This window comes from Agromyces sp. NPDC060279 (assembly GCF_042726785.1).
Lineage (GTDB): Bacteria > Actinomycetota > Actinomycetes > Actinomycetales > Microbacteriaceae > Agromyces.
Genome location: NZ_JBHXBK010000008.1, coordinates 1 through 56689 on the forward strand (window position 1 = coordinate 1; position 56689 = coordinate 56689).

Sequence of the window (56689 nt, forward strand, 5' to 3'; positions counted from 1 at the left end):
CGAGCACACCGCAGCCGCCGCCACGCAGCCACTGCTCGCCTCCGGCGACATGGCCCCAGGCATCCTGCCCGCCGACACCACCGTCTGGCTCACCCACTGAACCCGCGCTGCGCCGGCCCCGGGGTCGGCGCAGCGGCCCCGGCCGGGCAGCGCACAGCCGGGCAGCCCACAGCCGGGCAGTTCCCAACCGGGCGGTCAGCCGATCAGCCGGCCGGCCCGATCAGTTCGTGTTGGCGTAGAGCCACTCGAGCGGGTCGACCCAGGTGCCGTTGATGCCGCCGATGCGGATCTCGAAGTGCAGGTGAGGCCCCGTCGACATGCCGGTGTTGCCGGTCTCGCCGATGACCTGGCCGACGTGCACGGTGTCGCCGATCTCGACGGTGCGGGAGCCCTCGATCATGTGCGCGTAGACGCTCGTGATGGTCTGGCCGTTGATGACGTGGTCGATCATGACCACCGTGCCGAGCGAGCCGCCCTCATCGGTCGACTGGGAGACGACCCCGTCGGCGATGGCCTGGATGTCGGCGCCGAGGCCCGGGTTGAAGTCCTGGCCGTGGTGGTCGCTCGAGCAGCCGGCGCAGTCGCGGTAGCCGAAGCGGTCACCGATGTGCACGCCGACCGCGAAGGGCCACTGGATCGTGCCGTTCGGGTTGTTCGTGAAGGTCGCCTCGGGGCGGATGCCGGCCGCGGCGGCGTACTCGGCGATCGACTGCGACTTGTAGGACTCGAGGCCGAGCTCGGGGGTGGCCGCGATCGCGTCGCCGCTGGTGTCGAGCGTCTGCCCCGCCTCGCGGCCGGAGTCGGTGCCGGTGAGCGCCATGGCCTGCACGTCGTCGGAGCTCAGCAGCGACAGCGAGGGCACGGAGGTCGCGACGGCGAGCAGCGCGGCGAAGCTCATCGCGACGAGGCTCGTGAGCTTGGCGCCGCTGCGGCGCGCGCGGGCGGGCGCGGTGCCGGCGAAGGCGGCGTTCGCGGAACGCGCCGGCCGGCCGGCGACGGGCGCCGTCGCCGGGTGGGTCTGCTTCGTCGGCACGGGCTGCTTCGCGAGGCGGCGCGAGCGCGCCTGCGGCGCCTCCTCGCGCAGCCGGGCGCGGCGGCTGAGCTGCGCCTCGGGGCTGGGCGCCGGGATGGCGGGGACCGCGGCGGCGAGCTGCGCTTCGGCCGGCGCGGGCAGGGCCTCGGCGATGCGGGCGGCGGGGTGCGGCTCGACCTGGGCCGGCGCGGCCTCGGCGGCGGCGACGACGGCCTCGACCGGAACGGGCTCGCCCGAGATGATGGCGTCGAACAGCTCGACGCCGGTGGGCTCCTCGACGACGGCGGGAGCGGGAGTCGTGGGGGTGGCGGCCAGCTCGGCGGCGCGCTCCCGTTCGCGAAGCTCTCGACGGGTCAGGGGTCGTTCAGACCGCGAAGGGGTCTGAGTGCCTGGCGTGGAACCGTCGGGCACGAGGGGGGACTCGAGCACGTAGGGGCTTTCGGCGTTGGGGGCGGACGTAGGGGCCGTCATTCCGAGCGGGACTCGGGTAACAGATTGGTAAAGGCTACCCCGGGCACGCCGATCGCGCCACCCATCCGGCGGCCGGTCCGGTCGGCATCCCCGCCGTTCCGGGCGACGCGCCGTGAGAGCGGTCCCGGGCCCGCCGCTCAGGCGGGCAGCCCGGCCGCCGTCAGCGCCGCGCGCAGCTCCGGCGCGAGCGCCGGGCCGGCCGCGACGAGCAGCTCGCTCGACTCCGGTCCGCCGTCCGGCCCAGTGACGAGCGCACCCGCCTCGCGCGCGATGAGGGCCCCGGCGGCGTGGTCCCACGGGTTCAACCCGGTCTCGTAGAAGCCGTCGAGCCGGCCGGCCGCGAGCGCGCAGAGGTCGAGGGCGGCCGAACCGAGGCGGCGCAGGTCGCGGATGTCGGGCAGGAGCGCCGCCGCGACGGCGCCCTGGGCCCGGCGCACCTCGGCCGCATAGCCGAAGCCGGTGCCGATGAGCGCGCGCGACAGCGGCACGGGGTCGTTCACGCGCAGCTCGGCGCCGGCGAGGCGGGCGCCGCCGTCCTTGCTCGCCTCGAAGAGCTCGCCGGAGACGGGGTTCACGACGACGCCGGCGAGCGCGGTCCACTCGGCCGGGTCGGCACCGCCGGAGACCACGGCGATGCTGATCGCCCAGTTCGGGATGCCGTAGAGGAAGTTCACCGTGCCGTCGATGGGGTCGACGATCCACTCGAGCCCGCTCGTGCCGATGCGCGCCGCGTCCTCCTCGCCGAAGACGCCGTCGTCCGGGCGCTCCTCGGCGATGAGCTCTCGGATGAGCGCCTCGGTGTCGCGGTCGACCGCGGTCACGATGTCGAGCGGGGTCGACTTCGTCGCGGCGACGCTCACCCCTTCCCGGCGGGCGGCGAGCGCCTGTTCGCCGGCGCGGACCGCGATGTCGCGGGCGAGGCCGAGGAGCTCGGCCGGGGACGGAACGGCTGCGGAGGTCATGCCCCCACGCTACGCGGCGGCCCTCAGCCCCGCGAGCGACCCTGGGTGGACTCGCGCACGTGCAGCTCGAGGGGCAGCTCGATCGAGGTGCCCCGCTCGGTCTCTCCGCTCAGCAGCCGGAACAGCAGCCGTGCGCACTCGGCGCCGGCCTCACCGCCCTTCGTGTCGATCGCCGTGACCGAGGGGTGCATGGCGCGCAGCGCGCTGTTGTCGACGCAGGAGGCGAGCAGCAGGTCCTCGCCGATCACCCGGCCCGCGGCGGTGACGACGGGGGCGACGGCCGCGGCGAAGCCGTCGCTCGCACCGATGAGCGCGTCGACGTCGGGCTCGCGCTCGAGCAGCGCGGCGGCCTCGGCCTGCGCCTGCGAGGCATCCGTGCCGAAGGTGGCGACCGCGACCGCGGGATCGACGCCGTGGTCGCGGCACCAGGCGAGGTACGACTCCTGGATGCCGATCGACCAGTCGGAGACCGTGGCCGAGGCGAGCAGGGCCGGGCGGTGCGCGCCGCGCTCGGCGAGGTGATCGAGCAGCACTCTCGTGTACGCGCCGTGATCCGACCAGACCACGCCGGTCGGCTGCTGTCCGCTCGGGAAGCGCTCGGAGGAGACCACGGGCAGCCCCATGGCGAGCAGCCGCTCGACCATGGCGTCGCCCTCGGCGGGGTCGATCATGACGAGGCCGTCGACGTGCGGGGCGTAGTTCGGCCGTGCCTCCTCGCCGGCCACGATCACGGTGACGTCGTAGTCGAAGCCGGCCGCGACGTCGACGACGCCGTAGACGAAGGAGAGGTAGTGCTCGCTGCGGAAGACCACCTGCGGGATGTACAGCCCGATCGCCCCGGTCGTCGCGGTGCGCAGCGAGCGCGCGGAGCGGTTGATGGCGTAGCCGAGCTCGGATGCCGCCCGCAGCACGGCCTCGCGGGTCGCGTCAGAGACGCGTCCGTGCCCGCGCAGGGCGTCGGACGCGGTCGTCTTCGACACCCCCGCGGCTCGCGCCACGTCCACGATCGTCGCCGGCGTCACGTGCCCTCCCCGAGTCCCCGCCATTGTGCCAGACCCTCCCCGCTCAGAACACCTGCCAGCTCGCGCGCTCGACGCGGCAGGGCCCGCCCTCGTGGAACTGCAGCCGGCCGGCCTCGAGGTCGAGCGAGATGGTCAGCAGCGTCTGCCAGCGGTGCTCGAAGGCGAGCTCGGGGTCGGGGTGGCAGCACACCGGCGCCCCGTCGGCGTCGTGCACGAGCATCCCGACCGCCCGCTCGACGGGGTCGTCCGAGCGGAACAGCGGCGCGCGCGCGAGCAGGTGCTCCAGGCGGGGGTAGCTGCTCGCGGTGGCGGGCGACAGTTCGCCGCCCGCGAGCGCCTCGTCGAGGAAGTGGTTCGTGTGCACGAGCAGCCCGTCGTCGTTCGGCCGCACGACGGCCGTGCCGCCGGGGCTCAGCTCGACGCAGACCGCGTCGGCGACGCCGTCGGTGTACGCGACGATCGTGAGCACCGTCGAGGCGCTGACCGCGGCGGAGGACGCGATCGCGACGGCCTCGTCCAGGGTCCGGGCCCGGTCGAGCACCGCGCGGGCGACGACGTGCACGGGGACGCCGATGCCCTCCCCGTCGCCCGCGTGGTTCAGGATGTTGAAGTGCACGCCGATCCCGGCGCTGTTCAGGCCGATCTTGCCGAGGATGCCGAACTCGGTGAAGTAGCGCACCTCGTGGTCGGGGCACACCCGGGCCCGCACGACGAGGGTGTGGTCGTTCGAGACGTCGTGCCAGTCCCAGGTCTGCACGGTGCGCGGCGCGGCATCCGCCGGCAGCGTGACGACCGTGGAGCACTCGCCCTCGCCGATCGCGCCGACCGTCGCGAGGATCTCGGTGCGCGCGTTGAGCACGCCGAGCTGCCAGTGCTCGAGCCCAGCACCGTCGGCGAGGCCGCGGAGCTCGGCGGCGAGTTCGGGCGCCCACTCCTCGGTGCGCTCGATCGCCTGCCGGCCGATGCCGGGGAGGTCGTCGGCGGCGACGCCGACGACGTCGAACAGCTCGGCGTAGCCGCGCGCGTTCCACGCGATCTCCTCGGCGCCGAAGCGGCCGAGGGCGAGCCCGCGCTGGTAGGGGTCGAGCTCGTCGGTCTCGAAGCGGCGGACGGTCATCTGGTCGGTCCTTCCTCGCGGCGCGCCGCGAACGGGGTGGTGCTGGTCGTCGCTCGGGTCATCGGCCGGCCTCGAGCACGGCGTCCCAGGCGAGCTCGGAGGCCACGGCCGCGAGCGCGATCGAGTTGACCGCCTGCTCGCCGAGGCGGGTGCTGCCGGCGGGCGGCAGCGCGATCTCGTCGGTGGTGAGCGCGAAGAGCGTGTCGCCGTCGTGGTTGGTGTGGAACGGCTGGATGGCCCGGTGCATCGAGCTGTGCACCTGGCGGCCGAAGAGCCGCAGCTCCTTGTCGTCGAGCTTCACGTTCGTGACGACCGCGGTGATCGTCGTGTTGCCGGCCGCCGTCACGGGCTGCTCGCCCGCGAGCAGGGCCGCCTCGTAGTCCACGACGGGCAGGCGCCGCTCGCCCGTCTCCGGGTCGTAGTTGCCGCGGACGATCCGGCCGTCGCGGTCGACGATGACCCCGACCGGGTTCACGATCGTGACGACGAGGATGCGGATGTCCCCGATCTGCCGGAAGGCGGCGCCCTGCCCCGTGAACTCGCAGCGGGAGAGGTCGATCTTGCCCGCCGAGGCGGCAATGCCCGCGCCGACCCGGCCGACCGGGATCGCGTCGGGGCGGGCGGCCTCGAGCGCGGCCCGGCCGAGCGCCGCGTCGGGCACGATGCCGGTGTCGCGCGCCCCCAGGTCGTAGATGACCGCGCCGGAGGCGGAGCGCAGATCCTGCCAGCCGACCCGGCCCTGCTCGCGCACGAGCAGCTCCTCGTCGACGCCCGTGGCGGCGGCGAGCCCGTAGGACGAGCCGCCCGCGAAGCAGATCGCGTGGTTGAACTCCTCGTAGCGGCCGATGATGCCGATCGCGCCTCCCCGGGCGTCGACCGAGGTCCGTGCCCCGTTCGCGATCGTGATCACCGTCGCGCCGGTCGGACCGTTCGCGTACTCGGCGGTGCCGACGGCGACGCCGGGGAAGTCGAAGGCGACGAGGCCGCGGCCGACGCCGTGGCTCGGCACGAGCTCGACGTCGTCGTTGCCGACGCGGTCGCCCCAGTAGGGCGGCGGCGTGAGCCGGTGCGGCGCTGCGCGGCCGGCGTCGCTCGCGGCGGGGTCGATGAACGGCACGTCGGATCCTTCCGTGGCGGTGCTGGTGGCGGGGGCGGTGGTCCGGCCGGTCGGCGCGGGCGCTGCGGCGCTCATCGGGCCGCCTCGAGCACGGCGTCCCAGGCGAGCTCGGAGGCGAGCGCGCCGATCGCGATCGAGTTGACCGGGGCGTCGTCGTCCTCGGCGGGGACGCTCGGATTGAGGTCGACCTCGTCGGTCGTGAGCGCGAACAGGGTGTCGCCGTCGAGTGCGGTGTGGAAGGGCTGGATGGCCCGGTTCATCGAGGAGTGCACCTGCCTGCCGAAGTGGATGAGCTCGCGGTCGCTCAGTCGCACGTTCGTGATCACCGCGGTGATCGTCGTGTTGCCGCGCTCGGCCCGCGGCTGCTGCGCCCGCTCGATCGCCGCGACGTAGTCGCCCTCGAGGCGGCGGCGCTCTCCGCGCTCGGCGTCGTAGTTGCCGCGCACGACCTCGCCGTCACGGTCGACGATGACGCCGACCGGGTTCGGCACGGTCACGACGAGCACGCGCACGTCGCCCGCTCGGGCGAAGGCGGCGCCCTGGCCGGTGAGCTCGGTGCGGGCGTAGTCGATCTTGCCCGCCGAGGCGGTGGCGCCGGCGCCGACCCGGCCCACGGGGACGCGGCCGTGCTCGGCGGCGCGGATCGCGGCCCGCCCGAGCGCGGCATCCGGGTGGATCGCCGTCTCGCGCGCCGAGTAGTCGTAGATGACCGCGGTCGAGACGAGCTGCAGGTCGTCGACGCCGCCGCGGTTGCCGCCGCGGGCGCGGAGCTCGTCGGCGACGCCCGAGCCGGCGGAGAGGCCGTACACCGAGCCGCCGGTGAGGCAGATCGCGTGGGCGAAGTACTCGAAGCCGTTGCTCATGCCGATCGCGCCGCCGCGCGCGTCGATCGCGAGCCGGGCCCCCGCCGGGATGTGCAGCACGGTGCAGCCGGTCGGGCCGTTCTCGTAGGTGGCGACGCCGACCTCGACGCCGGGGAAGTCGTACGTGACGACGTCGCCCGACCAGTCGGTGCTCGGCACGAGCTCGACGTCGCGGTTCGTGGGCCGGGGGCCCCAGCTGGGCAGTCCGGCGAGCCGCGGCGGGATCGCGGTGGCTGAGGGGTCGGTCACAGTGCCTCCAGGAGTTGGCGGGAGTATTCGTGTTCGGGGGTCTCGTAGAAGCGGGCGGTGTCGGCGAGCTCGACGATCTCGCCGAGCCGCATCACCGCGATCCGGTGGGCGAGGTAGCGCACGGCCGCGAGGTCGTGCGAGATGAACAGGGCGCCGAAGCCGTGCTGCGCCTGCAGGTCGATGATGAGGTTCAGGATCTGCGCCTGCACCGAGACGTCGAGCGCGCTCACCGCTTCGTCGAAGACGATGAAGCGCGGGTTCGTCACGAGCGCCCGGGCGATCGCGATGCGCTGCCGCTGCCCGCCCGAGAGCTCGTGCGGGTAGCGCCCCGCGAGGGCGGGGTCGAGCCGCACCTGCCGGAGCAGCTCGGTGACCCGCTCGGCGTGCGCCGTGAGGCGCGAGCCGTCGAGCGCGGCGAGCGGCTCCGCGACCGAGAGGCCGACGGGCATCCGCGGATCGAGCGACCAGTGCGGGTTCTGCGGCACGGTCTGGATGAGGCCGCGGCGGGCCCGGCGCTGCTTCGGCCCGCCGATGGGCTCGCCGAGGAACCGCACCGTGCCGCTCGTCGGCTCGCGCAGCCCGAGGGCCACGCTCGCCGTGGTGCTCTTGCCCGAGCCGGACTCGCCGACCAGGCCGAGCGTCTCGCCGGCCCGCACGTCGAGGCTGACCTCGCGCATGGCGACGAGCTCGCTGCGGCCGCGCCCCCAGCCGGTGCGGAACACCGTCGTGACGCGGTCGAGCTCGAGGATCGTCTCGCTCATCGGGCCACCACCTCCTCCTCGTCGCGGAAGCTCGCCGCGAGCGCGGCGACGTCGACCGAGCTCGTCTCGATCCGCTCGCCCGGCTGCACGCCGGCCGGGTCCGCCGCGGCGAGCGCGACGGTGTAGGGGTGCGTCGGCGAGCCGAGCACCTGCTCGGCCGGGCCGTCCTCGACGACGCGGCCCGCGTACATCACCGCGACCCGCTCGCACCAGCGGCCGACGCTGCGCAGGTCGTGGCTGAGCCACAGCACCGTGGTGCCGGCGTCGCGGGCGAGGCCGAAGACGAGCTTCGTCACCTCGCTGCGCACGTTCGAATCGAGCGCCGCGGTCGGCTCGTCGGCGATCAGGATGCGCGGCGAGCGCGCCATCGTCATCGCGATCACGATGCGCTGGGCCATCCCGCCGGAGATCTCGTGCGGGAAGAGCCGCAGCACCCGCTCGGGCTCCCGCATCCGCACCCGCTCGAGGTGCCCGACGAGCGCGGCGCGGTCGTTCGGCAGCCCGCGCAGCGCGAGCTCGAGCTGGCGGCCGATCCGCATGGTCGGGTCGAGCGCCGAGATCGGGTCCTGCGGGATGAAGCCGAGCTGCTCCCGGCGGAGGGTGCGCAGCTCCTTCACGCCGAGCCGCAGCACGTCGTGCCCGTCGACGAGCACGCGGCCCTCCGGGTAGCGGGCGTTGCCGGGCAGCAGCCGGCCGACGAGCGAGCCGAGGGTCGATTTGCCCGAGCCGGACTCGCCGACGAGGCCGACGGTCTCGCCCGCGCGGACCGCGAGGCTCGCGCCGTCGAGGGCGCGCACGATGGTGCCGCCGGTCGAGTACTCGACCGCGACGTCCTGGATGTCGAGGATGGCGCTCATTCGAGGGACCTCGCCTCTCTCGGTTCGAATCGGTCGCGCAGGCTGTCGCCGATGAGGTTGATGGCGAGGATGGCGAGCACGAGGATGAGCCCAGGCAGCAGGATCAGCCACGGCGCCTTCACCATGTAGAGGGTGCCCTCCTGCACGAGGAGGCCGAGGCTCGAGCCCGGCAGCTGCACGCCGTAGCCGAGGAAGCTCAGGCCGCCCTCGACGAGGATCGCGACCGACAGCGCGTAGGTGCCCTGCACGGCGATCGTGCCCGAGATGTTCCGCAGCACGTGGCGGGTCATGATGACGGGCGTCGACACCCCGCTGATGACGGCCGAGGTGATGAAGTCGCGTTGCGCGACGAGCCTCGTCGCCTGCCCGACCATCCGCGTCATGAGCGGCACCGTGACGAGCACGATGCTGCAGAGCGCGGCGATGTAGCCGGGGCCGACGACCGCGGCGACGAGGATCGCGAGCACGATCGCGGGGAAGGCGTAGAGGATGTCGCCGACGCGCATGATCAGCCCGCCCGTGCGGCCGCCCCGGTAGCCGGCGATGATGCCGCAGAGCGTCGCGATGACGGCGGTCAGCAGCACGGCCACCGCGGAGAGCAGCAGCGTCGTCATGACGCCCTCGAGCAGCCGGGGCAGCAGCGAGCGGCCGAGGCTGTCGGTGCCGGCCGGGTAGGCGAGCGAGGGCGGGGCGAGCCGCGGCCCGACGATCGCGGTCGGGCTGCCGCCGAGGCCGAAGAGCCGGCCGAGCAGCGCCGCCGTGAACAGCACGGCGAGCGTCCACATCGCGGTCTTCGCGAGCCCGTCGAAGGAGGCGAGGTAGTCCCAGGCGCGGCGCAGCACGCTGCGCCGTCGCCCCTCGACCCGGATGACGGCGGTCATGCGCTCCGTCCCTTCTTCGCGACGCTCACCCGCGGGTCGACGAGGCCGGTGAGCACGTCGATCAACAGGCTCGCGATCACGAACACGGCGGTCGCGAGGAGCACGCCCGCCTGGATCACGGTGTAGTCGCGCCGATCGAGCGCGAGCACGAGGTAGGAGCCGATGCCCGGCACGTTGAACACCCGCTCGACGATGACGGCCCCGCCGAGGAGGTAGGCCGTGATCGTCGCGGTGAGGGTGAGCACGGGGATCAGCGCGTTCCGCAGCACGTGGTGGCGGATGATGAAGCCCTTCGGCTCGCCGCGCGCCACCGAGGCGGCGATGTGCGGCTCGACGAGCACCCCGATCACCGCGTCCCGGGTGGTGCGCGCGGTGGCCGCGACGCAGAACACCGAGAGCACGAGCGCCGGCAGCAGCAGCGAGACCACGCCGCGGCCGAAGTCCGTCGTCGGCGAGGTGAACGCGCCGACCGAGAGCCCCAGGTCGAAGCGGGAGAAGAGGAACACGACGAGGCAGCCGAGCACGAACTCCGGGAAGCTGATGCCGATCGTCGAGACGATCCTGGCGGCTGCGCTGCCGCGGCCGGTCGAGGCGTGCGTGCCCGCGTAGACGCCGAGCGGGATGCCGATCGCGATCGTGACGAGCATCGCCATCCCGGCCAGCAGCGCGGTGACCGGCAGCCGGGAGGCGAGCTCGTCGAGCACCGGCTGCTGGCTCGCGAGCGAGAGCCCGAAGTCGCCTCGCGCCGCGTTGCCGAGCCAGAGCAGGTACTGCTCGGGCAGCGAGCGGTCGAAGCCGAAGCTCTGCCGCAGCTGCTCGCGCTGCTCCTCGTTCGAGAGCGGGCCGAGCACGATCTGGGCGAAGTCGCCGGGGAGGCTCCTGACCGCGGCGAAGATCAGGATGGATGCCCCGAGCAGCACGACGATCGCGCTGAGGAGCCTCCCCGGGAGCCAGTGGAGCAGGCGCATGGTGCCGTTAGCCCTCGCTCTTCAGACGGAAGTCCGTGACGTAGCGGAAGATGTCGCCGTAGCCCTCGTTGGAGTTGATCGTGGGGCTGATCAGGTCGTCGCGGTAGGCGATGACGCCGGGGCGGGTCATCAGCGGCACCTGCTCGGCGCCCTCGTCGACCGCGGCGCAGAGCTTCGTGAGCGTCGCGTCGCGTCCCTCGCCGGCGGGCTCCTCGCTGGCGTCGACCACGAGCTGGTTGAGCTCGGGCGAGCCCTGCATGAAGCGCGCGGTGAAGCCGGCCTGGTCGGTGTTCCACCAGCGCGAGACCATCGCGGCGTCGCCGTAGCCGGCGTACCAGCTGACGCCGATGTCGGCGCCGGCGGTCTCCTCCGAGCCGTAGAAGGTGGCCCCGTAGGTGGCGTCGTCGACGATCTCGATGTCGACGGTGACGCCGAAGGGCTCGAGCTGCTGCTGGATGACCTGGGCGATCTTGCCGGGGGCGCTCTCCGAGTTCCAGGTCTGCAGCGACAGCGTGATGTTCTCGGCACCGGCGTCGGCGAGGAGCTTCGTGATCTCCTCGTCGCTCAGCTGCTGGCTCGGCAGCTCCTCGGGGTCGCAGGCGCCGGGCAGCGACACGGGCGAGACGCCGGTGGCGAGGCCGTGGCCGGCGAGCGTGAGGTCGGACAGCTGCGCGCGGTCGATCGCGGCGTTCACCGCGAAGCGCACCCGCTCGTCGGCGAGCGGCGAGTCCGGGTTCGTCGAGTTCAGGATGACGTAGTAGAAGTCGGTGTTCTGCTGGTTCACGACCTTGGCCTCGGGGGTCCCGGCGAGGAGGTCGAGGGCGTCGGCGTTGTTGAAGAACACGTACTGGGCGCTGCCGTCGCGGATGGCGGCGAGGCGGTTGGCCTCGTCGGGCACGATCTCGAGCTCGACGGCGTCGATGCCGAGCTCGTCGAGGCCGTGGTAGTGCGGGTTCTGCTCGAAGCTCCAGGACTCGTCCTGCACGTGCGCGGTGGGCACGAAGGGGCCGGTGCCGACCATCTCGGTCTTCAGGTCGACGGTGCCGTCTCGCACCTCCTGCACGGGGAGGATCGCGGCGGGGGTGTTCGCGAGGGCGCCGAGGAGGGCGGTGTACGGGGCGGAGAGCTTCACCGTGACCTCGAGGTCGCCGGTGACCTCGACGGACTCGATCGGGCCGAGCTGCAGCGACCACGCGGAGCCGGTCTCGAGCAGGAGTTCGATGCTGCCCTTCACATCCTCGGCGGTCATCGGCCGGCCGTTCGAGAAGACGGCGTCGTCGCGGAGGTGGAAGACGTACTCGGTGGGGCTGACCTCGTCCCAGGACTCGGCGAGGCCGGGAGTGAACTCGAAGTTCTCGTCGATGTTCACGAGCGTCTCGTAGGCGAGGCCCATGATCGTCCAGGAGCGGGCGGTGTCGGCCGTGCGGGGGTCGAGGCCGTTCGGCTCGACGGTGTCGTAGTCGAGGTAGGCGCGGAAGGTGCCGCTCGAGGCGATCGACTCGTCGGCGACCGCGAGGAAGCCGGGGGCGACCTCGGCTGCGGCGTCGTCGCCGTTGCCGGCTGGTTCGCCGGTACAGCCGGTGAGGAGCAGGGTGGCGGCGGCGAGGCCGCCGATGAGGGGGAACGCGTGTCGCATCGTTGTCGACTCCCTTGGGTTCGTGGGCGGGGGCCCGTGATCGGAGGGGTGGAGCAAGGGGTTCCTGGTGTGGCCACGGATGCCGGATCGTTCCGGCGTGTTGGAAAGCTAGCCCCGATCGGATGCCCCGTCAAGACCTCGCGCGCAGCTTTTCCAGAATCGAGACATCCCCGTGATCTCAGCCTCCGGATCGTTCCGGCAGCGTTGACGGGCTTCGCGCGGCCCGCTAGTCTCACTGCCAATGCCGGATCGATCCGGCACCGGATCGCCCCGACGATGCGATCGCGCTGAAGGAGGCGCCATGGCACCCGCTCACCTGGAGCGCATCGTGCGCTACCCCGTGAAGGGCCTGCCCGGCGTGCCCGAGACCGACGGGGCCGAGCTCCGCCCGGGTCGCGGCCTGCGCTGGGACCGCGGGCACGCCGTCGAGAACGGCACCGTCGTGCCGGCCGACCGCGCCGCCTGGCAGCCCAGGGAGACGTACTTCCACCTCGCCAAGTACGAGTCGATCGCCCGCATCCGCACCGCACTCGACGGCGCCGACGGCGACGACCCGGTGCTCACCCTCCGCGCGGACGACGCCGTCGCCCGGGTGCGCCTCGCCGGGCCGTCGCTCGACGCGGCCGACGCCGACGCGCTGCTCCGCGCGACGCTGCCCGCCGGCCCGCTCGGTCCGCCGACGCTCGTCCGCACCGCGGCCGCCGGGCTCTGGGACTGGCCCGCCGCCCACCTCTCGATCATCAACCTGGCGACGCTCGAGGCGCTCGCCGAGGCGGCCGGCGAGCCGGTCGACCCGCGGCGCTTCCGCGGCAACCTGTACCTCGGCGGCCTCCCCGCCTGGGGCGAGCTCGCGCTCCTCGGCCGCCGGGTGCGACTCGGCGGGGCGGTGCTCGAGGTGTTCCAGCCGACCGACCGCTGCCGAGCCACCACCATCAACCCGCTCGACGCGGTCTCGGATCTCAACGTGCCGGCCCTCCTCGCAAGCCGCTTCGGCCACATGTTCTGCGGCGTCTACGCCCGGGTCGTCGAGCCCGGCCGCATCTCGCCAGGCGACCGGATCGAGCCCCTCGACGAGCGCACGCCGCTCCCCGGGGCCGAGCACGGCTGGCCGCGCACCGGACGCGTCGTCGAACGCCGCCGGGAGTCGGCGGCGGTCACGAGCTTCTGGTTCGACGACCCGCTCGGCCTCCTGCCGCGCGCCCGGCCCGGTCAGCACGTGCGCATCCACGCCCCCGGCGCCGCGGCGCCGAACTGGCGCTGCTACACGATCTCCGCGACCGACGACAGCGCGAGCGAGTCGGGCCCGGCGGGCCGGTTCCGCATCAGCGTCAAGCGCGACGGCCGCATCTCCACGGCGCTGCACGAGCAGCTGGAATCCGGCGGCGAGCTCGTGGTCAGCGGCCCCTTCGGCGACGTCGTGCTCGAGGAGGACGCCTCCCGCGACCTCCTGCTCGTGAGCGCGGGCGCCGGCATCACCCCGACGGCCGCGATGCTGCGCGCCCGGCTCGCCGCGCCCGGCACCGGTCGGGTGCGCATCGTGCACAGCGAGCGGGACGCCGCCTCCGTCGCCCTCTGGGACGAGGTGCGGGACGCCGTCGCAGCCCTGCCCGACGCCGAGGCATCCCTGCACCTCACCCGTGACCCCGACGGGGCCGAACGCCTCGGCGCCGCGAGCGCGCGGCCGAACGCGGCGACGTTCGGCGCGATCCTCGCAGAGCTCGACCTCGACCGGCTCGACGTCTACGCCTGCGGCCCCGGCACCTTCACCGCCGACGTCCGGGCACAGCTCGCGGCACTCGGCGTCCACCCGGAACAGGTGCAGGCCGAGGTGTTCTTCTCCCCCAGCTCCGCCGAGCTCGCCGAGCCGCGGGAGCCCTCGACGAGCGGTCCGCACCGCATCACCGTCGGCGAGGACGAGCTCGACTGGCGCCCCGAGTCGGGCTCGGTGCTCGACGCCGTCGAGGGCATCGGCATCGACTGGACGAGCGGCTGCCGCGTCGGCGTCTGCGGCACCTGCGTGCGGAAGCTCACGAGTGGCACCGTCGAGTACCTGAGCGAGCCGCTCACGCCACCGCCCGCGGGCAGCGTGCTCGTCTGCTGCTCCGCCCCGACGAGCGATCTGGTGTTCGACCCCGGGGACTGAGCCCGCTGCCGCTCGCTCCGCACCGACCCATCCGCCGCCCGCGCACCCCGAAGGACCGATCATGCCCACGCTCCCCCTGCCCTCCGAGCTCGAGCTCGTGCAGCCCACCCCGCCCGAGCTCTCCGCCGCCGACGCCGAGCGCATCGCCCGCGACGCGTTCGGCCTGCGCGCCACCGCCCGCGCCCTCGGCAGCCACCAGGACCGCAACTTCCTCCTCGAGCGCGGCGACGAGCCGCCCGTGCTGCTGAAGATCGCGAACCCCGGCACGACGAGCGCCGAGCTCGAGGCGCAGTCGGCCGCCGCCGCACGGATCGCCGAGCGCGCGCCCGGCCTGCGCACCCCGCGCAGCCTCGCGCCGGCGGGGGCCGCTGAGGCCGCTGGGGCCGCGGAGCCCGGTGCCGCGACGGTGCGCGAGATCGAGGCGGGCGGGCAGCGACTCGGCGCCCGCGTGCTCGAGTTCCTCGACGGCGGCACGCTCTCGGGCAGCGGGCACCTCTCCCCCGCCGTCGTGCGCGGCATCGGCGAGCTGGCGGCCCGCGTCGATCTCGCCCTCGCGGACTTCGAGGCCCCCGGCGTCGAGCGGCCGCACCAGTGGGACCTCCGCCGGGCGCCCGCCGTGCTCGACGCGCTGCTGCCCTACGTCGGCGACGCCGCGCTGCGCGAGCGGATCTCCGCGGCCGCGCGCGAGGCCTGGGCCGTCGTCGAGCGGCTCGCCCCAGAGCTGCCGGTGCAGGCCGTGCACGGCGACCTCACCGACGACAATGTGGTCTGGAGCGACCCGCTCACCCGGCGACCGGACGGCGTCATCGACCTCGGCGACCTCAACCGCGGGTGGACCGTCGGCGAGCTCGCGATCACCCTCTCCTCGCTGCTGCACCACGACGGCGTCGACCGCCGCGCCGCCCTCCGCGCGGCGACCGCCTACCACCGGCTGCGCCCGCTCTCCCGCGCCGAGGCCGAGGCGCTCTGGCCGCTCGTCGTGCTGCGCGCCGCCGTGCTCGTCGCGAGCGGGCACCACGTCGTCGCGACCGACCCGGGCAACGCCTACGCCGCCGAGAACCTCGGCCACGAACTCGCGATCCTCGGCGCCGCCACCGCCGTCCCGCTCGCCGTGCAGACGGCCCTCGTGCTCGCGGCGACCGGGCACGAGCCCGAGACGCTCGCGCTGCCCGCGCACGGCCCGCTGCTCGGCGGCGTCCGCCCGGAGGAGCTCGCTCACGTCGAGCTCGGCACGACGAGCCCCGCACTGCACGGGGGACGCTGGCTCGAGCCGGATGCCGAGGCCGCCGCCGCCCGCGCGGCGCTCGCCGCCGGCGCCGCCGTGGCCGCGACCCGCTTCGGCGAGGCGCGGCTCACCCGCTCGACGCCCTTCGCGCAGGAAGCCCCGGCGAACGTCGCCCTCGGCGTGGAGCTCGCCCTCGCCCGCCCGGTCGAGCTGCTCGCGCCCTGGCCCGGGATCGTGACCGCCGGGGAGGACGGACTCGAACTGCGCGGTGACGGGCTCGTGCTGCGCCTCGACGGAGCCGAGGCATCCGCCCCCGCGGGCGCCGCCGAGCCGGGCGCCGGCGCCCACGTCGCCCGCGGCGCCGCGATCGGCCGCGCCGAGGCGCAGCTCGCCGTGCGCGTGCACCGCGACGGCGGCGCGACCCCGCCGTGGTTCGCGCCGGTCGCGGACGCCGCGGGCTGGCTCGCGCTCGTCGCCGACCCGAGCCCGCTCCTGGTGGGCGCGGAGCACGCGAGCACCTCGGCTGGCGATGCCGCCCTGCCGAGCGGAACCCGCGCCGCCCGCGAACTCATCGCCCGGCGCGACGCCGTCTTCGCCGAGGTGCAGGAGTACTACTTCGAAGAACCGCCCGCGATCGTGCGCGGCTGGCGCGAGCTGCTCGTCGACGCCGACGGCCGGGTCTACCTCGACGCCCTGAACAACGTCACCTCGATCGGGCACGCCCACCCGCGCCTCGTCGAGGCGGTGACCGAGCAGTGGCAGCTGCTGAACACGAACTCGCGGTTCAACTACCCCGCCGTCGTCGAGTACGCCGAGCGGCTCGCCTCGCTCGTGCCGGATCCGCTCGACACCGTCTTCCTCGTGAACAGCGGCTCGGAGGCGGTCGACCTCGCCCTGCGGCTCGCCCGCGCGGCGACCGGGCGGCGCGACATCCTCGCCGTGCGTGAGGCGTACCACGGCTGGACCGATCTCTCCGACGCCGTCTCGACCTCCGTCGCCGACAACCCGGGCGCGCTCGCGAGCCGCCCCGACTGGGTGCACACCGTCGACGCGCCGAACCCGTTCCGGGGGCGGCATCGCGGCGCCGAGGCATCCCGGTACGCGGGCGAGGCCGTCGCCGAGGTCGAGCGCCTCGCGGCGGCCGGCACCCCGCCGGGCGCGTTCATCGCCGAGACGTACTACGGCAACGCGGGCGGGATCGCCCTGCCCGACGGCTACCTCGCCGCGGTGTACGAGGCGGTGCGGCGGCACGGCGGCGTCGCCGTCGCCGACGAGGTGCAGGTCGGCTACGGCCGGCTCGGCGAGTGGTTCTGGGGCTTCGAGCAGCAGGGCGTGGTGCCCGACGTCGTCGCCGTGGCGAAGGCGATCGGCAACGGCCATCCGCTCGGCGCGGTCATCACGACGAAGGAGATCGCGGCGGCCTACCGCAGCCAGGGGTACTTCTTCTCGTCGGCCGGCGGCAGCCCCGTGTCGAGCGTCGTCGGCTCGACCGTGCTCGACGTGATCCGCGAGGAGGGGCTGCAGCAGAACGCCCGCGAGGTCGGCGGCTACTTCCGCGACCGGCTCGCGGAGCTCGGCGAGCGGCACCCGCTCGTCGGCGCGGTGCACGGCTCGGGCTTCTACCTCGGCCTCGAGTTCGTGCGGGACCGCGACCGCTTCGAGCCCGCGACCGAGGAGACGGCGGCGATCTGCGAGCGGCTGCTCGAGCTCGGCGTGATCGTGCAGCCGACCGGCGACCACCAGAACGTGTTGAAGATCAAGCCGCCGATGTGCCTCGGCCGCGAGGGCGTCGACGCGTTCGTCGCCGCCGTCGACCGCGTGCTCACGACGGGCTGGTGACTCGCCCGCCCCGAATCTCACAAGCCCCAGGGTTGCCCGACTTTCATGAACGTCGGGCAACCCTGGGGCTGAGTCCCGAGTTGCCCGACTTTCATGAAAGTCGGGCAACCCTGGACTGGCGCGCGGCTGGGCCGGGCGTCAGCCGGCGTAGGCGGTGCGCAGCGCCGCGCCGAGCTCTGCGTCGACGTTCGTCCAGTACTGGAAGAACCGCTCGCGGACCTCGTCGACCGTGATCGCGCGCGCCTGGCCGAGCAGCGTCGCCTGGAAGCGCGCCTTCGCGTCGGCCGAGTACACCTCGCGGTAGAGCGTGCCCGCCTGGCCGAAGTCGTCGTCCTCGGCGTGCAGCGTCGCCGCGGCGCGCACGAGTTCACCGTCCGACTCCCACGAGCCCTCGCCCGCGAGCTGCGCGTCGGCGACGGGTCCGCCGAAGGAGTTCGGCGCGTACACCGGCGTCGTCGGCGCGTTGAAGTGGTGCCGCTGCGCGCCGTCCTGCGAGTAGTTGTGCACGGGCGCCGCGTGCGGCGCGTTGACCGGCAGCTGCGCGTAGTTCGTGCCGACCCGGTAGCGCTGCGCGTCGGGGTAGCTGAACACGCGCGCCATGAGCATCTTGTCGGGGCTGATCCCGATGCCCGGCACCGTGTTCGCGGGCGAGAACGCCGCCTGCTCGATCTCCGCGAAGAAGTTCTGCGGGTTGCGGTCGAGCGTGAGGGTGCCGACCGGGATGAGCGGGTAGTCCGCGTGCGGCCAGACCTTCGTCAGGTCGAAGGGGTTGAAGCGGTAGGTCTTCGCGTCCTCGTACGGCATCACCTGCACCGAGAGGTCCCACTGCGGGAACTCGCCCCGCGCGATGGCGTCGTGCAGGTCGCGACGGTAGAAGTCCGCGTCGGCGCCCGCGATGGCCTCGGCCTCGGCGGCGTCGAGGTGCAGGTCGCCCTGGCGGCTCGCGAAGTGGTACTTCACCCAGAAACGCTCGCCGGCGGCGTTGATCCACTGGTAGGTGTGCGAACCGAAGCCCGGCATCTCGCGCCACGACTTCGGCAGGCCGCGGTCGCCCATGAGGTAGGTGACCTGGTGCGCCGACTCGGGCGAGAGGGTCCAGAAGTCCCACTGCATGTCGGCGTCGCGGAGGCCGGAGCCCGGCAGGCGCTTCTGCGAGTGGATGAAGTCGGGGAACTTGATGCCGTCGCGGATGAAGAACACCGGGGTGTTGTTGCCGACGATGTCGTAGTTGCCCTCGATGGTGTAGAACTTCACCGAGAAGCCGCGCACGTCGCGCCAGGTGTCGGGCGAGCCCTGCTCACCGGCGACCGAGGAGAAGCGCATGAGCGTCTCGGTCTCGACGCCGGGCTGGAAGAGCGCCGCCCGCGTGTACGCCGAGACGTCGTGCGTGGTTTCGAAGCGGCCGAAGGCGCCGCCGCCCTTCGCGTGCACGATGCGCTCCGGGATCCGCTCGCGGTTGAACTGGGCGAGCTTCTCGACGAGGTAGCGGTCGTGCAGCGCCGTCGTGCCGTCCGGGCCGGCGGTGAGCGAGTGCGCGTCGCTCGCGACGGGCGTGCCGGTCTGGGTGGTGGTGGGGTTCGTCATGCGTTCGTCCTTCGGTTCGTGGGCGGATGGGTGACGAGCCGCGCAGGGCGCGGCGGGCGCGGCAGGGCGCGCCGAACACCGCCGGGCAGGGCCGGCGGGGGCGGTGGGTCGGATGCCGGCGGCGCTACGCCGCCGGTTCCGATCTGCAGGACTCGCAGAGGCCCCAGAAGGTGACCTCGGCGGTGTGGATGGCGAAGCCGCCGGCGTCGGCCGGTTCGAGGCAGGGCGGCTGGCCGACGACGCAGTCGACGTCGGCCACGGTGTGGCACCTCGTGCAGACGAGGTGGTGGTGGTTGTCGCCCGTGCGGCGCTCGTAGAGGGCGGGCGAGCCGGCGGGCTCGATGCGGCGCAGCAGGCCCGCGCCGGTCAGGGCGGCGAGCACGCCGTAGACGGCCTGCAGCGAGGTCGTCGGCAGTTCGCCGCGCACGCGCTCGAAGACGGTGTCGGCGTCGAGGTGGCCGTGGTCGGTGAGCGCGGCGAGCACGGCCTTGCGCGGCGCGGTGACCTTGAGGCCCGCGGCGCGCAGTCGCTCCGCGTCGTCCGTCGCCATGCCGTGCAGCTCCATGCCTCGACCCTAGCAAGTTGTTTTGAGTGAATCAAAACAACCGGATGGATGCCTCGCCGGCCCGCCGGCCGATGCGGCGGCGATCGCGCCCGAATGGCAGGATCGATGCTGTCCACCGCAGCTGAGGAGCCCCACCATGACCGGACTCACCGACGTCACCCTCGACGACGACGGCGACCTGACCGCCACCGCCACCCTGCCCGGCGACCGCGTCGTCGCCGTGCTCTCGGAGCCGGAGGAGGGCACCACCGCCGAGCTCGGCGCCATGCGCGCCCTCGTGGAGCGCGCCCTCGCCCCGCTCGCCGAGTCCCACCTGCTCGCCGCCGACGCGCGCGCGGCCGAAGAGCTCGCGGTGGAGGACGGCGAGACCGTCGAGGTCGCGCTCGAGGGCGTCATCGTGCTGCCCGACGCGAAGCTCGTGCTCATGTACGACGCGCCCGGCCAGGGGGTCACCGTCTTCTGTGCCCTCGACGAGGACCTCGCGGTGGCCGAGGTCGAGCTCGACGAGGACGACGAGGAGTTCGAGTACGAATACGAGCTCGCTGGCGACGGCGACGGCGTCGAGAGCCGTTCCTTCGCCACGATGGACGAGCTGCTCGACCACTTGAGCCGGGCCGAGGCATCCGAGCGCGGCGCGGCCGACGCCGACGCCGAGAACGGCGACCGCCCGGCGTGACCGCGCCCGTCACCGTCCGCGAGCTCGGCGCCGCCGAGCTCGACGAGCTCGCCCCGCGCCTGCTCGCGATCCAGCACGCCGCCTACGCGATCGAGGCCGCGCTCATCGGCGACGACCGCATCCCGCCGCTGCACGAGGGCGACCAGGAGGTGCTGCCCGGGCTGTGGATCAGCCGATTCCGACGCGGCGCCCCGAACCGGCGCGCCTCCGGCTGACGAGCCGAGCACCGCACCCACCGCACCGCACCGAGGACCGAGCACCGGGAGCCGAGATGACCGCAGCGAACTGGCCAGCGGGGGCGCGCGCCCTGTCGATCGGCGAGGCGCTCGTCGACATCGTGCACGACCGCGCCGGCGGCGTCGCCGAGCATCCGGGAGGCAGCCCGCTGAACGTCGCGGTCGGCCTCGCCCGGCTCGGCGCGACGGTGCAGCTCGCCAGCTGCCTCGGCGACGACGAGCACGGGGCGATGGTGCGACGGCACGCCGAGGCATCCGGCGTGACGCTCGCCCCCGGCACGCTGGGCGCGATCGCCCGCACCTCGACGGCGCAGGCGACGCTCGCCGCCGACGGCGGGGCGAGCTACGAGTTCGCGCTCGAGTGGCGACCGGCACGGCCCGAGGTGAGCGGCTTCGACGTGGTGCACACCGGCTCGATCGCCGCCTACCTGGAGCCCGGCGCGGCGACCGTGCTCGACGCGGTCACCGAGGCCGCATCGGGCGCGCTCGTCTCCTTCGACGCGAACGTCCGCCCGACGCTGATCGGCTCGCGCGACGCCGCCGTCGTGCGGGTCGCCGAGTTCGCCCGGGTCGCGCAGCTCGTGAAGATGAGCGACGAGGATGCCGCGTGGCTCTACCCGGAGCGCAGCGCCGAGCAGTCCGCCGCGGCCCTCGCTGCGGAGACCGGCGCAGTCGCCGTGATCACCCGCGGCGCCGAGGGCGGGCTGCTCGCGGCCGGCTCGGAGGTGCTCGACTTCCCCGCCTTCCCGATCACGCCCGTCGACACGGTCGGCGCGGGTGACTCGTTCATGGCCGGCTTCCTCTTCGCGCTCGTCACCGAGGGCCTCGCGCCCGCACTGCGACGGCGCGCGACCACCGCGGGCGAACTGCTCCGCGCGGCGCGCTTCGCCGCGGCCTGCGCGGCCATCACGGCGTCGCGATCGGGCGCGGATCTGCCGAGCCGCGACGAGGTGACGGCGTTCCTCGCGGGCTGAACCCCGCCGACTCACCCCGCGCGGATGAGTGCGCGGGTACAGGCATCCCCCGATTCCTGCACCCGCGCACAGCCCCCCGACTAGGATCAGCATACCGCCTCCCCGGTTTCCCGTGAACCCCGAGCCAGATCCCTTGGAGCGCCAGTGCTGTCCTTCGACCAAGCGGTCCCGCGCCGTCTCGTCCATCGAAGTTCCACGAGCGAGGTGCTGCCCACCGACTTCGTGCGCTGGGGTGAGCACGAGTACATCGCCGCGCTGCAGTGGCCGAGGCGGCACGGCTACTTCGAGGCCGAGCTGCCCGGCTCCGCCCTCGTCACCGAGACCGTGCGCCAGCTGACGATCCTCGCCTGCCACGAGGGCTTCGGGGTGCCGCTCGGCCATCGCTTCCTGATGACCGGGCTCGGCTTCGCGCTGCTCCGGCGGCCGCTCGCCGCCAGGGCGGGCTCCGCGGCCGAGCTGCACGCGACCGTGCGGGCGACCCGCCTCGTGCGCACGCCGGGCGGCGCGTTCCGCAGCGCGCGATTCGAGATCTCGATCGCCGAGCCGACGGGCGGCACCGTCGCGAGCGGGCACGGCGACGCCCTCGTCGTCGCCCCGGCCGCGTACACCCGACTGCGCGGCGAACGCGCGGGCACCACGCCGCCGCTGCGCCGCCGCGGCCCGCTCGCGCCTCCGGCGGCGGTCGGCCGGCAGGACGAGCAGGACGTACTGCTCGTGCGGGGCGACGGCCTCCTCGTGCTCGACGTCGACCGCCGGCATCCGGTCTTCTCCGACCATCTCCTCGACCACACGCCCGGCGCCGCGCTCATCGAAGCCTGCCGTCAGGCGGCCCGGCTCGAGACGGCGGATCCGCAGCTCGAGTTCACCGCGTTCGAGGGGGACTTCCGGCGGATCGTCGAGTTCGATCCTCCGGCGACCGTCCACGCGACGGTCCGGGGCGAGCGGGCCGACGTCGAGATCCGGCAGGGGCGGCGCGTCGCGATGCGCGGCGAGGCTACGCTCGCTTCCGCCCGCGTGCCGGCTTCACGGTGAACACGTCGTCGGCGAGCGCGAGCTTCGCCGCGAGCTGCTCGGCGGGGATGATGGCGGTGAGTAGCACCCGCCAGAGGTCGTGGATGCGGTCGATCAGGTCGGCCCGCCCCGTGAAGGTGTCCGAGACGAGCTGGACGCCCGTGTACGAGGGGATGAGCGTGCGCGCGAAGATCTCGGGCGAGATCAGTCCGTTCGTCTCCCCCGCGGCCTCGGCCCGGCGGGCGAGCTCCTCGAAGGTCGCCATCCAGTCGCGGTACGGGTCGAGCAGCGGGGTGTCGAAGGTCGACGAGTCGGTGGTGAGGCGGATGCCGGCCCGAACGATGGGGTCGACGGTGAGGCGTTCGGCGAGGTCCATGCAGAGGCGCAGCATGTGCTCGACCGGAGTGAGCTCGCGCTGCAGGATCTCGGCCGCCGCCTCGCGGGTCACCCGGTGCTGCTCCTCGATGAGCGCCCGGGCGATGTCCTCCTTGGAGTCGAAGTGGAAGTAGAGCGCGCCCTTCGTGACGCCGGCTGCGGCGCCGATGTCGTTGAGCGTGGCGTTGGCGTACCCCGCGGTGCGGATCACCTCGGCCGCGCCCAGCATGATCTTCGCCCGTGTCAGTCGCGCCCGTTCCTGCTGGACCATTCCACCCCGCTTCGTCTCGGCTGCGGTCAACCCTAGTCAACCGCCCCCGGCAGAACGGAGCTGAACATGCCAGGAACTTTCGGCCCGACCATCGTGGTCCTCGGAGCGCGCGGGTTCGCCGGTTCGCGCGCCGCCGAGTCGGCCCGGCGGCTCCCGGGCTGGACCGTGCGCCCGGTCACCCGGGAGCTCGCCGACGTGCGGGATGCCTCGGCGATCGGCGTTGCCCTCGCCGGCGCCTCGGCGGTGGTGCACGCGGCGAGCCATGTGGGGAACGATGTGGAGCTGTGCCGGCAGGTGAACGTCGAGGGCACGGCGAACGTGGTCGCCGCCGCCACGGCGAACGGCGCCCGCGTCGTGTACCTGAGCACGGCGGCCGTCTCTGGGCGCGGACCGTTCCGCCGACTCGACGAGGCGGATGCCCCGCTCGCCCCGGCCTCGACGCTCAGCGCGAGCCGCGCGGCGGCCGAACGCATCGTGCTCGACGCCGGCGGGCTCGTGGTGCGACCGCATCTCGTGCTCGGCGCGGGCGACCGCTGGGTCGGGCCGGGTGTCGCCGCGCTCACCGCCGCCGCCGGCGGCCTCGTCGACGGCGGCGCGGCGGTGCACTCGGTGATCGAGGCGGGCACCCTCGGCGCGTTGCTCGTCGAGCTCGCGACGGGTCCGCGGCCGGCGCACTCGGTGTTCCACGCCGCCCATCGTGAGCCGGTGCCGGTGCGGGCGCTCGTCGCGGCGCTCTGGCCGGAGCGTCCGGCGCCGCCGAGCGTGCCGCTCGCGCGGGCTCGGGCAACCGTCGCCGGCTCGCCGGGCCTGGAGCGCGCGCTCGCCCTGCTGGCCGTCGACCACGACTTCGCCGTCGAGCGCGTCCTGGCGGCGGCATCCGCTCCCCTCGATCGACCGTTCGCCCTGCCGGCGGACGCGATCGAGTGGTATCAGCGAAGCTGACGCTCCGTCTCGTCGGCTCGCACGAGCTCGAAGGGCGCGCCATCGGCGTCGGTGAGCACGAGCGTGTGCGCCTCGGGATCGACCGCGGCAGAGATCGCCGACCAGACGGGCAGCGGCAGCACGGAGTTGTTGCAGCCGATCAGCGTCATCGCCCGTTCTCCATCGGTCGCGAAGCCGCCGCCTTCGACGCTCCAGGTGCCGATCGCGCCGTTGCACCCGTCGGAGGCCTCCCAGGTGCCATCGTCGGCGAACGCCACGAACGCGCCGGGGTTCGGCGGCTCGGGCTCCACCCAGCGGCCGACGAGATCCTCGGTCTCGGCTGGGCGCAGCTGCGCCGGGGCGGTGGCGGCCCTCGCGTCCCCACTCTCGGCCGGTGGCGCCAAGGAGGGCCGCTCCGAATCGCCGTCGGACTGGCCGACGCATCCGCTCAACGCGAGCAGGCCGAACGCGGCGATCGCCGCTGCCCGCCAGAACCTCATGCCTGCAGGGTATCTGTCGGCATTGGACAAACACGACCGTACGTATGGCACACGAGCGCACCGCTGTCAAGGCCCAGGGCCGAAGCGCCGGGATGCGATTCACTAACGAAGTCGCTTCGGGGGAAGCGGCGGCCCGGTAGCGAGAAGGGGGCTTCTCCTGCTGGATGCGTCAGGGGGCTGGCGCGGCCGGGAGCACCATCTGCGTGGCTCCCGGCCCACCCTGATCGACCTGAGGTCGATCGACGAGCAGCGAGACCGCCGCTAGCGCGTGTAGACGTTGTCGGCGCCCGTGTCGGCCGCGGGCGCCTCGACGCCCTCGTTCCAGTTGACCGTGTTGCGGTCGCCGTGCACCTCGAGTGTTTCGCTGATGCGCGTGAGCACCGCCGTGGCGTCGTTCGCGTCGAGCATCAGTCGCACGACCTCGCCGCCGTTGATGGTGGCCCCGTCGGCCTCGATCACGAGCTCACCCGCCGAGACATTGGTGAGATGGGTCGCCGCCGCCTCGGTGACGAGACGCTGCACCGAGTCGACGTTGAGCGTCACCCCCTCGGCGAGCACCCGCACCTCGCCCCACTCGGCGCCGAGGACGCTGGCGTTCGGCCCGGAGATCTCGACCGTCTCGGCGGAGTCGATATTGCCGGCGAAGTCCGCGCCCGTGATCGTGACCGTGCCGCAGGGGCCATCGACGACCGCCGTCGATGCCGCGGCGGCGATCACGATGTCCTCGCCGTCGACGCAGCTGCCGCCCTGCGAGAGGTCGCGCCCCTCGCCCGCCGCGGCAGCCTCGCTCGCCGTCGCATCGTCGGCGGCGGCCGTCTGCCCTGCCGACCCTGCTCCCGCCGATGGGGCGGCACCGGCGCAGCCCGTGAGCAGCAGCGCGAACGCCAGCACTCCCGCGCCACCCGCGACCTTCACGCCCCGCCTGCGAACGAACCTCTGCCGAACTGCCATGGTCATCCCTTTCGATCGATGCCGCGCGGGCCAGCGACCGCCGACGCGCACCGCGTCATCCTAGTTGGGGATACCACTCGAAGCAGGAAGTTCTCCACAGCCCGTCCCGAGTCGGCCACCCGAGCGGCGTTCCGGGACGCCGAACGGCCGGCGCCGCGGGTGCTCACCCGCCGGCGCCGGCCGTTCGCCGTGCGCTCAGCCTCGCGCGCGCCGTCGTGCGAAGACGACCGCCGCTCCGCCGAGCATCGCGAGGATCGCGGCGCCCGCGGCGATGCCGAACGCGACGCCGTCGACACCCGTGCCGGCGAGCGCCGGGCCGACCTCGACCGTGTTCTCCAGCAAGAGCTCCACCGCGCTGCCGGGCTCGCCGGTCACGGTGACGGTGGCGATCGCGCTGCCCTGCTCGGTGGTCACGGTCACGTGTTCGTCGTCGGTCGACCAGTTCGCGCCGCTCCAGCGGATCCCCTCGGGCAGTTCGGCAGCGCCCTCCTCGACCCGGATCTCGGTGCCGAGCGGGAGCCCGTCGACCGTAGCGGGAACGCCGGCCGTGAGCTCCACCTCGCGGCTCTGCGGCTCGCCGAGCAGGTCGCTCCAGGTGATGGTCACCGGGAACACCGTCTTCGCGGCGGCATCCCGACCGTCACCGGCCAGCGACTTGCTGATCGTGACGCTCCCGAGCGAGGGGACGGCCGTGTTCACGAGCGCCACCTCGGCGGTGTCGGCCGCGCCGATGGTGACCACCGCGGACCCGTCGCCGCTCGCCGCGACGCGCTCGCCGGCCCACTCCGGGCTCGCCCACGTGAACTGCGCGGCGGCGTCGAGCGGAGCCTCGGTCAGGGTGACCTCGGTGCCGTGCGGAAGCTGCTGCGGGAAGTCGACGACGGTCCCGTCGGTCGGCACCTCGAGCTCGAGCGACTGCTCGCCGTCGCCGTCCGTCCACGTGGCCAGCACGGTCACCGCGTCGGGGATGTCCGGGTGGTCGCCGCGGATCCCCTCGACCTGCTTCGCGATCGAGAAGTCGCCGGGAGCCCAGGTGGCCTCGTTGACGACCGTCACGAGGGCGACGTCATCCTGCTGGTCCGACACGACGACCGTCGCGGACCCGTCGCCGTGGTCGACCGCACCGCCACCGGAGATCGTGATCGATCCCCAGACGACGGTGTCGATGCCCGGCTGGGCGCCTTCGGTGATCGTGACCACGGTGCCGGCGGGCAGCTCCACCCCGAGCGGCGTCGGCTCGACGGTGTTGATCAGCAGCTCACGGGAGTGCGGGGCCTCGTCCGCGTCGACCCAGGTGGCGGTCACCGGGAACTCGGCGCTCGGGTCGACCTCGCCCGCGGCCTCGCCCGCGACACTCTTCAGCAGGCTGATGCCGGCGGTGGAGGTGGCCGCGTGGTTCTCGAGTGCGACGGTGGCGTCGGCGGTGCGCCCGATCGTCACGATCGCGTCCCGGCCGTCGACGGTCACTCCTGGGCCCGACCAGCTCGGCGCGCCCCACGCGATGCTGGAGCCGTCGACGAGCGGCGTCTCGCTCAGCGTCACGCGGGTGCCGATGAGGAGGTCCGCACCGAGGGGCACCGGGGTGCCATCGGTCGGCACGGTGAGCGTCGCGCTGCCGGGCGTGCCTTCCTCGTTCCAGCTCGCCGTGACGGTCACGGCGTCGGGGACGGCGGGGTTGTCGGCCTGCGCGCCGGTGACGGTCTTCGTCACCGCGAAGGTGCCGACGGTGCGCTCCGCACTGTTCGTGACCGTAATCGCGGCCGGCGTGGTCGCGTGGGCCGTGGAGACCGTGACGGTCGACGGGGTGATCACGGGCGCGGCCCAGGTGAGGGTGTCGTCATCGACCGGCCGGAGCTCGGTGAAGTTCACCGTCGCGCCGATCGGCAGATCGGCGAGCGTCACCGGCACGCCGGTCTCGAGTTGCAGGACGCGGTCGGGCTGGGCGGGGAAGCCCTGCCCGAGCGCGCTCGTGTCGATGGCCGCGGTGACCTGGTAGGTGCGGTCGGCGTCGACGAGCTCAGCCGCGCCGCCGAGGACCTCCTTGACGATCGTCGCGGATCCGAGCAGCGCCTCGTTCGTGAGCGACACCGCGACGTTCACGCCCGGGTTGATCGAGGCGATCGCGGTCTTCCCGTCCGGGCTGACCGTCACGCCGGGTCCCTCGGCGAACACCGGGTCCCCGAACGTGACGCCCGGGACCGTCGGGAACGTCGGCTCCGTGAGCTCGACCTTCCAACCGGTGCCGCGGGCGTTCAGCCCGCTGATGGGGGCGCCGTCGAGCGGCACCCGCAGCTCGTACTCCTTCTGCACCGTCGCCGTGGGGTCGATCTCCTTGACGTGCACGGTGAACGCCGTGTCGGCGGGGACGAACGCCGCCCCGGCGTTGTCCACGAGCGTCTTCACGAGCGACACGGAGCCGCGGGTCACGCCCTGGCCGGTGCCGCTGCCGCTGTTGTTCTGCGTGATGCTCGAGCTGAAGGAGACCCCGTCGCCGGTGAGCGTGTTCGAGTACACGGTGCCCGGGGCATCCATCCCGCCGGTGGCCGTGCACGTCGTGTACGTCAGCACGTACTGGTACTCGCGGCTGAAGCCGTCGCTCGTGCCGGTCGGGATCGGCAGGTCGACCGCGTCGAGGTCGAAGGTGAGCGTGTTCCCGTTGAGTTGCACGGCGGTGGACCCGGTGAGGTCGACGGTCTGCAGGCCGCCGTTCTGGATCTGGTCGCGCGCTTCGACCCGGAGGCCGAGGCGTTCCGCCAGGCCCGCGCTCGGGTCGCCGGCCGCGCACACGGCCTGCGAGGCGGAGAGCACGTCGGTCAGGGTGAGCACGCCGTCGACGTTCTCGATCTGCTGGCCGGGGATGGTCACGGACCAGCCGATGGTGGTCTGCGGCATGTGCTGGACCCCGTCGAGGGTCACGACCGCGGTGTTGATCCGGCCGGTCTTCCCCGCGCTCCGGTTCGGCACCGTGGCCTCGTTCGTGGCGACCGCGCCGTCGACGTCGACCGAGTTGGCGTACGCGGTGCCGCCGTTGGGCAGCTCGGTGGACGTCACGCAGGTGGTGTACGTGATCACGTACCGGTGGTCGGATGGCTTGAAGGCCACGGCGCTGTCGTTGAGGTCGAACCGCACCTGGAACGCCTGCGCGCTCGAGGAGAGCGTGGTCGCGGTGAGCTTGCCGGTCAGGCTCTGCTGCAGCTGGTTGCTGGGGCCGTACCGTTCGGTGATCTGGATGCCGCTGATCGTGTCGGCGCAGATTTCGTGCCCCGCGCCGAGGGTCTCGGTGAGCGTGAAGCCGTCCTTGCCGACGAGCTGGTCACCCGGGACGACCACGGTCCACGCGACCTTGCCGTTGCGCTCCGCGCCGCCGAGGACGCTGCCGGACTTACCGAGGTTCAGGTGCCACGGCAGGTTCGCGACCGTGCCGACGCCGTGGCCGGCCTCGCCCCAGCCCTCGATCTGGGCGGAGTTCTCGTACTCGGTCCCCGCGGGGTCGATCTGGCCGTCCTCGGTGCAGGTCTGGTAGCTGAGCCGGTACACGACGTTGGCGTCGAACGGCCCGGCCAGGGCGATGTCGAACGAGGCGTCGCCGGGTGCGCCGTCGAGCGTCGCGATGCTCGTCACGTCCACGACGGTGCTGCCGCGCACGGTCTGCACCTTCAGACCGGTGGGGTCGCACAGCACGTGGCCGGCGCCGAGGGTGTCGGTGATGCGGGCGGTCTGGCCGCCGGCGGCCACGAGGTTGGCCCCGGGGATGTCGATGGTCCACGTCATGGACCAGTTGTTCTGGTTCATGACGCCGGACTTGGTGACCTCGCCGGGCAGCTCGATGCCGTCGTCGATGCCGCCGCCGCCCGGGAGGTCGACCATGACCGGCTTGCTGTTGAGGTCGAACTGGATCGCGGTGGCGGTGGTCGTCTGAACCGCTTCGACCTGGAACTGCCACGTGCCCATGACGAGCTCGGGGAACGCCTCGACCTCGTTCGTCAGCTCGCAGGTGGCGACGCCCGTCGCGGTGTCGGTGAGGCAGTTCCCCCACACCACCGGGTCGCCGTTCGGGGTGGTGCCGAGCAGCTGGAACGGCACGTTCTGCGGGAACTTGAGCTCCGGCGGCAGCCCGATGGTGAAGGAGTCGCCGACCTTCGGGTCGGCGGCGCTCGCGTCCCAGGAGCCCGACACGGTGAGCACATCGCCGACGGTCGCCTGCGTGTCGGCCGGCGCGATGGTCACATCGCCCACGACGATCCCGGCGTTCGGCGCGGCGTGCGCGGCGGACGGCAGCACGACGACGGCGGCGAGCGCGAGCCCGACGGAGGCGACGAGCGCCGTCAGCCGTCGGGCGAGGGTGGGCAGCGGTCGGTGACTTCGCGGCGCGGTCGAACGCAAGGCACGCTCCTTCTGTGAAACGGGTGGGCGCGACAGGGTCGCCGCCGATCGGGTGCTCGCTCCCTCGGAGCGCGCGCGTCAGCCGGTCGGGATGCGTCGGATTCGGGCCGGGTGCGTCGGGTCCGACCGGCGGGCGTCCCTTCGACTATGTCCGACCGAATAGGAGATACACCCCCGGGAAGAGCGGACTTCACCCTCAGCGCGCGCAGAATCCCCCTGAGGGTGAAACCCGGCAGCGGATCAGTCGCGAATACCGGCCTCGGTGGCCGCGAAGATCGCCGCCTCGAGCGAGCGGACGCCGAGCTTGCGGTACGCCGAGCGCAACTGGCTCCGGACCGTCTCGACGCTGACGAAGGAGTCCCGTGCGACCTCCGCGCGGGTCTTGCCGGACATCAGGCCGAGCAGCACGGCGCGCTCGCGGGGCGTGAGGAGGGTGTGGTCCTTCGAGCGGTCGAGGGCCACGAGCTCCTGGTCGATCTGGGCGACGGCTTCGAGCGCTTCGCTCGTCTCGGTCAGCTCGGAGAGCTTCGCGAGCACCGTGGGGCCCGCCACGACGAGGGACCTGGGGATGCCGTTCTCGAGCGCGAGCGCGACCGCGCGGCGGAACTCACTGGACGCGACCGCCTCGTTCTCCTCCGCGAGCGCGCGGGCGGCCTTGAGCAGGTGCATCTCGGCGGCGGCCCGTGGTCGGTCGCCGCTCTCGCGGAGCACCGCCTCCACGAACGCCGCAGCCGCGGTCGCGTCCTCCGCGGCGCGGATCGCGGCGAGCCGGACGCGCACGATCCCGTGCGCGTCGTGCTCCGCGCTGCGCTCCAGCAACTCGACCGCGAGCGCGCCGTGCCCCATCAGCCCGTGCAGCTGCGCGCGCGCCGCATCCAGGGAGACGCTGTTGACCGGTCGGGCGACGAAGTCCGCCGGCCAGGACGCCGCCTCGGCCTCGAGCTGGGCGAGCAGCCGCGGCGGGTCGTTCTTCGCCCCCGGCAGTTGCGCCCGCACCATCAGGGCCATCGCCCAGAGCTCGGAGCCCTGCTCCCATCGGCGGTCGTCGGTGAGCAGCTCCGCCGCATCCTCGCCGTGCCCGCGGTCGAGCAGCCGGAGCGCCGTCGCGAGCCGGAGCGGGACGCCCATCGCCGACCGCTGCCACGGCTCGATGAGATCGGCCAGGGCGGCCGCCTCCGTCGCGGCGCGGTCCGACGCGGGGCCTCGGCCGGCCAGCGCGTGCGAGAGGGCGGAGTAGCCCGCCGTGCAGTACGCGACATCCAGCTGCCCGGTCGCGACCGCGACCCGCAGCACCTCCTCCGCCCCGTCGACGACCGTCACGTAGCCGGTGCTCATCAGCTCCGCCCGGAGCCAGTGATGCTGCAGCCGCGCGAGCATGCCGGCCGGGATCCGGGCGATCGCCGTGGGCAGCGCGGCGCTGGCACGCCCGGCGTGGGCGCGGCTCTCGGCCGCGCGACCCTCGGCCCGTGCCGCGATCGAGGCGATGGTGGCCCCGAGGACCGTGCGCAACGCCTCGGCCTCCGAGCGGCGCTCGCCGTTCCAGCGCGCCCGATGCGAGGCCACGTCGGTGCGGAAGGCCGACTTCAAGTGCGCGCTCAGCTCGGTGAAGACGGCGGTGAGCAGCGGGTCGGCCGGGTCCGGCCTGCACAGGCCCATGGCCAGCGCGAGCGTGATGGAGCGATCCTCGAGCAGGTACATCCAGTGCGCGGCGACGAGGGAGGTGACCGCGTCGACGTCGCGCTCGGCGACGGCACGGCGGAGCGCCGCGCGCGGATCCGCTGATCGTTCGGTTCTGTGGGAAGCCACCATGAAGCCCGGGTCGAAGGCAGTCCGCTCGGGGTACGGACCGTCCTCTCCATCTAAACAGGGCTCGGCCTGGCCCCCGGCCCACCGCATCGCGATGGCCCACGAACGGGGGTCGCCGTCGCTTCGCGGTCACTATTTGCGGGTGCATTGGCGACGGCACCCACGAATACTGACGGCAAGCGGCTCGGAAAGGCCGGAGGGAACGAAGAAGGCCACCGGAAACCGGTGGCCTTCGACGTGAAACTGATGGTGGCGAGTGAGGGATTCGAACCCCCGAATGCTGAGCAGTCTGATTTACAGTCAGATCCCTTTGGCCGCTTGGGTAACTCGCCATGTGCACCCGACCACGTTCTGCACACAACCGGGGGCCTCACAAGGATACTCGGACGAGGCCCGCTGGCGAAATCGACGCGAGCCGCCTCACTCGCCGACCCGACGGCGAAACCGGATCAGCGGGTTTCGCGCCACCAGGGCAACTCGTCGCTGTAGTCCCGCGTGGCGTTCAGGTCGCGGGTGTCGGCTGCGGCATCCGCCTCGGCGCGCGCCGCCATCTGTCCGCCGCTCGCCGCGTCGTAGGCGGCGAGCAGGCCGACCCGGCTGGGGTCGTACTCGGGCGTCGGGAAGTCCGGCTGATGCATCCGCCCGCGGAGCCCCGAACGCTGGATGACCCGCTGGATCGTGAGCCCGCGCTCGTCGGGCCGCCCGACGAAGCGGATCTCGCGCAACCCCTGGTCCTGCGCCGCGGACTCGAAGACGAAGTGGCCGTAGCCGATGAGGCGTCCCACGAAGGGCGTGTGCACCGAGATGTCGAGGATCCGCGAGAGCGGCATGGTGGCGATGCGCTGCGACAGGATGCCGTGCACCCGGAACACCCGCATGTTCGTGATGACGAAGCGGTCCATGCGCAGCCCGACGTAGCGCCAGAGCCCGTGCAGCAACAGGCCCAGGGCCAGCAGCAGCGGCACGAAGTACAGCGGCTTCGGCAGCACCGCGAGCAGCAGCAGCACGGGCGCCGCGGCGACCATCTCGAGCACGCAGCCGACCTTCGCCGCCCAGTGCTTGCCGACCTCGTCGACGATCACCTCGCCCTCGTCGGCGATGAGATGCCGCTCGACCCTCGGGTCGAGGCCGAACACGCTCACGGCAGCACCCGCCCGCGGCTCAGGACGCGAGCGAGGTGAAGAAGCGGCCGACGCCGTCGACGGCGGTCGCGACCCCGTTCACCGCGCCCTGCACGAGATTGGCGGCATCCTCGGGCCGGCTGATCATGTAGAAGAGCGCGAACACGACGACCAGCACGACGGCCAGGGGCTTGATCCACTTCACGTTCGCGATCCCTTCGATCGGAGTCCGCCGTCGTTTCTACCCCACCCGAACGGGGGCCGCTAGATGACACGCGGATGGGGGACAAGCCGACCCCGGCGGGTACGGTGCTGTGATGCAGCTCACGCGCGTCCGCATCCACCCGGTCAAGTCCTTCGCCGGCTTCGACGTGCCGAGCGCGACCGTGCTGCCGTGGGGCCTCGCCGGCGACCGCCGCTGGGCCGTCGTCGACCCGGAGGGCGTCTCGGTCACCGCGCGCGAGGAGAACGCGCTCCTGGGGCTCGTCGCGACGCCGCTCGCCGGCGATGCGCTGCGGCTCGGCGAGGAGCACGACACCGCGGGCAGCCTGCTCGTCGCCGCCCCGCGCGGGGCCGACCCCGTCGCGGTCGGGCACTCGCGTCAGGGCACCGCCCTGCCGGCGGGCGACGCGGCGGATGCCTGGATCAGCGCGCGCATCGGCCGCCCGCTCCGGCTCGTCTGGCAGCCCGATCCGACGGCGCGCACCGTGAAGCCCGACTACGGCGGACGCCCCGGCGATTCGCTGACGCTCGCGGATGCCTCGCCGCTGCTGCTCGCGAGCGAGGCATCCCTGCGTCTGCTGAACGAGCTCGCCGCGGGCGACGCCGCCGAGCGCGGCGACGCGGCGCCCGCGCCCCTCGTCATGGAGCGCTTCCGGCCGAACCTCGTCGTCGACGGCGAGACGCCGTTCGCCGAAGAGGCGTGGACGCGTGTGCGCATCGGCGACGTCGAGTTCCGCGTCGAGGGCTGCTGCGACCGTTGCGTGATGACGACCATCGACCCCGAGACGCTCGTGCGCGGCAAGGAGCCGATCCGCACGCTCGCTCGGCACCGGCGTCGCGAGGGCAAGACCTGGTTCGGCGTGCGGCTCGTCCCGGTGCTGGATGCCTCGGCGGGCGACTCCGTCGCGGTCGGCGACGCGCTGCACGTGCTCGGCTGAGCCGAGCTGCGCGGCCCTGGCTAGACTGGCGGCATGGCAGATTCGACGTTCGACATCGTCTCCAAGGTCGACAAGATGGAGGCCGACAACGCGGTCAACCAGGCCCGCAAGGAGCTCGAGCAGCGCTACGACTTCAAGGGCGTCGGCGCCTCGGTCGAGTGGAGCGGCGAGAAGATCCTGCTCAAGGCCTCGTCCGAGGAGCGCGTGAAGGCCGTGCTCGACGTGGTGCAGTCGAAGTTCATCAAGCGCGGCATCACGCTGAAGAGCCTCGACGCGGGCGAGCCCTACGCCTCGGGCAAGGAGTACCGCATCGAGATCGCCCTGAAGCAGGGCATCGACCAGAAGGCCGCGAAGGAGATCGGCAAGATCATCCGCGAGCAGGGCCCGAAGACGGTCAAGTCGCAGATCCAGGGCGACGAGCTCCGCGTCTCCTCGAAGAGCCGCGACGACCTCCAGGAGGTCATCCGCATCCTGAAGGCGGCCGATCTCGAGGTCGACCTGCAGTTCGTCAACTTCCGCTGACGCCGCGCCCGCATCCGGTGGGCCGGAATCAGGCGGGCGCGTAGCCGCGCAACCAGCGGCGGATCGAGGCGTACGCGGCGGCCCGGGCAGGCTCCCGCGAGAGGGTCACGTCGTGCAGCGCGCCGTCGATGCGCGACACCGTCACCTCGGGGCCGAGCTTCAGCGCGCGCTCGGCGATCTCGTCGACGACGAGCACGCTGTCGCTCGTGCGCATCGACTCGTCCCAGCGGGTGAGGATGCTCGACCGCGCCGAGAGCAGCGTCAGCGCCGGCGAGCCGACGTCGATCCCCGCGGCGACGCGCGCGTGGCCGGCGAGGACCGCGTTCAGCCAGACCGGGCTCGTCGCGAACCCCCGGTCGGGCCGCCAGCGGTGGTCGTACTCCCACTCTCCGCCCTGCTCCTTCGCGACGGCGCGGGTGTAGAAGCCGAGGTCGACGTTCGGCAGCGGGGCGAGGGGGTGCACGCGGGCGCCGAGCGCGAAGACGGGCGCGAGGGCCTCGCGGCCCACGCGGCTCAGCTGGAACTCGAGCCACGGGCTGTTCAGCACCAGCGCCCGTGCACGCCCGCGGTGCCGGTCGGCCCAGAGCGAGAGCGTCAGCCCGCCGGTGGAGTGGCCCATCAGGATGAGCGGGCGGGCCGGGCCACCGGCCCGCATCGCCGTCAGCGCGGCATCGAGGTCGGCGTCGTAGTCGGCGAGGTCGGTGATGAGGCCGGGCGTCTGGCCCGGGCGGAGGCTGCGCCCGTACTTGCGCAGGTCGAGGGCGAAGAAGCGGGCGCCCTGCGCCGCCCAGAAGCGCGCGAGCTCCGGGTTGAAGAAGTAGTCGCTCCAGCCGTGCACCGAGAGCACGTCGCAGCCGGCGACCGGCCCGCGCGGGGTGCGGGCGAACGGCCACCAGCCGGATGCCGGGGGCGGCGTGTACCGCACGAGGGTAGCGACGAGCTCGCCCTCGTCGTCGGAGCCGAGCGGCAGCGTCTGCTGCTCGAACCCGGGCCCGAGCACGTCGGGGCGCCACGCGGCGGTCATGGCCCCAGGGTAGCGGGCACCGCGACGACGGCGAGGAGCGCCCCGGCGAGCATCGCAGGACCGAAGGGGATCGTGCCGCCGGCGGGCACCCGTCGCAGGAGCAGGCCGACGACGGCCACGAGGCCGCCGAGGACGAACATGGCGCCGACGCCGACGACCCAGCTCGTCAGCCCGCCCCAGCCGAGCACGCCGCCGACGAGCGCCGCGAGCTTCACGTCGCCCATGCCCATCGCCCGCGGCGAGACCAGCGCGACGGCGAGGAAGAGGGCGAAGAGCACGGCGGCGCCGACGACCGCCGAGAGCGCCCGGCCGGGCCCGGCGCCGGCACCGTCGAGCGCCGCCGCGACGCCGAGCAGGGCGGCGACGGCGAGCCCGGCCGGTCCGAGCACCGCGTTCGGCAGCCGGTGCTCCACGACGTCGACGACGGCGAGGACCGTGGCGGCTGCCGCGAACACGAGCAGCGCGCCGAGCACGACGAGGCTCGAGGCATCCACCGGCTGCCCGCCGAAGCGCCAGCCGAGCGCGCCGAACGCGAGCGCAGCGAGTGACGCGCTCGTCGCGGCCCCGGCGCGGGCGCCTCGCAGCGGCGGCGCATGCAGGGTCCGCGTCGCCCACGCGGCGAGCGGCCACCAGCCGAGCAGGGCGCCGAGCGCGGCGAAGCCGAGCGCGGTCAGCAGCTGCGGGGCGAGGGGCACCGGCCGAGGCTAGCCGCGGACGCGGCGCCGAGGCGCCCGCCGTCCACAGGTGGGTGCTGCCCCTACGCCTCGCCGCGGGAGAGGTCGACCATCTCGTCACGGGGCACGACCTTGATGCGCGCGCGCCCCTCGGCCTCGCCGAGGGCGAGCTCGTGCTCGTCGAGTCGGTGCCAGCCGTCGAGGTCGGTCCAGCGGATGCCGCGGGACTCGAGCAGCTCGACGATCGCCTCCTCCTCGGGGTGCTCCGGCTGCCACCAGTTGCCGAGGTCGTTGATGACGTGCTTCACCGTCTCCATGGCGTCGGACTTCGTGTGCCCGATGAGACCGACCGGCCCGCGCTTGATCCAGCCGGTGGCGTACACGCCGTAGAGCTGGCGCGGCTCGCCGGTCTCCTCGTCGCGGATCAGCACCTGGCCCTCGTGGTTCGGGATGACGCCGAACTTCTCGTCGAACGGCACACCCGGCAGCGGCGAACCGAAGTAGCCCACCGCGCGGTACACGGCCTGCACGGGCAGCTCGCGGATCTCGCCCGTGCCGACGACGCCGCCGGCGCCGTCGGACTTCGTGCGCTCGTAGCGGATCGCGCCGACCCGACCGGTGCCGTCGTCGACGAACTCCAGCGGCTTCGCGAAGAAGTGCAGGTGCAGGCGTCGCGACGCCTGCCCGACCTCCCGCTGGCGCCACTGCTGCAGCACCTTGTCGATCACGAAGACCTGCTTGTTGCCCGCGACCGCCGCCTTCGCGGCGTCGTCGTAGTCGAAGTCCTCGTCGTAGACGATCATGTCGACGTCGCGCAGCTCGCCGAGCTCGCGCAGCTCGAGCGGCGTGAACTTCACCGACGTCGGGCCGCGGCGGCCGAAGACGTGCACGTCGGTCACGGGCGAGGCCGCGAGGCCCTCGGCGACGTTCGCCGGGATCTCGGTCACCATCAGGTCCTCGACGTGCTTCGCGAGGATGCGGGCGCTGTCGAGCGCGACGTTGCCGTTGCCGATCACGGCGACCTGCTTCGCGTCGAGGGGCCAGGTGCGCGGCACGTCGGGGTGCCCGTCGAACCAGCTCACGAAGTCGGCGGCGCCGTACGAGCCCTCGAGGTCGACGCCGGGGATGTGCAGCGGGGCGTCGCGCACCGCGCCCGTCGCGAAGATGACGGCGTGGTAGTGCTGCTTCAGATCGTCGAGGGTGAGGTCCCGGCCGAAGCGGACGTTGCCGAAGATGCGGATGTCACCGCGGTCGAGCACCTCGCGGAGGGCGGTGATGATGCCCTTGATGCGGGGGTGGTCGGGCGCGACACCGTAGCGGACCAGCCCGTAGGGCGCCGGCAGGTGATCGAAGAGGTCGATCGAGACGTCGAAGTTGCGCTCCGCTTTCAGCATGATGTCCGCGGCGTAGATGCCGGCGGGGCCGGCTCCGACGATCGCCAGGCGCAGCTTGTTCCTCGTCACGTGCACGTTCTCCTCTCGCCCGAGCTCAGCTCGAGCGCTCCACGATGGTCTCGGCGAATCGCGTCAACGCCTTCTTCACGCTGCCCTCGGGCAGCGGTGCGAGCGCGGCGACCGCCTCGTCCGCCCAGCGGTGCGCTTCGGCGAGCGTCACCCTGGTGGCCTCGTGCTCACGCAGCTCAGCCACGATGGCGTCGACCGTCTCCTTCGACGGCACGATCCTCGCGGCCTGCGTGTTGGTGTCGAGCGGGTCGCCCACGGCGTCGGCCGGGACGGGCAGCACGTCGCGCTCGATGCGCGCGAGCAGGGATGCCGCGTCGGCATCGCCCTTCGCGAGCTCGCGCAGGCGCAGCAGCGGCAGGGTCACGACCCCGGCGCGAAGATCGGTGCCCGGCACCTTGCCCGTCTCGGCGGGACGCGGCGACAGGTCGATGACATCGTCGATGAGCTGGAAGGCGACGCCGATCTTCTCGCCGAACTCGACGAGAGGCGCCTCGAACGCCGGATCGGCGTTGGCGAAGATGACCCCCGACTGCGCGGCCGCCGCGATGAGCGAGCCGGTCTTGTCGGCGAGCACCTGGATGTAGTGCGCCACCGGGTCGTCGCCCGGCTGCGGGCCCACGGTCTCGTGGAGCTGCCCGAGCACGAGCCGCTCGAAGGTGTCGGCCTGCATGCGGATGGCGCGCTCGCCGAGCCGGGCCATCAGCTGGCTCGCCCGGGCGAAGAGCAGGTCGCCGGTGAGGATCGCGATCGAGTTGCCCCACACCGCGTGCGCGCTGGGCACCCCGCGGCGGCGGTCGGACTCGTCCATGACATCGTCGTGGTACAGGCTCGCGAGGTGCGTGATCTCGATCGCCTCGGCCGCGATGACGACCTCGTCGGTCACCCCGTCGCCGAGCTGCGCCGCGAGCAGCGTCAGCATCGGGCGCACCCGCTTGCCGCCGGCCTCGAGCAGGTAGCGCGTCGAGGCATCCGCCACCGGTGCGGTGAACCGCACCTCTTCGACGAGGCCCGCCTCGACCCGATCGAGTCCGTCGTCGATGGCCCGAGCCATCGCCCGATCGGCTGCGGACGCGAAGACGCGCTCGCTCAGACCGAGGTTGGCGGCGAGGGAGGACCCGCGACGCGCGCCCTGGAGGCTCGATTTCACGCTGTCCAGCCTACCTGTGCGTCGGAGCCCGCTCGGCTATCGGCCGTGGCGAAGGCGGGCCGCAGACATCGCCGGGCGGGCGAGCCCTATGCCGTGGGCTCTGCCGGGGCGAGCGGCTTGCGCCCGCGGTGCAGGGCCACGACGCCGAGGGTCAGGTTGCGCCAGGCGACGTCGCGCCAGCCCGCCTCGCGCAGCCACGCCGCGAGCTCGGACTGCACGGGCCAGGCGTTGATCGACTCGTTCAGGTACTCGTAGGCCGTGTCGTTCGAGCTGGAGAGCTTCACGAGCGGCGGCATGACCCAGCGCTGGTAGACGCCGTAGCCGGCCCGCACGAGCGAGGCCTGCGGGTGCGAGAACTCGCAGATGACGAGCCGGCCGCCCGGCTTCGTGACCCGCAGGAACTCGCGGATCGCCTGCTTCGGGTCGCTGACGTTGCGCAGCCCGAACGAGATCGTGACGGCGTCGAACTCGTCGTCGTCGAACGGCAGGTGCATGGCGTCGGCCTCGACGAAGACGAGGTTCTGCACGTGCGCCTGCCGGCGGCGGCCGACCTCGATCATGCCGGGCGAGAAATCGGCCGCGACGACGGAGGCGCCGCTGCGGGCGAGGCTCGCGCTCGAGGTGCCGGTGCCCGCGGCGATGTCGAGAATGCGCTCCCCCGGCTTCGGGTCGACCGCCCGGGTCGTGGCGACGCGCCAGAGCGGGGCGTTGCCCATCGACAGCAGGGTGTTGGTGCGGTCGTAGTTGGCCGCCACCCGGTCGAACATGGCCGAGACCTGCTCCGGGTGCTTGCCGAGGTCTGCGCGGGTCATCCTCCGAGTCTACGACCGCACCCTGGGTGCCCGGCGGCCGCCCTCCGCCGGGGCGGGCGTAGGCTGGGGCGGTGAGCCAGCATGCCGCCGCTTCCCCCGCCCCCGCGGGCTCGCGGCTCATCGTTCGCACGACCGCGGTCGACGAGACCGAGCCGCTGATCCCTCGCACCGACCCGCGCAACCCGCTCGTCTGGTTACGGCGCGGCGAGGGCGTCGTCGGCCTCGGCGAGGTGCTCCGCATCGAGACCTCCGGCGAGCACCGGATCGAGGATGCCGCGGCCGCGTGGACCTCGATCGCCGCCGCCGCCGACCTCGACGACCGGGTCGGCCTGCCCGGCACCGGCCTCGTCGCCTTCGGCGCCTTCGCGTTCGCCGCGCACTCCGCCGCGACGAGCGTGCTCATCGTGCCCGAGCTCGTCCTCGGCCGCCGCGACGGCCGCTCCTGGATCACCCGCATCGCCCTCGCCGACTCCGCCGACGGGCAGGCGCTCGCCGAGGCGACCGCCGGTGAGGAGACCGCCGCGCTGCTGCCGACGCCCGCACCCAAGCGCCAGGTGCCACGGGTCGCGTTCGCCCCCGGCAGCATGTCCCCCGCCGGCTACGAGGCGGCCGTCGCCGAGGCCGTGCGCCGCATCGACGCCGGCGAGCTCGAGAAGGTCGTGCTCGCCCGCCAGCTCGTCGGCGAGCTCGACGAGGACGCGGGCCTGCGCGCCACCATCAACCGGCTCGCCGAGGACTACCCCGACACCTGGGTGTTCGCGGTCGACGGACTCATCGGGGCGAGCCCCGAGACCCTCGTCCGCGTCGACCACGGCACCGTCTCGGCCCGCGTCCTCGCGGGCACAGCCCCGCGGGGCGCCGGCGAGGCATCCGACCGCGACCACGCCGCGCAGCTCGCCGCGAGCGAGAAGAACCTCGCCGAGCACGCGCTCGCCGTCGCGAGCGCCGTGCAGCGGCTGGCTCCGCACACCCGCCGCCTCGACACGAGCCCCGAACCGTTCACCCTGCAGCTGCCGAACCTCTGGCACCTCGCGACCGACCTCAAGGGCACCCTCGGCGACGGCTCGAACTCGCTCGACCTCGTGCGGGCCGTGCACCCGACGGCCGCCGTCGCGGGCACGCCCCGGAGCGTCGCCCTCGACGTCCTCGCCGAGCTGGAGGGCTTCGACCGCGGACGCTACGCCGGACCGGTGGGCTGGGTCGACGGCGCGGGCGACGGCGAATGGGCGATCGCGCTGCGCTGCGCGCAGGTCGACGGCGACGGCACCGTCACGGCGTACGCGGGCTGCGGCATCGTGCACGACTCGGTGCCGGCCGAGGAGCTCGCCGAGACCGAGATGAAGTTCCGTCCGATCGTCGAGGCCTTCGGCGGCTGACCCCGCGCAGCTCCTCGACTTGCCCGACTTTCATGAAAGTCGGGCAAGTCGAGGGGTGGTGCGGACCGGCGGTCAGGATGCCGCGAGCCGGCGCTGCTGCTCCGCGACGTCGTAGTCGGCCTTCGGCCACTCGAGGGCCATCCGCTCCAGGGCGTCGATGACGAGGTGCTGCACCGCGAGCCGCGCGTACCACTTGCGGTCGGCGGGCACGACGAACCACGGGGCATCCGCCGTCGCCGTGCGATCGAAGACGAGCTGGTACGCCTCCTGGTAGTCGTCCCAGCGGGAGCGCTCGTCGATGTCGCCCGGATTGAACTTCCAGTGCTTGTCGGGCCGGGCGAGGCGGTCGGCGAGGCGTGCGCGCTGCTCGTCCTTCGAGAGGTGCAGCATGACCTTCACGATCGTCGTGCCGGTGCGCGCGAGCTCCTCCTCGAAGTCGTTGATCGCGCCGTAGCGCCGCTCGATCTCGTCCGGCGGGGCGAGCTCGCGCACGCGGCCGATGAGGACGTCCTCGTAGTGCGAGCGGTCGAACACGCCGATCCGGCCCGCTGCGGGGACCTGCTTATGGATGCGCCAGAGGAAGTCGTGCTCGAGCTCCTCCGGAGTGGGCTTCTTGAACGCGGCGAGCTGCACGCCCTGCGGGTCGACCGCGCCCATCACGTGGTTCACGATGCCGCCCTTGCCCGCGGAGTCCATCGCCTGCAGCACGAGGAGCACCCGCCGCTCGTCGCCGTTCACGACGTTGTTCGCGAACAGCTGCTCCTGGAGCCGGTTCAGCACCGCCGCGCCCTCGGCGAGCGCGGCCTGCCCGGCGGCCTTGTCACCCTCGAAGCCGGGATGCGCATTCGTGTCGGCGTCGGCGAGGCGGAAGCCGGGGCCGACGCGGAGCAGCTCGGCCGGATCGGCCGCCCAGAACGATTCGCGGTCCATCGTGCGTCCCCCTTCGCGCGGCGGATGCCGCATGGGCTCCATCATGGCGCCGCGGGAGGGGCGGGCCAAGCGTCGGACATGTCCCGCTCCCCCGTCCCCTCCCTCTCCCGTTCCTGTTCCCGCTCCCGCTCCCGCTCCCCCTCCCGCGGGAGGAGATTCGCACCGCGGGAGGTGCCGAGGCCCGATTCCGTCCTCCCGAGACGCGAATCTCCTCCGCTGGAGGCGGGACAGTGAGCGTGCGGCGGGCGGCTCAGCGGGCGAGCGGGACCTCGAGGATGGTGGGCTCGGTCACGGCCTCGCCGAGCGCGGCTTCGAGCTCCGAGCGCACGGCGGCCCGCCGGTAGCGCCAGCCGTAGGCGCGGGCGAGGGACTCGAGGTCGACCGACTGCGGCGTGTACTGCACGCGGTCGAACGCCTCGGCGGGCGCGGAGGCCGCGACCTCGAGCGAGTCGAAGATCGTGCCGCCGCCGTCGTTCCCCACGATGACGAGGATCCGCGGGCGGGTCTCCCCCGCGCCGAGCAGCAACGAGCCGACGTCGTGCAGCAGGGTGAGGTCGCCGAGCAGCACCCGGGTCACGCTCGACTCGGCCCGCGCACGGGCCTCCTGGGCAGCCCGACCGGCCTTCGCCTCGGCGAGCTGCTGCTCGACCTCGGCCGCGCGGGCGAGCATGGCGGCGAGGTCGTCGCCGGCCGTGGGATCGAAGCCGTCGTGCGCGGCGGGCGCCGACGGGGCGGCGGATGCCTCGGCCACCACCTGCGCCGGCTCGCCCTCCTCCGCCGCCGGCTGCTGACTCGCGATCGCGATGCCGAGCGCCGTCGCGACGGTGCCGTCGATCCCGGAGAGCCCGCGGTTCGCGTGCGCGTGGATGCGCCGACCGGGCACGACCCGGTCGGCGTCGCGGATGAGGCGGGATGCCCCGAGCACGAGCCGGTCGTGCGGCCAGCTCGCGGCCCACACCGATTCGGCGAGGAGCCGGCGCCCGACCGGTTCGCGCATCCGCCCGAGCTGCGCGTCGAGGAAGGCGCGCTGGGCGGCGAAGTCGGTGACGTGGCCGGTCTCGTCGACACCGCTGCGCACGGGATCCGGCTCGGCGGGCGCCTCCGCCGCGGCGAGCGCCCGGCCGGCCTGCACCCAGCGCCCGAGCCAGGCCCGCTCGCCGTCGCCCGGAGGGCCGGGCTCGACGTGCACCGCGCGCTCGAAGCGGCGAGCGCGGTGCCCCGGGTTGAACCACTCGACGCCCGACGGGGCGACGACCACGGTCTCGACGCCGTCGCGCTGGACGAGCGCGGGCACCTCGCGGGAGAGCGTCGGATGCCCGAAGACGATCACCCGCTCGACCGCGCCGCCGAGTGCGGGCTCGGCGAGCACCTCGCGGTAGGCGGGCACGAGGTTCGGCCCGAACCTGGCCCCGCTCGTCACCTCGGCGATGAGCGGCCAGCCGCCCGCGCGCGCGAGCGCCTCGGCGGCCGGTCCGGCGCCGGCCCCGGCGACGACGAGCGTGCGGGGTCCGCGGGCCAGCGCACCGGCCCGCCCGTTCGCACCGGGCTCGGTGCCCGGCGGGGCGGCGGGGGCCGCGCCTCCCGCGGGACCGGACGCGGGCGGCAGCGCGGCGGGCGCGGACAGCGGCTCCCGCAGCTGCAGGTTCAGGAGCACGGGACCGGGACCGGGATGGGGCACGGGCTCGCCCGAGGCATCCCGCCCCTCCGCCGCGGCGACCGCGACGCGCGCGAGCTCCGCCGCGGCATCCGCCTCGCCGGGCGCCCCCTCGGGCGCCGAGACGTCGCGCTCGAGGCGCACCGCTCCGGCGAAGATGCCGGGCTGCATGGTGGTCTGGTTCGAGCGGATGCCGCGGAGCTCCGCCGGCCGGTCGGCGGCGAGCACGAGCAGCGGCACGCCCGCGTGGTGGGCCTCGAGCACCGCGGGGTGCAGGTTCGCGACGGCCGTTCCCGAGGTCGCGACGACCGCGGCGGGATGCCCCGACTCCACGCCGAGGCCGAGCGCGAGGAAGCCCGCACTGCGCTCGTCGATGCGCACGTGCAGCCGCAGCCGGCCCGCGCGCTCGAACTCGGCGGCCGCGAGCGCGAGCGCCTGCGAGCGGGATCCGGGGGCGACGACCACGTCGCGCACCCCGAGCCGTTCGAGCTCGGCGAGGAGGGCCACGGCGAACTGGCTCGCCGGGCTCCCCCGGCCTGCGGATGCCGCGGGCAGCTCGCTCGCGGCAGCCGGGTCAGTCATGCGGTCGGCCGGTCTGACCGGGGTCGGCCGGTCCCTCCGGGTCGTGGGGGCCGGAATCGCCGCGGCTCGGATGCCCGGCACCGGAATCGCGCCCGTCGCCCGTCTCGGGCTCCTGGTCGAGGTCGGCGAGCTCCTGCTCGAGGCGGCGGATGCGGTCTTCCTGCTCCGCGTCGGAGCCGAGCCGGCGGAGGAACTCGGCGTCGTCGTCGGGTGCGAGGGAGCGGCCGCTGCGGTTGCGGCGGCCCCGGCCGATCAGGAACCAGAGCACGCCGCCGATGACCGGCACGAGGATCACGAGGGCGACCCACCAGCCCTTGCGGAGGCCGCGCACGCGCAGCCGATCGAACAGCGCGCAATCGACGATCGTGTAGATCCAGAAGACGATCGCGGCTGCCACGACGATGACAGCGAGCCTCGGCATGCTCCCAGTCTAGGCGCGCCAGATCACGGCAGGCTGGGAGAGCCCGGTGCAGGCCCGCCCGCAGCCCGCGCTCAGCCGGCGCGCCTACACTGGCAGGGTGAAATCGGTGCCCGTCTGGATCTGGTACACCGCGCTGCGCATCCTGCTCTTCGCGGTGCCGCTCGCCGTGCTACTCATCGCGAACGTGAACGTCTGGGTGTCCACCCTCGTCGCGGCGGTGTTCGGACTGAGCGCCTCGCTCCTGTTCCTGCGCAAGCCGCGCGAGGCCCTCTCGGGCGACCTCTACGCCGCCCGCCACCGCGAGCAGCCGCTCGTACGCGACGACGACGCCGAGGAGGACGCGGCCGTCGAGGCCGTCGAGCACGAGGCATCCGCCCACCCGGCCGACGCGAAGCGCGCCGAGTAGTCCCGGCCGCGCTCACCGCTCAGAACGCGAAGACGAGCCCCAGCCCGACGCCGTAGACGAGCGCCGTGAGGCTCGCGAGCTGCAGCGCGATGAGCAGTTCCTTCGCCGTGCGCGCCGAGACGACGATGACGCACGCGGGCAGCGCCGCGAGCAGGGCGAACAGCACGAGCCACGCCGCCGGGTAGAGCAGCGCCCAGAACGCGGCGATGCCGAACGGCACGAGCATGAAGACGCAGAACAGCGCCCGTCCGACGGGGGCGCCGACGAGCACCGCGAGCGTGCGCTTCCCGGAGGCACGGTCCTGCTCGACGTCGCGCAGGTTGTTCGCCATCAGCACGGCGCAGGCGAGGAGGCCGACGCCGACGCCGCCCGACCAGGCCTCGAGGTTCACGTCGAGCGCCTGCACGAAGGCCGAGCCGGCGGTCGCGACGAGTCCGAAGAAGACGAAGACGAACAGCTCGCCCAGCCCGGCGTAGCCGTAGGGGCGCTTGCCGCCGGTGTAGAACCAGGCGGCGACGATGGCCGCGGCGCCGACCGCGAGGAGCCACCACTGCTGCGTGATGACGACGAGCGCGAGGCCCGCGAGCGCGGCGATGCCGAGGAAGGCGAGCGCGACGGCGAGCACGTGCTTCGGCTTCGCGAGGCCCGAGCCGGTGAGGCGCGCCGGTCCGACGCGGTGGTCGTCGGTGCCGCGGATGCCGTCGGAGTAGTCGTTCGCGTAGTTCACGCCGATCTGCAGCGCGAGCGCGACGATGAGCGCGAGCACGGCGCGGGTCGGATGCCACGGGCCGTCCGCGATGGCGACGACGCCCGCGCCCGTGCCGAGCGCGACCGGGGCGATCGCGAGGGGCAGGGTGCGCAGTCGGGCGCCCGAGATCCAGTCGCCGACGGTGGCCGGGCCGTGGGAGACGGCCGGCCCCTGGGCGGCGCGGGCGGGGTTGCCGCTCGGTCCGGGACGCTTGGCGCGGCGGGCTGCGGCGGAATCGGGGCGATCGGGCTTCTGGCGTACCACAGCTCTCAGCCTAGTTCCGCGAGCTATGCGCGGGCCGCGAGGAGGGCGGCGACCACCCGCCGGTCGGGCTTGCCGGAGTCGAGTCGGGGCATCGCCTGCAGGGCCGCGAGCCGCACCGGTCGGCCGGCCGGCGGCAGGCCCGCGGCGTCCACCGCGGCCGCGAGTGCCGCGAGCTGCCGCTGCACGGCGTCGTCGCCGAGCCCCGCGAAGGCGGTGGTCTCGACCGCGACGCCGGGTCGCTCGCCCCACTCGGCGTCGGGCACGGCGACGACGACGGCCTCGGCGAAGCCGGGCAGCCCCCGCACCGCGCGCTCGACCTCGCCGAGCGCGACCTTCACCCCGCCCGACACGATGACGTCGTCGGCGCGGCCGCGGATGCGCAGCCGCCCCTCGGCCGTCAGCTCCCCGAGGTCGCCCGTGCGGTACCAGCGCTCGCCCCGCTCGACGAGGAACGCCCGCGCGGTGCGCTCCGGGTCGCCGAGGTAGCCGCTCGCGAGCGTGGGCCCGCCGAGCTGCACCTCGCCGTCGACGACGCGCAGACGGACCCCGTCGAGCGGCCGGCCGTCGTAGACGCATCCGCCGGCCGTCTCGCTGGAGCCGTAGGTGCGCACGATCCTCGCGCCGAGCGCCTCGGCCCGTTCGGCGAGCTCGGCGCCGAGCGCCTGACCGCCGACGAGCACGGCGTCGAAGGAGCGCAGCGCGGCGGCGACGAAGGGGTCGCGGTCGGCGCCCTCGACGAGGCGGGCCAGTTGCACGGGCACGAGCGAGGCGTAGTGCGGCACCTCGGGCAGCATCGTCGAGGCGGCTGCCGCGAACCCGGCCGCCGTGAACGGGCCGTCGGGCGCCGGCACCGGGTCGAGCCCGGCGAGCTGCGAGCGGACGAGCACCTGCGCGCCCGCGATGTAGTGCCCCGGCAGCGCGAGCAGCCACTGCCCCTGGCCGCCGAGGGCGTCGTGCGTGGCCTCGGCGCTGGCCACGAGCGCGTCGGCGCTGAGGGCCACCCGTTTCGGCGCAGCGGTGGAGCCGCTCGTCTCGACGACGAGCGCGAGGTCGTCGTCGACCTCCCGGAGCGCGGGGTCGACGGCGGATGCCTCGTCGGGCTCGCCTGCCGCGTCGGCATCCGGCACGGGCCAGACCGCCGGTCCGCCGTCGAGCGCCGCGGCGAGCGCCGCACGCAGCCGCGACAGCTCGCCCGACGGAACCCGATGCAGCGGTTTCACGGCGCCGGCTCCGCCGCGCGGCGGCTCAGAAGTGCCACGGGTACGGCCCCCAGTCGGGCGCGCGCTTCTCGAGGAACGCGTCGCGGCCCTCGACGGCCTCGTCGGTGCCGTAGGCGAGCCGCGTCGCCTCGCCCGCGAAGACCTGCTGGCCGACCATGCCGTCGTCGACGGCGTTGAACGCGAACTTCAGCATGCGCACCGCCGTCGGGGACTTGGTGAGGATCGTGCGCGCCATGGCGATCGCCTCGCGCTCGAGCTCGGCGTGCGGCACCACCCGGTTCACGGCGCCCATCTCGTACGCCCGCTCGGCCGAGTACTCCTCGGCGAGGAAGAACACCTCGCGCGCGAACTTCTGCCCGATCTGGCGGGCGAAGTAGGCGGAGCCGTAGCCCGCGTCGAAGGAGCCGACGTCGGCATCCGTCTGCTTGAAGCGGCCGTGCTCGCGGCTCGCGATCGTGAGGTCGCAGACGACGTGCAGGGAGTGCCCACCGCCCGCCGCCCAGCCAGGGACGACCGCGATGACGACCTTCGGCATGAAGCGGATGAGCCGCTGCACCTCGAGGATGTGCAGGCGCCCGACGGCCGCGTGCCCGTGCGGGTCGGCGGTGCCGCCCGCGCCATCGACGATCGCGGTCTCGGCGTCGGAGTACTTGTAGCCGTCGCGCCCGCGGATGCGCTGGTCGCCGCCGGAGCAGAACGCCCAGCCGCCGTCCTTCGCGCTCGGCCCGTTGCCGGTGAGCAGCACGACGCCGATGCGCGGGTTCGTGCGCGCGTCCTCGAGGGCGCGGTAGAGCTCGTCGACGGTGTGCGGCCGGAAGGCGTTGCGCACTTCGGGGCGGTCGAAGGCGACCCGCGCGATGCGTCCATCCTTCGAGTGGTGGTACGTCAGGTCGGTGAAGCCGTCGGGGCCCGCGAGGGCGGGCGCGGCATCCACCCATTCGCTCGGATCGAACAGCTCGGACACCTCGGCGCTCATGCCTCCCAGCCTATTCCCGCTGCGGGGCCCGCCGGGGTGCGGGAGACTGGGCGCATGGTCCAGCCGCCGCTGCATGAGCTCCTCGCCACCGCCCGCGTCGTCGCCCTGCCGCTCGTGACCCGCTTCCGCGGCATCGACGTGCGCGAGGCGCTGCTCCTCGAGGGCCCGGAGGGCTGGACCGAGTTCAGCCCCTTCGCCGAGTACGCCGACGAGGAGGCCGCGGTCTGGCTGGCCGCCGCGATCGACTTCGGCTGGACCGCGCCGCCCGACCCGCTGCGCGACCGGATCCCGGTGAACGCGACGGTGCCCGCCGTCGACCCCGACAGCGTGCCCGCCGTACTCGGGCGGTTCCCGGGGTGCCGCACGGCGAAGGTGAAGGTCGCCGCGGCCGATCAGACCCTCGCGCAGGACGTCGCACGGGTCGCGGCCGTGCGCCGGGCGCTGGGCCCCGAGGGGCGGGTGCGGCTCGACGCGAACGGCGGCTGGACGGTCGACGAGGCCGAACGGGCCGTGCACGCCCTCGCCGAGTACGACCTCGAGTACCTCGAGCAGCCGTGCGCAACCGTCGAGGAGCTCGCCGAGATCCGCGAGCGCATCGCGTACCTCGACATCCCGGTCGCCGCCGACGAGAGTGTGCGCCGGGCGGCCGATCCGCTCGCCGTCGCCGAGGCGGGCGCGGCGGACCTCCTCGTCGTGAAGGCGGCGCCGCTCGGCGGCATCCGCCGGGCGCTCGAGATCGTCGAGCGCGCCGGGCTGCCGGTGAACGTGTCGAGCGCACTCGACACGAGCGTCGGGCTCGCGATGGGGGCGCACCTCGCCGCGGCGGTCCCTGAGCTCCCGTTCGACTGCGGACTCGGCACCGCCTCGCTCCTGGCGGCGGATGTCACGGCGGAGCCCCTCGCCCCGGAGCACGGCGCCGTGCCGGTGCGACGGGTCGTGCCGGACCCCGTGCTGCTCGACCGCTACGCGGCCGACGCGGAGCGCACCAGCTGGTGGCTCGCGAGGCTCGAACGCTGCGCCGCGCTGCTCAGCGGGTGATCGTCGCGCGGTCGAGGTAGGCGCTGATCGCGTCACGGTTCCGCGCGAGGCAGCCGATGCGCTGCTCGAGCTGCGCGCGCCGCTCGGCGAGCGTCTCGGCGAGCTCCTGCGCGATGACCGGCGCCTCGACGACGGAGGTGCTCGCGAGGCAGGGCAGCATGTCGAGGATGACGGCGGTCGGGATGCCGGCCTCGATGAGCCCGCGCACCTGGTTCACCCGCTCGACGGCGGTCTCCGGGTAGTCGCGGTAGCCGTTCGACTCCCGGCTCGAGGAGACGAGCCCCTGCTCCTCGTAGTAGCGGAGCAGCCGGGTCGACACCCCGGTGCGGTCCGCGAGTTCGCCGATGCGCATGACGCCTCCGTTCCTCCGACTTGACCTTCACACTAGTGTCAAGGTTTCAGACTTGCGACATGACCGCTCCGATCACCGATTCCACGCCCGCCGTCGAGCCGCGGCGGGCGGCCGAGGCATCCGCCGGCTCCGGCCGTCGTCTGCCCTACAACGGACTGCTCGCCCTCGCCGCGATCGTCTTCACCGGCGTCGTGACCGAGATCATGCCCGCCGGCCTGCTGCCGCCCATGAGCGCCGAGCTCCGCGTCTCCGAATCGCAGATCGGCTCCCTCGTGGCCGTCTACGCGCTGACGACCGCGGTCACGGCCATCCCGCTCACGGCGCTGACCCGGGGCATCCCCCGCAAGCCGCTGCTGCTCGCCCTCGTCGCCGGCTTCGTGCTCGTGAACGCGGTGACCGCGGTCGCCGGCGATTACCTCACGGTCCTCGTCGCCCGCGTCGTCGGCGGCATGCTCGCCGGCCTGCTCTGGGCGATGGCCGCGGGCTACGCGATGCGCATGGTGCCGCCGGCCCACTCCGGTCGGGCGCTGTCGGTCGCGATGGTCGGCACCCCGCTCGCCTTCGCCTTCGGGCTGCCGATCGCGACGAGCCTCGGCACGGCGCTCGGCTGGCGCGCGGCGTTCGCGCTGATGGCGGCCCTCGCCGCCGGGCTCGCGATCTGGGCCGTGCTGGCGCTGCCCGCCTTCCGCGGCGAGCGCGCCGCCGAGCGGCCAGGGCTCCGGCAGGTGCTACGCCGGCCCGGCCTTGCCGCCGTGCTCGCGACGACCGCCGCCTTCGTGCTCGCGCACAACGTGGCGTACACCTACATCGCCCCGCTCACCGTCGCCTCCGGCGTGGCCGCGCACCTCGATCTCGCCCTGCTGCTCTTCGGCGGCTTCGCCGTCGCCGGTGTGCTCACCGCGGGCGCCCTCGTCGACCAACATCTGCGCGCAATGGTGCTGATCTCCTCGGCGGTGCTCGGCGTCGCCATGGTCGCGATCGGGCTCGCGGCGGCGCAGCCCGTGATCGTGCTCGTCGCGATCGCGCTCTGGGGCCTCGCCTACGGCGGCGCGCCCACCCTGCTGCAGGCCGCGCCCGCCCGCATCGCCGGCGAGGCCGCCGACGTCGCCCAGTCGATGGTGGTCGCGTCCTGGAACGGGTCGATCGCCATCGGCGCCCTGCTCGGCGGGTTCGCGCTCGACACGCTCGGCATCGGCTCGCTGCCGTGGCTCGCGCTCGGGCTCGTCGCGCTCGCCGCGCTCATCGCCGGGACCGTGCGGACCGCCTTCGCCCGCCTCCCCCGCAGCTGATCATCGCGCCGCCGCTCCCCTCACCAGCGAGGGGGTCGGGATGCGGGGGCGGGGGCGCGGCTCAGAGGCCGGAGTAGGCGTGCAGGCCCTTGAAGAACAGGTTCACGACGGTGAAGTTGAACAGCACCGTGGAGAAGCCGATGATCGCGAGCCACGCCGAGCGGGAGCCGCGCCAGCCGCGCGTCGCCCGGGCGTGGATGTAGCCGGCGTAGACCACCCAGATGATGAAGGTCCACACCTCCTTGGTGTCCCAACCCCAGTAGCGGCCCCAGGCGGCCTCGGCCCAGATCGAGCCAGCCATGAGGGTGAACGTCCAGAGGATGAAGCCGACGATGGTGACCCGGTACGCGAGGTTCTCGAGCGTCGTCGAGTCGGGCAGCGTCGCGAGGAACGACTTCTTCACGGCCTTCGCCGAGGCGACGAGCGACTCCCGGCGGGACTGCATGAGCTGCACCACCGAGAGCGCGAAACTGAGCGCGAAGAAGCCGACCGAGGTGGTCGCCACGAACACGTGGATGACGAGCCAGGCCGACTGCAGCGCCGGCGGCAGCGGCACGACCGAGACGTAGAAGTTCACCGTGGCGACGCCGAGGAGCACGAGCACGAGCCCCGTGACGAACGTGCCGAGGAAGCGCAGGTCGTGCTTGGCGACGACGAGCACGACGAGGAACACCGTCGTGATGATGAGCGTGCCGGTGAGGGCGAACTCGTACATGTTGGCCCACGGCACACGGCCGGCGGCGAAGCCGCGCAGCAGAGTCGCCGTGAGGTGCAGCAGCCACGCGAGCACGGTCATCGCGACGCCGACCCGCAGCGCGGGCGAGCGCCCGTAGGCGACGCTCGCACCGTCGGCGGTCGCACTGCGCCAGCGCGAGGCGCGACCGGATGCCTCGCCGGCACCGGTGCCGCCCGCGCCCGCCGAGGCCTTCGCCGTCGCGGCGGCCTGCAGCACCCCGACGCGCTCGCGCTCGGCGGCCGGCAGCTCGGCGCCGTCGTGCGCCAGCCGGAGCTCGTCGGCGGCCTTGGCCGCGGCGGCCCCGCGCTTCGCGAGGTCGATCGAGAAGGCGATGAAGGCGATGGCGTACACGGCCATGGCCGAGTACACGCTGAGCACTGAGATTTCATCGAGGCTGGGCACGGATCTACCTTACGTCGTGGGCTTCGCGGTGTCGTGGGTGGGCTCGGACTCGGCCGCCGGTCCGGCGAGCTTGTCGGCGAGGGCGGAGACCGCCTGTTCGAGCCCGGGGTCCTCGCCGCGGGCGAGGCCGGCGAACTCGAGCACCCGGCTGCCGTCGCGGCGGGTCGCCACCTTCACCCACATGCGGCGGCGCGGCACGAAGAGCGAGGAGAGCAGGCCCGCGAGGATCAGGATGGCGAACACCAGCACCCAGATCTGGGTCGGGTCGTGGTGGATGTCGAAGGAGGCGAAGCGCTTCACCGACTGCGCGTAGTCCCGGTCGGCGGCGCTCCCGGCGGGCACCGCGGCGGGCGCATCGGGGCTGTCGTCGACGAACTCGACGGTGCCGCGGCCGCCGGGAAGCTCGGTGAGCTCGCCCGGCTTCAGCTCGATCGAGTCGACGCCCGTCTCGCCGCCGGTGAGCTGGTCCATGCCCGAGGGGTCGAGCGTGTAGACCGAGGTCGGGGTGCCGCTGTCGATGCCGAGATCGCCCTCGTAGACGTTCAGTGTGAGCACCGGCAGCACGAGGTCGGGGTAGGTCGAGGCGTAGGCGCCCGAGCCGAGCACGTCCTGGGTCGGGTAGAAGAAGCCGACCATGCCGAGCTGCTCGTCGAGACCGTCGGGCACCTTCACGACGCCGATCGAGGTGAGATTCGCGTCCTGCGGCAGGAACGGAACCGCGTCGTCGAAGACGATCTCGCCGTCGGGGTCGCGCACCACGATGTGGGGCGCGTAGCCGTTGCCGAGCAGGAACACGTCGGTGCCGTGCGTGCGTAGCGGCTCGTTGACCTTGACCTGGCCTTCCTCAGCCGGGCCGGATTGATCGGTGATCGTCACGTGCGCGGTGAAGTCGATCGGCTGGCCGAGGGCGTCCTGGTTCTGCGTCTCGTAGACCGCGTCGAGCTCGCGGAGCGAGAGTTTGTACGGTGCGAGCGAGCTCGGGTCGAAGAAGCGGCCCGGGTTGAAGGAGTCGAAGGCGGCGAGGGTGTTCACGAAGGACTGGCCCTCGACGATGACGCGCTGGCCCGCGAAGCCGAAGCCGCCGCCGATGCCCACCGCGACCAGGATGCCGAGCATCGCGGTGTGGAAGACGAGGTTGCCGGTCTCGCGCAGGTAGCCGCGTTCGGCCGAGACGCTCGGTTCGCCGCGCAGCTCGTAGCGCTCGACCCGGTAGCGCCCCTGCTTCAGGAGCTTCGTTGCCTCGGCGACGGCGGTCTCGGCATCCACCCCGTCCGGCAGCGGGCGCGTCGTGTACCCGGCGAGCCGGCCGAGCCGCACCGGCGTGCGCGGCGGGCGCGCCCGCATCGCCTCGAAGTGGTGCTTCGTGCGCGGGATGATGCAGCCGATCAGCGAGACGAACAGCAGCAGGTACACCGCGGAGAACCATGCCGAGGTGTAGACGTCGAACATCTGGAACGTGTCGAGGACGGGCGCGGTGTCCGGGTGGTCGGTGAAGTACTGCGTGACGCCGTTCGGGTCGCTCGAGCGCTGCGGCACGAGCGAGCCCGGCACCGCCGCGATCGCGAGCAGCAGGAGCAGCAGGATGGCCGTGCGCATGCTCGTGAGCTGGCGCCAGCCGAAGCGCAGCCAGCCGACGAAGCCGAGCTTCGGCTGGGCGACGCCCGGGCCGTCGCCCGGGGCGGGCTCCGGCGAGTCGACGTGGTCGGCCGGCCGCAGCGGGTCGACGCCGCCGTCGCGGTCAGAGGACGAGGTCGATACCACTCATCACCCCTTGCAGATCGCTCATCCACGCGGTCCAGAGCCCCGACACCATGATCACGCCGATCACGATGAGCAGGCCGCCGCCGATGAGGTTGATGGTGCGGATGTGCCGGCGCAGGAACGCCAGCGCCCCGGTCGCCCAGCCGAAGCCGAACGCGACGAGGAGGAACGGGATGCCGAGGCCGATGCAGTACGCGAGGCCGAGCAGGGCGCCGCGCCACGCCGACTCGGCGGTCAGGCTGAGGCTCAGCACGGCGGCGAGCGCCGGGCCGATGCACGGGGTCCAGCCGATGCCGAAGACGACGCCGAGCAGCGGGGCTCCGGCGAGGCCGGTCGCGGGCCGCCAGCTCGGCTTCAGCTGCCGCTGCAGGAAGGTGAACTGGCCCACGAAGACGAGCCCCATCACGATCATGACGACGCCGAGCACCCGGGTGATCGGGTCCTGCCAGGCGCGCAGCCACGCGCCCGCCGCACCGGCGAGCGAGGTGTAGACGAGGAAGACGACGGTGAAGCCGGCGATGAAGAGCAGCACGCCGAGCAGCAGCCGCCGCCGGTTGCGCCGCTCGGCGACGGCGTCGGCGGAGGCGTCGGTGAAGCCGCCGAGGTAGCCGAGGTAGCCGGGCACGAGGGGCAGCACGCACGGGGAGAGGAAGGAGATGATGCCGGCCGCCATCGCGATCGGGATCGCCACGAGCAGCTGCCCGCTGAAGACGAGCTCGCCGGGCGTCATCGCCGGCCTCCGGGGTCGCTCACGGGCGTCACTGCTCCTCGAGGAGCTTGTCGACGAGGCCGCGCAGGATCGAGGCGTCCTGCAGCTGGCCGAGCACGCGCGCCGCGACGCGGCCCTCGCGGTCGAGCACGAGGGTCGTGGGCACGGCGGCCGGCGGCACATCGCCCGCGAAGGCGAGCTGCGCGTCGCCGGAGTCGACGTCGAGGATGGAGGGGTAGTGCACGCCGTAGTCGCGCTCGAAGGAGCTCGCGGTGCCCGCCTGGTCGCGCACGTTCACGCCGACGAAGCTCACCTCGCCCTCGCCGGAGTCGTACTCCTCGAAGACGTCCTGCAGGATGGGCGCCTCGGCCCGGCAGGGTGCGCAGCCGGCGTACCAGAAGTTCACGACCGTCACGTCGCCCGCGGTGTCGGCGGAGTCGAAGCTGCCGCCGTCGACCGTCGGGCCGGAGAACGACACCGGCTCGCCGCGCGAGGCCTCGTCGAACTCCGAGATGGTGCCGTCGCCGGCGATGTAGTTCTTGCCGCTGCCCTCGCGGTACTGCTCGGCGAGGGGGTCGCTCGTGCAGCCGGCCAGCACCACGATCGAGGCCGCCGCGAGGGCTGCGGCGGCCACCAGCTTCTTCATCAGACTGCTCCTACGTCGCTCGCGCCGGCCGCGAGGGCGGCGGCCGGGTCCCGGTACCCGATCTCGACGAGGCCGCGCGCCGCCGACGAGGACGGTTCGAGCGTCGTGATGCTCGACAGCGCGCAGCGGCGCCGCCTCGGGTCGTGCGCGAGCGGCTGCCCGGCGAGGTGCAGGTGGGTCATCCAGATCGGCATCTGGTGGCTCACGACGACGACGTCGCCGCCGTCGACGGACGCCGAGGCATCCACGATCGCTGCGACCATCCGCGCGACGACGACGCGGTACGGCTCACCCCAGCCGGGGCGCCACGGGTTCATCAGCGACGGCCAGTTCGTGGGGTTGCGGAGCGATCCGCCGCGGCCGCGCATGCGCGTGCCCTCGAAGCGGTTCGTCGGCTCGATGACCCGCTCGTCGATGATCGGTTCGAGCTCGAAGGCCTCAGCGATGGGCGCGGCGGACTCGCGGGTGCGCTGGAGCGGCGAGACGACGAGCGCGCTGACCGGTCGGCCCCTGGCGACGAGGTCGACCGAGGCCGCCTCGGCCATGCGGTGGCCGAGCTCGGAGAGCCCGTAGCCGGGCAGCCGACCGTAGAGCACGCCCTGGGGGTTCGACACCTCGCCATGGCGCACGAGATGGATCTGCTCGGCCGGCACGGGTCCAAGTCTAGGTCGGCGCTCCCTTTGAATCCGCCGAGACTCCGCCTTCGGCGGCGCGCCGGTAGGATAGTGCGGTGACTCACCGCACCCTCATCCAGGACCTGGCCGCGCTTCCCGACGGCCCCGTGACCGTCGCCGGATGGGTGGAGACCGTCCGCGATCAGAAGAAGGTGCAGTTCATCATCCTGCGCGATGAGTCCGGCGCCGCCCAGCTCGTGAACCCGGCGACGCGCCCTTCGACGGGCTCAGAGACCCAGCAGCCGAGCGACGTGCCCGCCGAGGGGCCGGGCTCCGCCGCCGCGCTCGCGCTGACCGAGTCGATCTCGGCCCTCTCGCACGGCACCTTCGTGCGCGTCACGGGCGAGCTGAAGCACGACGAGCGCGTGAAGCTCGGCGGGCTCGAGGTGAAGATCGGCTCGCTCGAGGTCGTGAGCGAGGCGCTCGAGACGCCCATCGCCGCCGACTCCTCGCTCGACAAGCGGCTCGACTGGCGCTTCCTCGACCTGCGCCAGCCGAAGCAGAGCCTCATCTTCCGCGTGCAGACGACGTTCCTGCACGCGCTGCGCAACGTCTGGGTGGAGAAGGGCTTCATCGAGATCCAGACCCCGAAGCTCATGGCGAGCGCCTCCGAGTCGCGCGCCGAGCTGTTCCAGCTCGAGTACTTCGAGACCGTCGCGTACCTCGCGCAGAGCCCGCAGTTCTTCAAGCAGATGGCGCAGTCGGCCGGGTTCGGCGGCATCTTCGAGGTCGGCCCGGCGTTCCGCGCCGACCCCTCCTTCACCTCCCGGCACGCGACCGAGTTCACCTCGATCGACACCGAGTTCAGCTGGATCGACTCGCACGAGGACGTCATGGCGCTGCACGAGGAGCTCCTCGTCGCGGGCTTCCAGGCGGTCGCCGACACGCACGGCGACGAGATCCGCGAGCTCTTCGACGTCGAGGTGACGGTGCCGCAGCGCCCGTTCCCGCGCATCCCGCTCGCCGAGGCGAAGCGCATCGTCGCCGAGCAGGGCTACGTCATCCCGCGCGCCGACGACGACATGGACCCCGAGGGCGAGCGCCGCATCTCGCAGTACGTGCGCGAGACCTACGGCCACGAGTTCGTGTTCCTCACCGACTACGCGTCGAGCATCCGGCCGTTCTACCACATGCGCCACGAGGGCGACCCGTCGCTCACGAACTCGTACGACCTGATCTTCAACG

At 73.4% G+C, this 56689-nt stretch carries 51 protein-coding genes and 1 tRNA gene (1 of these 52 cut by a window edge); 14 read left to right on the forward strand and 38 right to left on the reverse strand.

What is annotated here, in order from left to right; translation table 11 throughout:
• Positions 1–220: 220 nt before the first annotated feature.
• From ACFWE1_RS16310 to ACFWE1_RS16360, 11 genes are all read right to left on the reverse strand, one after another.
• Positions 221–1462, reverse strand: a complete 1242-nt coding sequence (locus tag ACFWE1_RS16310; protein ID WP_376934458.1) for a M23 family metallopeptidase — start codon at positions 1460–1462, stop codon at positions 221–223.
• Between the two features lie 179 nt (positions 1463–1641).
• On the reverse strand, positions 1642–2466 hold the full coding sequence (locus ACFWE1_RS16315) for an inositol monophosphatase family protein (RefSeq protein WP_376934459.1): 825 nt from the start codon (positions 2464–2466) through the stop codon (positions 1642–1644).
• Between the two features lie 23 nt (positions 2467–2489).
• Positions 2490–3488, reverse strand: coding sequence for a LacI family DNA-binding transcriptional regulator (locus tag ACFWE1_RS16320; RefSeq protein ID WP_376934460.1), 999 nt, complete (start codon positions 3486–3488; stop codon positions 2490–2492).
• A 43-nt stretch (positions 3489–3531) separates the two neighbouring features.
• Positions 3532–4605: a C45 family autoproteolytic acyltransferase/hydolase gene (locus ACFWE1_RS16325; RefSeq protein WP_376934461.1), complete on the reverse strand. Its 1074-nt coding sequence runs from the start codon at positions 4603–4605 to the stop codon at positions 3532–3534.
• Between the two features lie 58 nt (positions 4606–4663).
• Positions 4664–5797 (reverse strand): P1 family peptidase, encoded by a 1134-nt coding sequence (locus tag ACFWE1_RS16330; RefSeq protein WP_376934462.1) that lies wholly within the window; start codon positions 5795–5797, stop codon positions 4664–4666.
• Positions 5794–6834 (reverse strand): P1 family peptidase, encoded by a 1041-nt coding sequence (locus ACFWE1_RS16335; protein ID WP_376934463.1) that lies wholly within the window; start codon positions 6832–6834, stop codon positions 5794–5796. Before ACFWE1_RS16335 ends, ACFWE1_RS16330 begins: the two co-directional genes overlap by 4 nt.
• Positions 6831–7595: an ATP-binding cassette domain-containing protein gene (locus tag ACFWE1_RS16340; protein WP_376934464.1), complete on the reverse strand. Its 765-nt coding sequence runs from the start codon at positions 7593–7595 to the stop codon at positions 6831–6833. The genes ACFWE1_RS16335 and ACFWE1_RS16340 overlap by 4 nt, the downstream gene beginning before the upstream one ends.
• On the reverse strand, positions 7592–8452 hold the full coding sequence (locus ACFWE1_RS16345) for an ABC transporter ATP-binding protein (protein WP_376934465.1): 861 nt from the start codon (positions 8450–8452) through the stop codon (positions 7592–7594). Before ACFWE1_RS16345 ends, ACFWE1_RS16340 begins: the two co-directional genes overlap by 4 nt.
• The gene (locus tag ACFWE1_RS16350; RefSeq protein WP_189085560.1) at positions 8449–9333 is read right to left on the reverse strand and encodes an ABC transporter permease; all 885 of its coding nucleotides are present in this window, start codon (positions 9331–9333) and stop codon (positions 8449–8451) included. Before ACFWE1_RS16350 ends, ACFWE1_RS16345 begins: the two co-directional genes overlap by 4 nt.
• Positions 9330–10301 carry an ABC transporter permease gene (locus ACFWE1_RS16355; protein ID WP_376934466.1) on the reverse strand — a complete coding sequence of 324 codons (972 nt, stop codon included), beginning with the start codon at positions 10299–10301 and terminating at the stop codon, positions 9330–9332. The genes ACFWE1_RS16350 and ACFWE1_RS16355 overlap by 4 nt, the downstream gene beginning before the upstream one ends.
• Before the next feature lie 7 nt (positions 10302–10308).
• Positions 10309–11937, reverse strand: a complete 1629-nt coding sequence (locus ACFWE1_RS16360; protein WP_376934467.1) for an ABC transporter substrate-binding protein — start codon at positions 11935–11937, stop codon at positions 10309–10311.
• A gap of 301 nt (positions 11938–12238) precedes the next feature.
• On the opposite strand from ACFWE1_RS16360, the gene ACFWE1_RS16365 reads away from it, so the two are divergent.
• Together ACFWE1_RS16365 and ACFWE1_RS16370 are read left to right on the forward strand one after the other, a co-directional pair.
• Entirely contained in the window at positions 12239–14080 is a 1842-nt protein-coding gene (locus ACFWE1_RS16365; RefSeq protein WP_376934468.1) for an MOSC domain-containing protein, read from the forward strand.
• Positions 14081–14141: 61 nt separating this feature from the next.
• Complete coding sequence (locus tag ACFWE1_RS16370; RefSeq protein WP_376934469.1) at positions 14142–17144, forward strand: aminotransferase; 3003 nt, start codon at positions 14142–14144, stop codon at positions 17142–17144.
• A 138-nt stretch (positions 17145–17282) separates the two neighbouring features.
• On the opposite strand, the gene ACFWE1_RS16375 is transcribed toward ACFWE1_RS16370, so the two are convergent.
• Together ACFWE1_RS16375 and ACFWE1_RS16380 are read right to left on the reverse strand one after the other, a co-directional pair.
• Positions 17283–18728 carry a catalase gene (locus ACFWE1_RS16375; protein WP_376934470.1) on the reverse strand — a complete coding sequence of 482 codons (1446 nt, stop codon included), beginning with the start codon at positions 18726–18728 and terminating at the stop codon, positions 17283–17285.
• Between the two features lie 124 nt (positions 18729–18852).
• Positions 18853–19293, reverse strand: coding sequence for a Fur family transcriptional regulator (locus tag ACFWE1_RS16380; protein ID WP_376934471.1), 441 nt, complete (start codon positions 19291–19293; stop codon positions 18853–18855).
• A 136-nt stretch (positions 19294–19429) separates the two neighbouring features.
• Here ACFWE1_RS16380 and ACFWE1_RS16385 point away from each other — a divergent pair, with 136 nt between their 5' ends.
• From ACFWE1_RS16385 to ACFWE1_RS16400, 4 genes are all read left to right on the forward strand, one after another.
• On the forward strand, positions 19430–19969 hold the full coding sequence (locus ACFWE1_RS16385; protein ID WP_376934472.1) for a hypothetical protein: 540 nt from the start codon (positions 19430–19432) through the stop codon (positions 19967–19969).
• Positions 19966–20184 (forward strand): hypothetical protein, encoded by a 219-nt coding sequence (locus tag ACFWE1_RS16390; RefSeq protein ID WP_376934473.1) that lies wholly within the window; start codon positions 19966–19968, stop codon positions 20182–20184. Before ACFWE1_RS16385 ends, ACFWE1_RS16390 begins: the two co-directional genes overlap by 4 nt.
• A 56-nt stretch (positions 20185–20240) precedes the next feature.
• Complete coding sequence (locus ACFWE1_RS16395; RefSeq protein ID WP_376934474.1) at positions 20241–21179, forward strand: carbohydrate kinase; 939 nt, start codon at positions 20241–20243, stop codon at positions 21177–21179.
• Positions 21180–21323: 144 nt separating this feature from the next.
• The gene (locus ACFWE1_RS16400) at positions 21324–22211 is read left to right on the forward strand and encodes a ScbA/BarX family gamma-butyrolactone biosynthesis protein (protein WP_376934475.1); all 888 of its coding nucleotides are present in this window, start codon (positions 21324–21326) and stop codon (positions 22209–22211) included.
• Here the strand turns inward: ACFWE1_RS16400 and ACFWE1_RS16405 are convergent.
• Positions 22174–22836 carry a ScbR family autoregulator-binding transcription factor gene (locus ACFWE1_RS16405; RefSeq protein ID WP_376934476.1) on the reverse strand — a complete coding sequence of 221 codons (663 nt, stop codon included), beginning with the start codon at positions 22834–22836 and terminating at the stop codon, positions 22174–22176. The two genes, ACFWE1_RS16400 and ACFWE1_RS16405, sit on opposite strands and share 38 nt — an antisense overlap.
• A 66-nt stretch (positions 22837–22902) precedes the next feature.
• Between ACFWE1_RS16405 and ACFWE1_RS16410 the strand changes: the two genes are divergently transcribed.
• On the forward strand, positions 22903–23778 hold the full coding sequence (locus ACFWE1_RS16410; RefSeq protein ID WP_376934477.1) for an NAD-dependent epimerase/dehydratase family protein: 876 nt from the start codon (positions 22903–22905) through the stop codon (positions 23776–23778).
• Here the strand turns inward: ACFWE1_RS16410 and ACFWE1_RS16415 are convergent.
• The 7 genes from ACFWE1_RS16415 to ACFWE1_RS16445 all read right to left on the reverse strand — a co-directional run bounded on the left by ACFWE1_RS16415 (position 23766) and on the right by ACFWE1_RS16445 (position 32723).
• Entirely contained in the window at positions 23766–24257 is a 492-nt protein-coding gene (locus ACFWE1_RS16415) for an META domain-containing protein (RefSeq protein WP_376934478.1), read from the reverse strand. The genes ACFWE1_RS16410 and ACFWE1_RS16415 overlap by 13 nt on opposite strands.
• 261 nt (positions 24258–24518) lie before the next feature.
• Positions 24519–25172 carry a hypothetical protein gene (locus ACFWE1_RS16420; protein ID WP_376934479.1) on the reverse strand — a complete coding sequence of 218 codons (654 nt, stop codon included), beginning with the start codon at positions 25170–25172 and terminating at the stop codon, positions 24519–24521.
• A gap of 231 nt (positions 25173–25403) precedes the next feature.
• Entirely contained in the window at positions 25404–29591 is a 4188-nt protein-coding gene (locus ACFWE1_RS16425; protein ID WP_376934480.1) for a DUF5979 domain-containing protein, read from the reverse strand.
• Between the two features lie 240 nt (positions 29592–29831).
• Positions 29832–31397 carry a response regulator transcription factor gene (locus tag ACFWE1_RS16430; protein WP_376934481.1) on the reverse strand — a complete coding sequence of 522 codons (1566 nt, stop codon included), beginning with the start codon at positions 31395–31397 and terminating at the stop codon, positions 29832–29834.
• Between the two features lie 247 nt (positions 31398–31644).
• Positions 31645–31729 (reverse strand) — tRNA-Tyr (locus ACFWE1_RS16435).
• Between the two features lie 117 nt (positions 31730–31846).
• A complete protein-coding gene (locus ACFWE1_RS16440; protein ID WP_376934482.1) occupies positions 31847–32539 on the reverse strand; it encodes a PH domain-containing protein in 693 nt (230 codons plus the stop codon).
• Between the two features lie 19 nt (positions 32540–32558).
• Positions 32559–32723 (reverse strand): hypothetical protein, encoded by a 165-nt coding sequence (locus ACFWE1_RS16445; RefSeq protein WP_189085524.1) that lies wholly within the window; start codon positions 32721–32723, stop codon positions 32559–32561.
• A 112-nt stretch (positions 32724–32835) separates the two neighbouring features.
• On the opposite strand from ACFWE1_RS16445, the gene ACFWE1_RS16450 reads away from it, so the two are divergent.
• Positions 32836–33678, forward strand: coding sequence for an MOSC domain-containing protein (locus ACFWE1_RS16450; RefSeq protein ID WP_376934483.1), 843 nt, complete (start codon positions 32836–32838; stop codon positions 33676–33678).
• Positions 33679–33711: 33 nt separating this feature from the next.
• Positions 33712–34200: a YajQ family cyclic di-GMP-binding protein gene (locus ACFWE1_RS16455; RefSeq protein WP_376934484.1), complete on the forward strand. Its 489-nt coding sequence runs from the start codon at positions 33712–33714 to the stop codon at positions 34198–34200.
• 28 nt (positions 34201–34228) lie between these two features.
• Here ACFWE1_RS16455 and ACFWE1_RS16460 read toward each other — a convergent pair whose 3' ends face one another.
• From ACFWE1_RS16460 to ubiE, 5 genes are all read right to left on the reverse strand, one after another.
• Complete coding sequence (locus ACFWE1_RS16460; protein WP_376934485.1) at positions 34229–35224, reverse strand: alpha/beta hydrolase; 996 nt, start codon at positions 35222–35224, stop codon at positions 34229–34231.
• A complete protein-coding gene (locus ACFWE1_RS16465) occupies positions 35221–35919 on the reverse strand; it encodes a prepilin peptidase (RefSeq protein ID WP_376934486.1) in 699 nt (232 codons plus the stop codon). The genes ACFWE1_RS16460 and ACFWE1_RS16465 overlap by 4 nt, the downstream gene beginning before the upstream one ends.
• Positions 35920–35981: 62 nt before the next feature.
• Positions 35982–37292 (reverse strand): pyridine nucleotide-disulfide oxidoreductase, encoded by a 1311-nt coding sequence (locus ACFWE1_RS16470; protein WP_376934581.1) that lies wholly within the window; start codon positions 37290–37292, stop codon positions 35982–35984.
• A gap of 94 nt (positions 37293–37386) precedes the next feature.
• Positions 37387–38508, reverse strand: coding sequence for a polyprenyl synthetase family protein (locus ACFWE1_RS16475; RefSeq protein WP_376934487.1), 1122 nt, complete (start codon positions 38506–38508; stop codon positions 37387–37389).
• An 86-nt stretch (positions 38509–38594) separates the two neighbouring features.
• Positions 38595–39320, reverse strand: a complete 726-nt coding sequence (gene ubiE, locus ACFWE1_RS16480) for a bifunctional demethylmenaquinone methyltransferase/2-methoxy-6-polyprenyl-1,4-benzoquinol methylase UbiE (protein WP_376934488.1) — start codon at positions 39318–39320, stop codon at positions 38595–38597.
• A gap of 71 nt (positions 39321–39391) precedes the next feature.
• Here ubiE and ACFWE1_RS16485 point away from each other — a divergent pair, with 71 nt between their 5' ends.
• Positions 39392–40696, forward strand: a complete 1305-nt coding sequence (locus ACFWE1_RS16485) for an isochorismate synthase MenF (protein WP_376934489.1) — start codon at positions 39392–39394, stop codon at positions 40694–40696.
• A gap of 72 nt (positions 40697–40768) precedes the next feature.
• Here the strand turns inward: ACFWE1_RS16485 and ACFWE1_RS16490 are convergent, their stop codons facing one another.
• From ACFWE1_RS16490 to ACFWE1_RS16500, 3 genes are all read right to left on the reverse strand, one after another.
• The gene (locus ACFWE1_RS16490; protein WP_376934490.1) at positions 40769–41626 is read right to left on the reverse strand and encodes a polyphosphate kinase 2 family protein; all 858 of its coding nucleotides are present in this window, start codon (positions 41624–41626) and stop codon (positions 40769–40771) included.
• A 250-nt stretch (positions 41627–41876) separates the two neighbouring features.
• On the reverse strand, positions 41877–43862 hold the full coding sequence (gene menD, locus ACFWE1_RS16495) for a 2-succinyl-5-enolpyruvyl-6-hydroxy-3-cyclohexene-1-carboxylic-acid synthase (RefSeq protein ID WP_376934491.1): 1986 nt from the start codon (positions 43860–43862) through the stop codon (positions 41877–41879).
• Positions 43855–44283, reverse strand: a complete 429-nt coding sequence (locus ACFWE1_RS16500; RefSeq protein ID WP_376934492.1) for a PLDc N-terminal domain-containing protein — start codon at positions 44281–44283, stop codon at positions 43855–43857. Before ACFWE1_RS16500 ends, menD begins: the two co-directional genes overlap by 8 nt.
• 97 nt (positions 44284–44380) lie before the next feature.
• Between ACFWE1_RS16500 and ACFWE1_RS16505 the strand changes: the two genes are divergently transcribed.
• Positions 44381–44689: a DUF4229 domain-containing protein gene (locus ACFWE1_RS16505; protein ID WP_376934493.1), complete on the forward strand. Its 309-nt coding sequence runs from the start codon at positions 44381–44383 to the stop codon at positions 44687–44689.
• Positions 44690–44708: 19 nt separating this feature from the next.
• Here the strand turns inward: ACFWE1_RS16505 and ACFWE1_RS16510 are convergent, their stop codons facing one another.
• Genes ACFWE1_RS16510 through ACFWE1_RS16520 form a run of 3 tightly spaced genes read right to left on the reverse strand, consistent with a single transcriptional unit; the run spans position 44709 to position 47897 of the window.
• The gene (locus ACFWE1_RS16510; RefSeq protein WP_376934494.1) at positions 44709–45701 is read right to left on the reverse strand and encodes a 1,4-dihydroxy-2-naphthoate polyprenyltransferase; all 993 of its coding nucleotides are present in this window, start codon (positions 45699–45701) and stop codon (positions 44709–44711) included.
• Between the two features lie 23 nt (positions 45702–45724).
• Positions 45725–46921 (reverse strand): AMP-binding protein, encoded by a 1197-nt coding sequence (locus ACFWE1_RS16515; protein ID WP_376934495.1) that lies wholly within the window; start codon positions 46919–46921, stop codon positions 45725–45727.
• Between the two features lie 25 nt (positions 46922–46946).
• Positions 46947–47897, reverse strand: a complete 951-nt coding sequence (locus tag ACFWE1_RS16520; protein WP_243569445.1) for a 1,4-dihydroxy-2-naphthoyl-CoA synthase — start codon at positions 47895–47897, stop codon at positions 46947–46949.
• A 54-nt stretch (positions 47898–47951) separates the two neighbouring features.
• Here ACFWE1_RS16520 and ACFWE1_RS16525 point away from each other — a divergent pair, with 54 nt between their 5' ends.
• Positions 47952–48935: an o-succinylbenzoate synthase gene (locus ACFWE1_RS16525; protein WP_376934496.1), complete on the forward strand. Its 984-nt coding sequence runs from the start codon at positions 47952–47954 to the stop codon at positions 48933–48935.
• On the opposite strand, the gene ACFWE1_RS16530 is transcribed toward ACFWE1_RS16525, so the two are convergent.
• On the reverse strand, positions 48925–49287 hold the full coding sequence (locus ACFWE1_RS16530; protein WP_376934497.1) for a MerR family transcriptional regulator: 363 nt from the start codon (positions 49285–49287) through the stop codon (positions 48925–48927). The two genes, ACFWE1_RS16525 and ACFWE1_RS16530, sit on opposite strands and share 11 nt — an antisense overlap.
• A 59-nt stretch (positions 49288–49346) precedes the next feature.
• Here ACFWE1_RS16530 and ACFWE1_RS16535 point away from each other — a divergent pair, with 59 nt between their 5' ends.
• Positions 49347–50576: an MFS transporter gene (locus ACFWE1_RS16535; RefSeq protein ID WP_376934498.1), complete on the forward strand. Its 1230-nt coding sequence runs from the start codon at positions 49347–49349 to the stop codon at positions 50574–50576.
• A 61-nt stretch (positions 50577–50637) separates the two neighbouring features.
• On the opposite strand, the gene ccsB is transcribed toward ACFWE1_RS16535, so the two are convergent.
• Genes ccsB through ACFWE1_RS16560 form a run of 5 tightly spaced genes read right to left on the reverse strand, consistent with a single transcriptional unit; the run spans position 50638 to position 55483 of the window.
• Positions 50638–51669, reverse strand: a complete 1032-nt coding sequence (gene ccsB, locus ACFWE1_RS16540; protein ID WP_376934582.1) for a c-type cytochrome biogenesis protein CcsB — start codon at positions 51667–51669, stop codon at positions 50638–50640.
• 54 nt (positions 51670–51723) lie between these two features.
• Positions 51724–53475, reverse strand: coding sequence for a cytochrome c biogenesis protein ResB (locus ACFWE1_RS16545; RefSeq protein WP_376934499.1), 1752 nt, complete (start codon positions 53473–53475; stop codon positions 51724–51726).
• Complete coding sequence (locus tag ACFWE1_RS16550) at positions 53453–54205, reverse strand: cytochrome c biogenesis CcdA family protein (protein ID WP_243569450.1); 753 nt, start codon at positions 54203–54205, stop codon at positions 53453–53455. Before ACFWE1_RS16550 ends, ACFWE1_RS16545 begins: the two co-directional genes overlap by 23 nt.
• Positions 54206–54233: 28 nt before the next feature.
• Positions 54234–54830: a TlpA family protein disulfide reductase gene (locus tag ACFWE1_RS16555; protein WP_376934500.1), complete on the reverse strand. Its 597-nt coding sequence runs from the start codon at positions 54828–54830 to the stop codon at positions 54234–54236.
• Positions 54830–55483 carry a histidine phosphatase family protein gene (locus ACFWE1_RS16560; protein WP_376934501.1) on the reverse strand — a complete coding sequence of 218 codons (654 nt, stop codon included), beginning with the start codon at positions 55481–55483 and terminating at the stop codon, positions 54830–54832. Before ACFWE1_RS16560 ends, ACFWE1_RS16555 begins: the two co-directional genes overlap by 1 nt.
• A gap of 77 nt (positions 55484–55560) precedes the next feature.
• Here ACFWE1_RS16560 and aspS point away from each other — a divergent pair, with 77 nt between their 5' ends.
• On the forward strand, positions 55561–56689 hold the 5' portion of the coding sequence (aspS, locus tag ACFWE1_RS16565) for an aspartate--tRNA(Asn) ligase (protein WP_376934502.1). 242 nt of this gene lie beyond the right edge of the window; 1129 of the gene's 1371 nt are visible here — the first part of the coding sequence; its start codon is at positions 55561–55563; the stop codon falls past the right edge of the window.

Coding starts and splice junctions, on each gene's coding strand:
- ACFWE1_RS16350 (WP_189085560.1), bottom strand. CDS start 9,333: ATGACCGCCGTCATCCGGGTCGAGGGGCGACGGCGCAGCGTGCTGCGC.
- ACFWE1_RS16530 (WP_376934497.1), bottom strand. CDS start 49,287: ATGCGCATCGGCGAACTCGCGGACCGCACCGGGGTGTCGACCCGGCTG.
- ACFWE1_RS16410 (WP_376934477.1), top strand. CDS start 22,903: ATGCCAGGAACTTTCGGCCCGACCATCGTGGTCCTCGGAGCGCGCGGG.
- ACFWE1_RS16405 (WP_376934476.1), bottom strand. CDS start 22,836: ATGGTCCAGCAGGAACGGGCGCGACTGACACGGGCGAAGATCATGCTG.
- ACFWE1_RS16470 (WP_376934581.1), bottom strand. CDS start 37,292: ATGCTGAAAGCGGAGCGCAACTTCGACGTCTCGATCGACCTCTTCGAT.
- ubiE (WP_376934488.1), bottom strand. CDS start 39,320: ATGACCCGCGCAGACCTCGGCAAGCACCCGGAGCAGGTCTCGGCCATG.
- ACFWE1_RS16325 (WP_376934461.1), bottom strand. CDS start 4,605: ATGACCGTCCGCCGCTTCGAGACCGACGAGCTCGACCCCTACCAGCGC.
- ACFWE1_RS16355 (WP_376934466.1), bottom strand. CDS start 10,301: ATGCGCCTGCTCCACTGGCTCCCGGGGAGGCTCCTCAGCGCGATCGTC.
- ACFWE1_RS16370 (WP_376934469.1), top strand. CDS start 14,142: ATGCCCACGCTCCCCCTGCCCTCCGAGCTCGAGCTCGTGCAGCCCACC.
- menD (WP_376934491.1), bottom strand. CDS start 43,862: ATGACTGACCCGGCTGCCGCGAGCGAGCTGCCCGCGGCATCCGCAGGC.
- ACFWE1_RS16535 (WP_376934498.1), top strand. CDS start 49,347: ATGACCGCTCCGATCACCGATTCCACGCCCGCCGTCGAGCCGCGGCGG.
- ACFWE1_RS16455 (WP_376934484.1), top strand. CDS start 33,712: ATGGCAGATTCGACGTTCGACATCGTCTCCAAGGTCGACAAGATGGAG.
- ACFWE1_RS16520 (WP_243569445.1), bottom strand. CDS start 47,897: ATGAGCGCCGAGGTGTCCGAGCTGTTCGATCCGAGCGAATGGGTGGAT.
- ACFWE1_RS16315 (WP_376934459.1), bottom strand. CDS start 2,466: ATGACCTCCGCAGCCGTTCCGTCCCCGGCCGAGCTCCTCGGCCTCGCC.
- ACFWE1_RS16380 (WP_376934471.1), bottom strand. CDS start 19,293: ATGGAGCTGCACGGCATGGCGACGGACGACGCGGAGCGACTGCGCGCC.
- ccsB (WP_376934582.1), bottom strand. CDS start 51,669: ATGGCCGTGTACGCCATCGCCTTCATCGCCTTCTCGATCGACCTCGCG.
- ACFWE1_RS16360 (WP_376934467.1), bottom strand. CDS start 11,937: ATGCGACACGCGTTCCCCCTCATCGGCGGCCTCGCCGCCGCCACCCTG.
- ACFWE1_RS16450 (WP_376934483.1), top strand. CDS start 32,836: ATGCAGCTCACGCGCGTCCGCATCCACCCGGTCAAGTCCTTCGCCGGC.
- ACFWE1_RS16375 (WP_376934470.1), bottom strand. CDS start 18,728: ATGACGAACCCCACCACCACCCAGACCGGCACGCCCGTCGCGAGCGAC.
- ACFWE1_RS16460 (WP_376934485.1), bottom strand. CDS start 35,224: ATGACCGCCGCGTGGCGCCCCGACGTGCTCGGGCCCGGGTTCGAGCAG.
- ACFWE1_RS16340 (WP_376934464.1), bottom strand. CDS start 7,595: ATGAGCGAGACGATCCTCGAGCTCGACCGCGTCACGACGGTGTTCCGC.
- ACFWE1_RS16385 (WP_376934472.1), top strand. CDS start 19,430: ATGACCGGACTCACCGACGTCACCCTCGACGACGACGGCGACCTGACC.
- ACFWE1_RS16525 (WP_376934496.1), top strand. CDS start 47,952: ATGGTCCAGCCGCCGCTGCATGAGCTCCTCGCCACCGCCCGCGTCGTC.
- ACFWE1_RS16550 (WP_243569450.1), bottom strand. CDS start 54,205: ATGACGCCCGGCGAGCTCGTCTTCAGCGGGCAGCTGCTCGTGGCGATC.
- ACFWE1_RS16500 (WP_376934492.1), bottom strand. CDS start 44,283: ATGCCGAGGCTCGCTGTCATCGTCGTGGCAGCCGCGATCGTCTTCTGG.
- ACFWE1_RS16415 (WP_376934478.1), bottom strand. CDS start 24,257: ATGAGGTTCTGGCGGGCAGCGGCGATCGCCGCGTTCGGCCTGCTCGCG.
- ACFWE1_RS16395 (WP_376934474.1), top strand. CDS start 20,241: ATGACCGCAGCGAACTGGCCAGCGGGGGCGCGCGCCCTGTCGATCGGC.
- ACFWE1_RS16345 (WP_376934465.1), bottom strand. CDS start 8,452: ATGAGCGCCATCCTCGACATCCAGGACGTCGCGGTCGAGTACTCGACC.
- ACFWE1_RS16555 (WP_376934500.1), bottom strand. CDS start 54,830: ATGAAGAAGCTGGTGGCCGCCGCAGCCCTCGCGGCGGCCTCGATCGTG.
- ACFWE1_RS16365 (WP_376934468.1), top strand. CDS start 12,239: ATGGCACCCGCTCACCTGGAGCGCATCGTGCGCTACCCCGTGAAGGGC.
- ACFWE1_RS16490 (WP_376934490.1), bottom strand. CDS start 41,626: ATGGACCGCGAATCGTTCTGGGCGGCCGATCCGGCCGAGCTGCTCCGC.
- ACFWE1_RS16330 (WP_376934462.1), bottom strand. CDS start 5,797: ATGAGCGCCGCAGCGCCCGCGCCGACCGGCCGGACCACCGCCCCCGCC.